The organism is Bacillus sp. SJS, assembly GCF_000732485.2.
Lineage (GTDB): Bacteria > Bacillota > Bacilli > Bacillales > Bacillaceae > Metabacillus_B > Metabacillus_B sediminis.
Genome location: NZ_JAQV02000022.1, coordinates 1 through 55,181, shown reverse-complemented (window position 1 = coordinate 55,181; position 55,181 = coordinate 1). Strand labels below are relative to the sequence as shown.

The window sequence follows — 55,181 nt, the reverse complement described above, 5'->3', positions numbered from 1 at the left end:
ATATTGAGCCGGTAATAGTACCTCCTCCTTCTATTTCCTGATACATTTAGATAAAAAGCCTGAAAGGGGACAAAAGATGTCGGACAAACATGAAATTCGCGAAAAAGTGTGGCAGCTGCTTGAGGAAGAGAGGCTTGGGAGATTTCCCTTTCCTTTAAAGGGCAGAATTCCAAATTTTAAAGGAGCGGAAAAAGCAGCGGCTTTTGTTTTTGAGATGCCCGAATATAAGCTGGCGAATGTTATTAAGGTAAATCCTGATGCCCCGCAGCTTCCGCTTAGGGCACAAGTGTTAAAGGATGGGAAAACGCTTCTTGTTCCAACACCAAGATTAAAAGCAGGCTTCATTCAGGTGAAGCCTGAATGGGTGCCGGCGGGAGAAGAGAGAAGGGCAGCCAGTTTAAGCCATATTAAGGAGTACGGGCAGCTTCTGCCGTTATCTGAACTTCCAAAGATTGATCTAATTGTCATCGGCTCTGTGGCGATGACTGCGGACGGTAGGCGTCTTGGAAAAGGAGAAGGCTATGCTGACCGGGAATACGCGATCATCAGAGAGCTTGGCAATCCTGAGGTTCCCGTCATTACGACTGTTAACAGCCGGCAGCTTGTAGAGGAAGATATTCCGGTAGAGGAATTTGATTTAACGGCTGATTGGATCGCGACAGAAGAAGGGCTGATGAAAACGGGATCCTGCGTTCCGAAGCCGAAGGGAATTGTCTGGGGCAGGGTGACGGAGGAAGATATGGAAGCCATGCCTGTGCTTCAGGAAATAAAAGATTTCATAAGCAAAAAAAATCCCCTTTAAGTCCTGCTTAAAGGGGATTCTTTCTGTCATTAGATTTTGGCATAAAGCGGATCTGTTACTTTCACGAGCTGCTTCCCAAGATTTGAACCGCTGAACAGTCCAAGGAACGCATCCGGGATGTTCTCAAATCCTTCTACGATTGTTTCTTCATATTTCAGGCTTCCGTTTTTTACCCATGCACCAAGCTGGCGGGATCCTTCTTCAAAGCGGTCAGCATAGTCTCCTACGACAAAGCCTTTCATCAGAGCACTGGACTTGATGAGCTTCATTTGGACACGCGGTCCCAAATCTTCTCCGGCTTTGTTGTAAGAGGAGATGGCTCCGCAAATCGGTACGCGGGCAAATTTGTTCAACAGGCTGTAGACAGCATCGGAAATTTCTCCGCCTACATTGTCAAAATAGACGTCCACGCCATTCGGACAGGCTTTTTCAAGTGCCTTTTGAACGTCGTCCGTTTTATAGTTGATGGTTTCATCAAAACCAATCTCTTTTAAGTATTGGATTTTATCCTCTGTTCCGGCGATTCCGACAACACGTGCTCCTTTAATCTTCGCGATCTGTCCAACAAGTGATCCTACAGCTCCGGCAGCACCGGATACAACGACGGTTTCGCCTTCCTGAGGCTGACCAATGTGAAGAAGTCCGAAGTAAGCGGTCAGACCGGGCATTCCAAGAACACCAAGAGCTGTTGTGATCGGCGCTACATCCGGATCAATTTTTCGTACTGCTTTTGCCGGGACAGCAGAATATTCCTGCCAGCCGAGCATTCCTACAATCGTATCTCCGCGTTTAAAGTCAGGAGAGTTCGATTGAACGATTTCACCGACTACGCCTCCATGGATAACTTCATCAAGAGGGAACGGTTCAACATACGATTTCGTATCCTGCATACGGCCTCTCATATAGGGATCTACAGATAAGTATAATGTGCGTACAAGCACCTCTCCATCTTTCGGTTCCGGTACGCTTGTGTTAGTAAAGCGGAATGTTTCCGCAGTTGGCATCCCGTTCGGGCGCTGTGCAAGCTGGATTTGTTTTTGAGTTGTGCTTTCCATCATCCATTCCTCCTTGAGTTCTTATATGACTATATTTACCCTATCATCATGCGCAAGCTTGTTCAAAGAATACACCTTGAAAACGGCATATTCGTTTTCGCTTGAATGATCCATTAAAGGTAAAGTAAAGATGGGAGGGATCAATGTGAAAATAGCGATTATTGGAGCCGGGCTTACCGGTTTAACGGCGGCTGCAGTTCTGAAGGAAAAAGGGGTATCGAGTGTCACGCTTTTTGATAAAGGAAAAAGTCCGGGAGGCCGGCTTGCAACCAGAAGAATTGGGGAAGGGAGGGCGGATCATGGTGCTCAGTTTTTTACGGTCCGCACAGAGGAGTTGAAAAAAGAAGCAGATCAATGGCTTGAAAAAGGCTGGATTCAAAAATGGTTCGGCGATCCGTACCCGCGTTACGCAGGGGCGGAGGGAATGAACAGCCTTGCTAAGCATCTCGCAGAGGAACTGGATGTGAAGACACATACCAGAATCGTTCGAATTGAAGAAAAAGGTCATGGTTTTGAGCTTTTTGCTGAATCGGGAGAAAGCTTTCAAGCTGAAGCCATCCTTATAACCATTCCTGCTCCTCAAGCGGTTGATCTTCTGACCGCAAGCCGCATCCGGGCCGGACATGAACTCGCAGGAATCCGGTTCAATCCATGCTTTGTTGCCATGGCATCCCTAAAAAAGGATTTGAGTATTGGCAGTGAAGGGCATATTGATTCGGGCCTTCCGGAAGGTTTGGAAAGGATTGCCTGCCAATCGGAAAAAGGGATATCCATTGAGCCGATCGTAAGCATCTATATGACAGGAGAATGGTCTGCGGAGCATTTTGAAAAGCAGGATGAGGAAATTACGTCTCTTATTCTGGACAAAGTGAAGGAATATGTACCAATGGAGAATCTAAATTCAGTGCAGCTTAAGCGCTGGCGCTATGCAGAAGCGGTGCAGCCTTACCATCGGCCATTTCTGGACCTCAGAACGAAGCATCCGCTTTTGGCTGCAGGGGATGCCTTCTTAAGGGAAGACGATCCTGCGGGAAGGACGAGATTTGAAAGTGCCTTTCTGTCGGGTATGGATGCAGGCGAGGAGCTGTATGAAAGAGCAAAAACACGGGATAAATGACTTAAACAATCGTTTGTTTGTCATAAAAGAGAGAAGCGCCTGGTTGTAACTCGGCGTTTCTTTTTTTGAGAGCTGCGTTAAAGCATGCTGCATCTGTTAATTGGATCGGAAGCCGAACGCCTCCATCAGAAATCAACAGCTATGATAAACAGAGTTTTTTAAAAAAGCTATTTCCTCTTATATGTCATTTGGCCAGTGCTGGTTCAATATGCCTCTATCTATTTTCGTTTATGGGAAATTCCCTTTCAAATAGAGGCGAAAACAAGAGAATGCGCCGTCAGAACTGGATATTGGATGATATTTCCTCTATTGTAAGGTTGGACATTGTGAACCATTTCTACTATTGTTAAGATGGTTGAAAGTCTAGTACGACATATAGGAGGACAGTAGTGACAGATACATATGACCTGTTCCTGAAGGCAAAAGAATTCATTCAAATCAGTTACCATGAGCTAGGAAAAGAAGAGGAAATAGAAGAGCGTTTGCTCAGCATTAAGCAGGAAATTGAAGAAACCGGACAATATGTGCATACGGGGATTGAACTTGAATATGGTGCAAAGCTTGCGTGGCGCAACAGTAATCGCTGTATAGGAAGGCTGTTCTGGCAGTCTCTCCATGTCATGGATGAGCGAGGGGCAGAGACGGAAGAGGAAGTCGCGGAAGCTCTTATCCGCCATATTGAATATGCGTCCAACGGAGGGAAAATCCGGCCTTCCATCACCATTTTTAAGCCGAAGGACAAGGAGAAGCACAGGATTCGAATTTGGAACCACCAGCTGCTCCGATATGCAGGATATAAATTTGATGAAGGGTATAGAGGAGATCCTGCCTCCATCGAATTTACGGAGGTATGCCGGGAACTCGGATGGGAAGGACCGTATACCGACTATGATATGCTTCCGCTCGTCGTTTCTGCAGGCGAGAATCGGCCGAAGTGGTTCCCGATTCCAGAGGACAGAATCATCGAAGTTCCGATCGTTCATCCGGAAATTCCAGCCTTTCAGGATCTTTTCTTAAAATGGTATGGCGTCCCGATTATTTCAGACATGAGCCTCGAAATTGGGGGGATTGTTTATGGAGCTGCCCCATTTAACGGGTGGTACATGGGGACAGAAATCGGTGCCAGAAACCTGGCGGATGAAGACCGGTATAATATGCTTCCTAAGGTCGCTTCCATTATGGGGCTGAAAACGGATTTGAATTCATCCTTATGGAAAGACCGTGCATTGGTCGAGCTCAACGCGGCAGTCCTCTATTCCTTCAAGGAAGCAGGCGTAAGCATTGTCGACCATCACACCGCCGCCGCTCAATTTAAAAGATTTGAGGAAAGAGAAGAGAGCAGCGGGAGAGATGTTACCGGAGACTGGGCATGGCTTATTCCGCCCATCTCGCCAGCCGCAACGCATATTTTTCATAAAAATTACAACAATGAGATAAAAACACCGAACTACTTCTATCAGAAAAAACCCTATTAGATTCCAAATCAAAAAACTCGCCCTGCTGCCGGTCGAGTTTTTTTATGTTCAGTTGTTTTTAGGGTAATAGGAAAATCCGGGATACTTAACTACCGGCCATTTTTCTTTGCGGAGAGAATTCATCAGCTCACGCGTCGCATTTAAATTGGATTGAACAATTTGTTCAGGAGTCAAGGCCATCCACTGGTTCAGTGACAAATCGGCAAATCGGTCGCTTTTGAATATCTCCAAATACCAGAGAGTCTCACTGCCAGTATTTTGGATATAGTGGCCCGCTGCAAAAGGGACATATCCGACATCTCCTGCCTGATAATCAAAAGTACGTGCCGTGCCGTTTCCAGTAAAGACAGTCATGCGTCCTTTTCCTGTAAGGTAATATTGCCACTCCGCATTGTTCGGATGCCAGTGAAGCTCCCTCATGGCTCCCGGCTCGACCTCAACAATCGCTGCCGCTATCGTTTTTGAAATCGGAAAATTGGAGGAGTCCACAATGCGGACGCTTCCCCCTGGCGTGATAAGCGGTTTTTGTTTAAGCAGTTCGTGTTTGAAGGTAAGGGGAACATCTCCATATGGAGACTGAATTTTCTGGCTCTCTAAAGGACCAGGAACCTCCCCTTGATAAATGTAGACCTGATCTTTAGGAATTGAGTCAAAGGCGCTTTCCGGTACGCCGAAATTGGCAGATAAAACATCCTTAGGCGTATGGGCAAACCAGTCGGAAATGGATAGAGTACTTAAATCAGTAAAGTTGCCGTCATCGAACACGAGGAGAAATTCACACTGCTCGAGCCCTTGAATGGAATGCGGAATTCCAGGGGGGAAATACCACAGGTCGCCCGGGCCGACATCGGCAATGAAATTCCTCCCATTTTGATCAACGGCAGTAATCCGTGCGCGTCCCAGTATCATATAAGACCATTCCGCTTCCTGATGCCAATGGAGCTCACGAACTCCGCCGGCCGTTAAGCTCATATTTACCCCTGCAATGGTGGTCGAGACCGGCAATTCCCTCACCGTAATCTCTCTTGACCATCCTCCGTGGTTTAACTTCATGCTCGTGTCAGAAAAAGAGAATTTTAAATTAGGTACAAGCCCTGCATCCGTTTTAGGCGGAACGAGCATATCGGGATTTTGGAGGTCCCTCATTACATTTCGGGGGCCGGCATCGATTGTCCCGGCTCCATCACTCCGTATTGGCTGAGGAAGCTTTTGGACCCCTTGATCAGTCGCTCTTTTATCCAAGAAAAAGCACCTCTCTTTTTCAGATAAGCCTATTTTTAAAAACGAAAATGACGTGTGAATATACACACGTCATTTCCTATCCTAGAGTATTCAATTTTCTTTTCAAATAGAACTCGTTAGTATTTCCCTTTATTCTTCTGAGACTTCGAAACGTGATGCGGTTTCTCTGTCTGAAGACTGATTCTCAAATAGGCTCTTTTTATATAGGCTGCCGATTTTTGGACAACGTGAACCGGCTCTGTATATCGGTCCCAGCTCGCGAGCAGGATGACAGTTATTAAGGCTGTTTGCGGTGAGACGAGCGGGTGATCAAGAATTCCGGTCAGGAAAATAATCGGAATGGAAATCATAAACAGATTCAGAAGCTGTTTCCGCTTGGATTCCATAAAGTACAGGCAGCAAAATTTAAAGGCAATGCCGCCTGCAAGGAGCAAGAAGGCAAGTCCGCCAATTGTGCCGTATTCAGCGAAAAAGGCAAGGAACATGTTATGAGCATGCGGAACAGCTTTTCCTGTCAGCTGCAGGTATGACTCCGAAAAACCGAGAGGGGTCGTACCGAAATAAGTGTTATCCTTCCAGATGCTCAAACTGTTCAGCCAGATTTCTTTACGTGCAAGGGCAGAGTGGTCAATGACTTCGGTTCTTGGAATCAATTCAATCAGCTGATCCCGAATAGCGTATAGCATCCCAAGACAGGTAATTCCAAGCTTCGGATTTAATTTTATTAATAGGAATAGAGACATGATAAACATTGTCGCCACTCCCGATCGCGAACCGGTCTGGAAAATGGCTGCGGCAATGACAAGAATCAGCGGAATTTGATATAGAAGAAGCTGATTCTCTCTATTTTTTAGATGGCCGATCATGCTCGTCAGCACAAATGCAAAGGTCAGCAGCAGAAGAAAGGCTGTAAAGTTCGGATTATATGCGCTTCCGAACAGTCTGGCTTCACTATCGCCGGAGCCTCCGATAAATTGAGTGCCTGTTAAGAATGCCATCCATCCGTCCATGTGATGATCCTTTAGCATCAGGCCTGATAAAAATAAATAAAAACCTCCGGCAATTACAATACGCTTATAGCGCTGAAACGATCCTAAGGTTAAGGTGTCTTTAATGTATAGATACAATCCAAGATACCCTGCGATCAGTGCAACAATCAGAAGGTATGATCCGTTTTGCTGAACGATACTTGCCCCTGCGGATGATACGAGAAGGCAAAGGAAGAAAAACGTCGTTAAGTTGAGCGTAAATGGTGCTCTGCGGTATACAGCCTTATTTAGATGATTCCAGCCAATCACCACTAGCCATAAAATGCCTGCGGGAGGGAGGATGAAGCAAAGACCTACACCGATCTCTAAATGATAAGCCTTAATCCATGCTAATAGTTTTTCAAAGTTTATTTTAATCATGAGTCTCCTCTTTCTTACCTTACCTTAGATCGTTTACCGGTAACGGTTAAGAATTTGCATTCACATGAACATAGACTAAAATTTCCCAAACGATAGAAAATTTAAATCTTAATTCTAAATATATATCTAAATTTCAGATGAATGTAACCCTTTCAGCCAATTCTTAACTAAAAATACACAAAAAATACACGAAACCCTTACATTTTGTTTACACAAATTATGCAACTGCACACATCGGAAACCAACTTTAACACTTTACTGCTTTTCGTTTTACTAGTCAATAAGGAAAGGGAACGGTAAATTTTGCTTCCCTGCCCGAGGTTCTTTACCCTTTACTGCAGCGGAGTAAACTAAGAAGAAAATTCCACATCCCGCAAATCCATACAGAATGCAGTTTCTAAAGTTGTTTTCTCTATTTAAAAGTAGTTTGATTGGGGGCAGCAGGAGCCGCGCATAATCTATAATTGTTCATAGTGTCTATAAATAAACAAAACCCCCGGAGTGTGAATGAACACAGCATCTCGGGGGTTTCGATTTCATTTATTCTCTCTCGGCAGGACCTTTTTTAATAACGGATATCGAAAGCACTGAAGGTTTCTTCCTCACTGCATTCGGTCTGCTCAATATCCTTCACTTTCGCTAGCGGGCTTCCTTTTTTCATATCGTCAATGAAGGCTTCCAGCTGCCTGGTTTCACCCTCTGCCACAATTTCAACAGAACCATTGTCCATGTTTTTGGCAAAGCCTTTGATATTCCGATGGATGGCTTTCGTTTGTGCATAATACCGAAAACCTACACCCTGAACATGTCCATGTACAAAAAGTTTTGTTTTCACCATGATCGCCTCCTTACTGAATGCGATTCTTGACCGTTTCGATTAAGTTATCTTTAATGTCATTCCAGAAGTCCGTGTCAGTCGTAAATCGTTGTGCCACGTTTTTGGCAAAGACACCAAACGCATCATTGTATTCAGGGGATTCTTTATCTGGAAGTGTTTGTTTTTGTCCATTGACCCATTCCTGAACGGATTCTGTTCTCGGTCCCCATTTTGCTATTTCCTCTCCATTTTCACTCAGGAAAATGATAATAGGAATAGAGCGGGCCGTCCCATTTGTTAAATACTGATCCATTAATTCAAGATTTTCATCGCGGATCAAATAGCGTGTTTCAATAAGGGCTTCTTCTGAGAGCCTCATGAGAATCGGGAGGTTGACCATTGCATCGCCGCACCAGTCAGCTGTTAGCACAATCGCACGAAGGTTTTCCTTTTGAAGAGTCTGCAGAAAAACACGGTCTTCCTCTTTTAATTGAAACCTGTTGTAGATGTGAAGCAGATTCTCCTGGTGAACATTCATTTTTTTGATATACGTTTCTTTTGTCCAGCCTTTTTCAAACCATTCGTTTAGCATCATGAATAGCCTCCTGTTTATTCTTCTCACGTACTACTATATAAAAGAATAGAAGAGAATGCGAGTGTCCGGGCTGAAGACGCTATACGCGGACCTTTAGGCCGTTAACAGACGGAACATCGTAGCGCTGAAACATGATGTAATAAAGAACGGCGCTCAAGCATGCAAGTAAACTGAGAATGATAAACGTACTGGTGAATCCGAACCAAACGGTCATAGGGATCGATAGCGGAGCAATCGTCCTCCCGATTGTAAACCGAAGACTCGCTGCAGCAAAATATTGGCCGCGCATTGTCTCCGGAGCAATTTTTGAAATAAAGCTTTGCTGAAGACCAGCCGTCATTAGCTCGGCAAAAGTAAACAGTGCCATCGCCCCGAGGAATCCAGCCGTACTGGACATCTGGCCGAACCAGAGGATGGAAATGGCATAGAAGACGGAAGACCAGATAAACACATTCCGCTCCCTGTACTTTGTCATCCAACGTGTGACAGAAATCGTAAAGATGGCTACAAGAAGTCCATTTTCAGAGAGTACGATTCCAAAGGACTGTTCACCATTTACAGTCATATTCCAATTAAAAAAGCTGAAAATGGTTTCCTGTTTAATGACTTCCTTAATATATACGGGCATCAGCAAGTCGAGCTGCATAAAGGTCTGTGCCCCGAGTACTCCGGCTAATATGTACAGCATAAACGTTTTGTCGCGGAAAATGATCCCATAATCCTTCATTTGTGCCCCGACAACACGGTACCATTTTATATTTTCAGCTTTTGCGTTATTTGAAAGGACGAGAGGAGCCGTCTCCCTTGTCCATTTAAGCAAGATAAATGCTAGAAGGATGCAGACAAGTCCAGATACGACAAGTAGCTCCACCTTATAATGAACGTAGAAAATACTGCCGAGTATCGGTCCAAGAACGACCGCAATGTTCAATGAGGTATAGAAAACAGCAAATACATCGCTCCGGTCTTTTTCCGGAACAACATCGGCGATCATCGCCTGACTTGCAGGCCAGTACAATGCGCCGAACACACCGGCAAGCGCGAAGCAAACAAATGCTATAGAAGGCATATCAACCGCTGGAGAAACGGCTATCCCAAAAACGATAAACGAAAGGCCCTGTCCAATCGATGAAAGAACCATCATTTTTTTCCGCCCGAAGCGATCCGCACTATATCCCCCAAGCAAATTAGCAAATACAGAAAACACCTGCGCAGCAATCAAGAAAAGTCCGGCTGCTTCCTTGCCGAATTCATCCGAAAAATAAATAGCGAGGAACGGGAAGAACATCCAAAACGTAACGTTCATCATCGCTTCCCCGAAAAGACGCACCTTTAAATTAGAATCCCAATCTTTAATTCTCATGGCTGTATCCCCAATTCCTGTAAAGTCACCTCTTCATCATAACTCGAAAAAGGAGGAACGGGAACCGTTTCATGGAATTATAGCAGAAACCTTAATTTGGGAATGAAAGGGGATATAACAGATGAAGATCAAGGGCCTTAATCACATGCTTTTTTCAGTCTCCTGCCTACCCCGGTCGATCTCTTTTTACGAGCAGGTTCTGGGGGCAAAACTGCTTGTAAAAGGAAAAACAACCGCTTATTTTGACCTCAGCGGAATCTGGGTGGCCTTAAATGAAGAAGCACATATACCAAGAAATGAAATTGCTTGTTCCTATACACATATTGCTTTTTCAATAGAAGAAAAAAATCTTGAGAGCTGGCTCAAGAAACTGAAAAATTTGAACGTCCATATCCTCCCTGGACGGGAACGGAACGAAAAAGACAAAAAGTCGATCTATTTCATAGACCCTGACGGCCATAAATTTGAACTTCACACCGGTACTCTTAAGGACCGGCTGGATTATTATAGGGCCGAAAAGGGGCATATGGAGATTTTTAGTGAGGGACCGGGTGGTGGATTGGCGGGGAAATAGGGTTTGGCCGATAAAGATGGCGGGCCGGCCGGCGGGAAAAAGACCAGGTTCGGCTGGAAAATGGAGAATGGCCGGAAAGTGTGCGGAAGTGGCTGGAAAAGGAATCCGTTCGGCCGGAAAAGATGGCGGGCTGGCTGGTAAAATGCCTGGTTCGGCTGGAAAATGGAGAATGGCTGGAAAGTGTACGGAAGTGGATGGAAAAGGAATCGGTTCGGCCGGAAAAGCGTGTGGGCCGGCCGGAAAAAGGCCAGGCTCGGCTGGAAAATGGAGAATGGCTGGAAAGTGTGCGGAAGTGGCTGGAAAAGGAATCCGTTCGGCTGGAAAAGAGTGAGAGCCGGCCGGTAAAAGACCTGGGGCGGCTGGAAAAAGGAGAATGGCCGGAAAGCATGCGGAACCGGCTGGAAAAGGAGCCTAAGCGGCCGGAAACGCCAGCTAACTGGCTGGAAAAAGACTAAGTTCGGCTTGAATACCTAGTATAGCTTGAAAGAGGCTGTTCGTCCCTGCCTGAGGTTCGAAAAGTTCCCTGAAAAGGGATTTTAAACTTTCATACACCCACCTAACTAAAACCCCTCCTGCATGAAGCAGGAGGGGTTTTTCATCATTAGACTTGCTTGCTGCTGTATTTAATGAAGCTTGGTCTGACTCCATGGGGTACAAGTTTGCCGCGTCTTTTAATTTCTTTTACATTCATTTGCTGCTTCGCGACATAATGGGCGTAGCGTCTGTTCCAGAATTTTACGGACCATACCATAAAGAAGGCTGCGATAGCTGTGACTCCGAAAATGGCTGGCCAGAAATAAGGTGATACAATTGCCTGCTCGTATGCGAGTCCGATTGGCGAGAAGACGATGTAGGTCATGGCTACTAAAGCAATTAATAGAATGGAAGTGGACAGGGCATATTTCCATGGCACCATGTCTACGACCGCTCTGGATTTAAATTGGTAAGGAGTGGATCTTGGTTTCATCCATCCAAAAGTAAGCATGATGGCAATTTCCGCAGCGAACAGAACCGCATAAATGTAAATGAAATTGATGTCCCACTTGAATCCAAAGAGCTGTTCCGTTCCCCAGATGAGCATGTAGTAAGCAATCACGTGAAAAATGATAATGACTTTACAGGCAATCGCAGGTACGTATTTGGTTAATACACCGATTAGAACGATTGCGATAATCGGTACGTTGAAAAATCCGGTGAATTTGCGGATCAGATCCCAAAGTCCGTTTGGTGCATACATAAGCAGCGGAGCGATGAAAAGCGTAACAAGGGCCAGGAAAGTTCCGAACCACTGGCTGACCATGATTAGTTTTTTATCACTCACCTTCGGATTGAAGCGGGCTTTGTATACATCCAGGGCAAACATTGTAGCTGCACTGTTTAATAGAGAGTTGAAGGAGCTGAATACTGCTCCAAGCAAAACGGCAAGGAATATCCCGGACAACCAGGTAGGCAGCACTTCAGCGATTAATGTCGGGTAGGCAAGGTCAACTGATTTCAATGAATCGCCGTACTGGTGAAAAACAATGACACCCGGAACCATCATGAATAGAGGAATCAACAGCTTGTAGAAACCAGATATGATGACACCTTTTTGACCTTCAGCAAGGTTTTGTGCCCCAAGGGTACGCTGGATGACGTATTGATTGGATGCCCAGTAAAACAGGTTGGCAATGATCATTCCGGTGAAAATGGTGCCGAACGGGACCGAATCCTGAGGTCCGCCGATTGCGTTCAGTTTTTCCGAATGATTCGTAGTAATTTCCTTAACCCCATCAAGGAAATTTCCCCCGCCCAAAGCAACAAAGCCAAGAATGGGAACGAGTGCCCCGATTACGAGCAACCCGATTCCGTTTAACGTATCAGAAATTGCAACGGCTTTTAACCCGCCAAATATTGCGTATGCCGCACCGATTATTCCAATTCCCCATACAACGACCCATATGGATTGCTCATAGCTGATTCCGAATATTGAAGGAACATCAAACAGTTTAAGAACGGCAATGGCCCCTGAATAAAGCATAGAGGGACTCGTGACAAATACGTAGCCGAGCATGAAAAGAATGACTGTATATAAACGAACGCCTTCATCAAAGCGTTTACTCAAAAATTCAGGAAGTGTCGTAAAATTCCCGCCGAGGTATTTAGGCAGAAGATAAAGTGCCATGATAATGATGGGAATCGCAGCGGTAACCTCCCAAGCCATGTTGGTAAGGTTTGTGCGGTAGGCTTGTCCATTTAAGCCGACAAGCTGTTCAGCTGACAAGTTCGTAAGCAGGAGGGACCCGGCAATAAACGTACCATTTAATCCTCTTCCGGCAAGAAAATATCCATCTGAATCTCCTACGTCATTTTTAGATTTCTTATATGAAATCCAGGCAACAGCACCCATAAATAGTGCACATGTTAATAGTGTAAACCAGAGATTTCCCGCACTCATGTTGTTCTCTCCTTCTGTATCAAAATTCTAGTTGCAAGTGTACTGGTTAAATAACCAATTCAGAAGACATTCAAACCAGGAAAATATATATTAAAATCATAATTGGGTTATTAAGCAGTCCTTAAACTAAGGGCAGAACAATCTATTTAGCTCAAAATTCAAAAAAACCGAATCCGCGAAGATTCGGTGTGAATGCTATTTTTCTTTAACAATAAGTGCTTTCGAAAGCTTATGGAGAATACAGTCCTTAAGCTGATCACCTGAGAGAATCCCTAAAGTTAGTGCTGCGTCAATTTTTTCTTTGTTCGGTTTTTTTACGGTCATGATGCAGTCCTCCAATTGCAGCTCCTCCAGCCGGGCAATCAGGTTTTCTTCAGCATAGGAATCCATCGAACGAATCTGCCGCTGCACGACGTAATCCCCAATTTCTGCTTTTCCCTTTTGATTTTCCCCAAACCGGCCGTCGAAATAAGCGTGCAGTTCCTCTTTTAGCTGGCTCTGTTCTGATTCAAGTTCCTTGATATGCAAAGAAACAGCGCGGTACCTCGCGACTTTTTCTTCCACGCTCATTAACTTGTCCCCCTTTATTGCCATTTAATAGATTCATATGGCTGAAAGGGGAGAAATATTCTGGAAATGGGGGCTGGCTGTTGGGTAAATTCCCTGCTTCGGGACCTTTATCACCGCTTCCATTGTAAATTTCCTGGTTCCGAGCTCCTTTTTTTCTTCACACAAAAATTGAAAAATCAACACAGTCCCTTTATGATGGGTTAAAACGAAAGAGTTACGCTGAAGGAAAATGGTTAGGAGAGATCATGTTGAAGAATTCCTTCCTCATCCTTTGCAGCGTTTTACTCATTGGGCTCCTTATGTCACAAGCCGTACAGGCATATGGAGAGCCGGTTACGGGAGGAGAAGAAAACAAAATGCTGACGATTGCTCATCGCGGGGCATCCGGGTATGCACCTGAAAATACGAAGGCTTCCTTTGACAAAGCAATAGAAATTGGAACAGACTGGATTGAATTTGATGTACAGCGTTCAAGGGACGGCGAATTGGTGGTTATTCACGATACGAGTGTCGACCGGACAACGAATGGAACCGGCGAGGTTAGAGATTTACATGCAGCCGACCTGAAAAAGCTAGATGCAGGCAGCTGGTTTTCTCCCGAATTTAAAGGGGAGGGGATTATGACCTTTTCGGAGGTGCTTGAGCGGTATAATGGGAAAGCGGGCATGCTGATTGAACTTAAAAGCCCTTCTCTTTATCCGGGTATTGAGCAGCAGGTAGCGGATGAGTTAGTGAAATATCCGCTTGCAGATAAAGTGGTTCAGTCTTTTGAGCAAGATTCAATGAAAAAAATGCATGCAATCCTGCCATTCGTAAAAATTGGTGTCCTTATGAAATACCGCCCTCTTGGCATTTCAGGCAGGCAGCTTGAGGAAATCTCGAACTATGCTTCATTTGTTAATCCGAATAAAAAGCTCGTTAACCGGGGTCTTGTCCAAAAAATTCATGCTCTCGGAATGAGAATTACCCCTTATACGGTAAGAGACAAAGCCTCTGCCGCTTTTCTGAAAAGCATGGAAGTAGATGGTATGGTTACGGATTATCCGGATTACGTGAATGAAATCAAATAGGGAGGAAGCAGCCGATGGATTTTTTCACGATTGCCGCGGAGGATAAGATAAAAAAGGCGATTAAGGATGGCGAGTTCGAAAATCTGCAAGGAATGGGTAAACCTCTGAAGCTAGAAGATCTATCTGGAATTCCGGAAAACCTCCGTATGGCTTATAAAGTAATGAAAAATGCAGGAATGCTCACGGAAACCGATTTAAAAAAAGAACGGATGACGATCGATCATTTACTCAGCAGCGCAACCAGTGAGGAAGAACAGCAGGAGCTGACAGCTAAGCGGCTGAGAAATGAACAGGAGCTAGAGAAGATTCTAAAAAAACGAAGTGCATTTTCCTCTCCTGCCTCGGCATTTTATAAAGAGAAGGTAGAGCGTACTTTATTAGGAAAAGAAGGCAGGATGCGTTAATTGCCCCTGCCTTTTTATTGTTTTCTATTATACAAGCCCTCTCCCCCCTCCCTCTGCGAGAATAAGATACTACTATCTTGATAGAGAGGAGAGAATGCTATGGCAGGAGTTAAAACACTTATCAATACCACTACAGCAACTTTGCAGATCACGTTGTACGCACGTGCAGGCAGCAATCCTGTAAACCAGGGGCCGGCTTTGAATGTAACCTTGCTTCCTAACCAGACACTTACGGTTCAGTATGGAAGTGATGCAAACCCGTTTTTGAATGGAATCGCTGTGTTCACAATCGCAAATAATGACCTTTATAGCAAAGTGCAATTCGTTCTTGCAAGAGGAAGCGAATTGGACAATGTACTAAATAACAACAATGTGCTCGTCATCTCAAAAGTACTGACTGATTATCTCATTACAGGAGTGGTTAGTCCGTTTTTCCCTTCCTAAAAGAAGAAAGGCCAGGAAATTCTCTGGCCTTTTATTTTTGTCTGTTTGTGGTACATATAAGATAAGGAAAAATGTGTCGATGTTTCACGAGAAACATGTCGGAATTTGGAGTTGTTGGAAATGTTTGTAATAGGAATTGATTTGTCGGGACCTTCTAATCATAAAGACACCGCAGCTGCTTTTTTTGAATTGGCAGGGGAGGAGCTGAAGCTTTTATCTTTGGAATCGGGCTTAAGTGATGCTGGAATTTTAAAGCTAATAGAAAAAACGAACGGATTTCCTCTTACGATAGGGATCGATTCTCCGCTGTCCTATAATGACGGAGGCGGGGACAGGCCATCTGACCGGTGGTTCCGGAGGGAAATGGTCAAGCATGGACTGAAATCGAGCTCGATTATGCCCCCGACCTTGACGAAAATGGTGTACCTAACAATGAGGGGGATTTCACTTGCCGCGCTGGTTGAAAGAGTCAGGACCGATATCAGGATTGCTGAGGTCCACCCTGGAGCAGCGATGATGATGAGGCTTTCGGAAAAGGAAAAAGAGCATGGACTGCTGTATAAAAAGTCCGCAGAATCAAGAACCTATTTACTGCAGTGGTTTGAGAGCCAAAACATATTGGGCATTCCACAAGAGCAAAGCATGACACCACATGAAATTGACGCCATCGCTGCGGCAATGGCAGCAAGAGATTGGATTGTATCTTTTCCGAAGGCCTTATTCCCGAAGCAGCCGCCGCATCATCCATATGACTTTTTGTGCTGAGGCTGACTTATTTGGGAGCATTCATGAAATTTTGCCTGAGAAAACTTTTTTACACACCTCCCATTTTCGTGTAAACCTCAAAAAAGGTTGCTATAGACCCACACGAATTTGATCTGGTAGGATAAATCAGAATTAAAAACGGAGGTCACGCTATGAATGCACCAAAAATTGCTTTTTTATCCGTCCTAAGCAATTCATTTATTGTTATTTTGAAAATTGCAGTCGGTATCGTTACGGGGTCTGTAGCGGTATTATCAGAAGCGATTCACTCATCCCTGGATTTACTCGCATCACTCATTGCCTTTTTTTCTGTCAGGCTGTCAAACAGGCCAGCCGATAAGGAACATCCATATGGACATGGGAAGGTTGAAAATATTTCAGGAACCATTGAAACACTGCTGATTTTTGTAGCAGGAATCTGGATTATTTATGAATGTGTGCATAAGCTGCTGCATCCTGAACCCGTTCACCTTCCGATTCTCGGAATTGGGGTTATGGTGCTTGGAGCTATTATTAATTTCGCCGTTTCAAGGGTTGTCGGGAATGTAGCGAAAAAAACAAATTCCGTTGCGATGAAATCCAATGCACTTCACCTTTTAACGGATGTCTACACATCGCTTGGAGTTGCAGTCAGCTTGCTGCTCGTCAGCTTAACAGATTGGTATTTCCTTGATCCGATTATCGGAATTATTTTAGCTGTCTACATCATGTCAGAGGCGTATAAGCTGATGAAGGAATCCTTTCCTCCGCTGCTTGATGCAAGACTTTCGCCGGCCGATGAACAGCAGATCGTTGAAATTGTGGAAGCTTACAGCGACCGTTATATCGAATTCCATAATTTTCGGACGCGTCAGGCTGGGCCGGAGAACTATGTTGATTTCCATCTTGTTGTTTCGTCTGAAATGGATATTGCAACCGCGCACCAGCTATGTGATCAAATTGAAGCGGACATCAACGAGCAATTTGATAAAATGGAGGTTCTGATTCATTTGGAACCTGAACATGAACAGCTGAATAAAGAAGAGGAAATAAGCAGGGGCTAACCCTGTTTATTTTTTTTGAATGTTTTACTTGAAAACGTGTACATACATGTTTATAATGAAACCGTAACTTGTATATACAGGTCTGCTTATTTAGATGTAAGCGGTGAGCATTATAGCAAGAATCGTTCAACAAGAATGAGAGTACCAAAATGCTCACTCTATGCAGAAATAGATACACGTACTTTTGAAAACGATTACGGGAGGGAATAAAATGAGCAATCATAAACAATCTGCACAAGAGATTGTCGATGCAATCGGCGGAAAAGAAAATATCTCCGCAGCTACGCACTGCGTCACACGGCTCCGGTTTGCTTTGAAGGATGAAAGCAAAGTGGATAAAGAAAAACTAGAAAGCATCGATGTTGTAAAAGGCTCTTTTTCAACTAACGGGCAGTTCCAGGTTGTAATCGGACAGGGAACCGTTAACAAGGTTTATAACGAAATGGCTGAGCAGACAGGAATCGGTGAAGCGTCAAAGGATGATGTGAAATCTGCATCAGAGAAAAATCTGAATCCGCTGCAGCGTGCTGTCAAAATGCTTGCGGATATCTTTATCCCGATTCTTCCCGCCATCATAACGGCTGGTTTATTGCTTGGAATTAACAACCTTCTCACAGGAAAAGGAATCTTTTTCAAAGATTCTCTTATTACCGTTTACCCTCAATGGGCTGACCTTGCGGGAATCATTAACCTTATAGCAAGTACCGCCTTTACCTTCCTGCCAGTTCTCATTGGCTGGTCGGCAGTAAAGCGGTTTGGCGGAAATCCTCTTCTCGGTATTGTGCTGGGATTGATTCTTGTTAACCCTGCTCTGCTTAGTGCCTATGAATACGGGACTGCAAAGGATATTCCAGTCTGGAACCTATTCGGCCTGGAAATCGAAAAGATTGGGTATCAAGGTCAGGTTCTTCCAATTCTTGTCGCATCTTATCTGCTTGCCGTTATTGAAAAATTTCTTACTAAACGGGTACCGGACGCCATTCAAATGCTGGTTGTACCGCCCGTTACGCTATTAATCACTGGATTCGCATCGTTCATTGCGATCGGACCTCTTACATTTGCTCTGGGAAATCTGTTAACAGACGGAGTTATAACCCTGTTCTCAAACTTCGCAGCCATCGGCGGATTGCTGTATGGCGGTCTTTATGCCGTGCTTGTTATTACCGGAATGCATCATACTTTCCTTGCGGTTGACCTGCAGCTCGCTGCGGCGGGCGGAACCTTCCTATGGCCAATGCTTGCACTCTCAAACATTGCACAAGGGTCTTCAGCTCTGGCCATGATGCTTGTTGCTAAAGATGAAAAGCAAAAAGGACTTGCTGGAACCGCAGCCTTATCTGCTTATCTCGGTGTTACGGAACCGGCTATGTTTGGAGTGAACTTACGTTACCGCTATCCGTTTATCGCAGCAATCATTGCTTCCGCACTCGGCGGTTTAATCATCAGCATCAGCGGAGTTAAAGCCTTCTCGATCGGAATCGGCGGTCTTCCTGCTTTCCTATCCATTTCAAAAGAATACTGGCTATCATTTGGAATCGGTGTACTTATCGCACTCGTCGTCCCATTCGTACTAACGTATATCATGGCGAAGATGAAAAAAGCAAAATAAAGAGGAGTTTCCTCATCACCCGTTCATACGGGAAAATCGGACGGGACAAGCAATTGTCCCTTTCCCTTTTTATAAATTGCCGGAAAAACTCTTTCAAATAAAAATTACTAAATGGTGGTGCATCCAAAATGAAACATCCATGGTGGAAAAAATCAACGGTTTATCAAATTTATCCGAAAAGCTTCAATGATACGTCAGGAAACGGAACGGGCGATATTCAGGGGATTATTGAAAAATTGGATTATTTGAAGGAGCTTGGAGTGGATGTCGTTTGGCTGACCCCAATCTATTCATCTCCTCAAAAGGACAACGGCTACGATATTAGCGACTACTATCATATTCACCACGAATACGGAACAATGGAAGATTTCGACCGCCTGCTTGCAGAAGCACATGAACGGGGTTTGAAAATCATTATGGATATCGTCGTGAACCACACCTCTACAGAGCATGAATGGTTCAAACAGGCAGCACAGTCCAAAGACAATCCGTACCGTGATTATTACATTTGGAGAGAATCAAAAGAAGATGGAAGCGCCCCAACGAACTGGGTTTCCAAATTCGGCGGATCAGCATGGCAGCTTGACCAAGCAACAGGCGAAAACTATCTTCATCTGTTCGATGTGACACAGGCTGACCTTAACTGGGAAAACGAGAAACTGCGAAAAGATGTATACGATATGATGAACTTCTGGTTTGAGAAGGGGGTAGATGGCTTCCGTCTGGATGTCATCAATCTTATTTCAAAAAATCAGGATTTCCCGGATGATGACGGCACTATTGCACCGGGAGACGGCCGCAGGTTTTATACTGACGGACCGCGCGTTCATGAATACATGCAGGAAATGAACCGCGAAGTTTTCTCCAAGTATGACGCCATGACGGTTGGAGAAATGTCATCCACAACGATCGACCACTGTATCCGCTACTCGAACGAGGAAGGCACAGAACTGAGCATGACATTCAACTTCCATCATCTGAAGGTTGATTATCCGAATGGAGAAAAGTGGGCGCTCGCGGACTTTGACTTTCTAAAACTAAAAGACATTCTTTCTACATGGCAGGTCAAAATGAACGAGGGCCGCGGCTGGAACGCGCTGTTCTGGTGCAACCATGATCAGCCGAGAATCGTCTCGCGTTACGGAAATGACGGAGAGTACCGGTTAGAATCAGCCAAGATGCTTGCCACCGTCATCCACATGATGCAGGGAACCCCGTACATTTATCAGGGTGAAGAATTCGGCATGACCAATCCGAAGTTCGAACACATCAGCCAATACCGTGACGTGGAGTCGCTGAACATGTATAAGATCCTGCAGCAGGAAGGCCGAAGCGAAGAAGAGATTCTTGAAATCCTGAAGAGTAAATCAAGAGATAATTCCCGGACTCCGGTTCAGTGGAATACGGATCAGCACTCAGGATTTACAACCGGCACCCCTTGGATCCCTGTTGCTTCGAATTATAAGGAAATCAATGCAGACGCCGCCGTAAAAGATAAGGATTCCGTATTTTATCATTACAAAAAGCTAAACCAGCTCCGCAAGGAAGTAGAAATTGTGACAGACGGAGACTATCAGCTGATCCTCGAGGATCATCCTGAAATATTCGCTTATATCCGTAATGGAGAAGGCGAAAAACTGCTGAGCGTGAACAATTTTTATGCAAAAGAAACACAATTCGAATTGCCGGCACAGCTTTCTTTTGACGGCTATGATGTGGAAATATTGATCAGCAACTATGAGGACAGCCCGGAAACAGCAGAGAAAATTTCATTGCGTCCTTACGAATCCATCGTATATCATCTAACCAAACAGTAAAATAACAGAAAATGGTGAAGAGGATGGCAAAAACCAAATATCAAGTGGTGTACCAGGAACTGCTGGAAACCATTCAAGAGGGCAGGCTAAAACCTGGAGAAGTGCTCCCCTCCGAAAACGTCCTGTCCGACAAATACGAAGCATCGCGGGAAACAATCCGCAAAGCCCTAAACCTTCTTGCCCAAAACGGCCATATTCAGAAAATAAAAGGGAAAGGTTCAGTCGTACTGGACACCCAGCGAATGAGCTTTCCCGTATCCGGCCTGGTCAGCTTTAAAGAACTATCAAAAACATTTGGCTCCCAAACTGTAACAAATGTCCATCAGCTCGCGCTTATCAAAGCCGACGACCGAGTTTCAAAGCACCTGACATGCGGAGCAGACGATGAAGTGTGGAAAATCGTCCGTTCCAGGGAGATTAAAGGTGAAAAAATCATTCTGGACAAGGACTTTCTCGACAAGCGCATCGTCCCGGCCCTAACAGAAGAAATTTGTAAAAACAGTATCTATGAACACCTGGAAGGCGAACTAGGCCTGAAAATTGGCTACGCCGAAAAAGAAATCACCGTCGAGGAATGCACAAGCGAAGACCGTGCCTACCTTGACCTCCACGACTTCACCCACGTCGTCGTCGTGAAAAACTATGTATACCTTGAAGACACAAGCCTATTCCAATTCACAGAATCCCGCCACCGGCTCGACAAATTCCGGTTCGTTGATTTTGCAAGAAGGGGACAGGTTTAAACGGGAAAAAGCCGGCGGCAGCGCCGGCTTTTTTTTGTGTGGGATGGATTGGGGAGGGTGTGGGAAAAGCTGGTTTGTCAGACAAAATAGTCAGACAAGCGCGAGCGGATGGCGGGAAAACAGGGTTTGTCAGACAAAATAGTCAGACAAGCGCGTGCAGAAGGCGGAAAATTAGGGTTTGTCAGACAAAATAGTCAGACAAGTGCGTGCATAAGGCGGAAAAACAAGGTTTGTCAGATAAAATAGTCAGACAAGCGCGTGCAGAACGCGGAAATCAGGGTTTGTCAGACAAACTTGTCAGACAAAAACATGATCAGCCGCTGAAAATTACAGTTTCTTCAGACAAAACCGTTCCCCCAATAGCCCACTACAAATACCGCCTGCCCAACGCTCGCATGATTGACCGGTATACATGATACCCGCTCACTGACACTCCGGCTGTCCCTGCTCCTGGAAAGATGCTGTCACCGCAAACCCATAGGCCTTTTACACCTGTCCGGTGGGATAAACTATTGAATAGTGCGTGGTCGAGGGTTTGCGGGAGGCCGCCGACCATGCCGTCCTTGCGTTTTGTGAATCGTTCCCATGCTTTTGGTGCTCCGATTTCTTCCTTTACGATGCCTTTTTCGATTAGCGGCAGGGCTTTTTTTACGCCATCGATCATCTTGCGGCGGAGCTGCTCCTTATAGGCATCGTACTTTTCCTTCGTGTCCCACAGGGCCAAGTCTGTGTGCGTACTGACGTTCAGGGTGCGGTAGCCTTCGGGTGCGCGGAGCCGGTCTTCTTTAGAAGATAGAGAGAGGAAGAGGTGGGCTCCTTCTGCCATCTGCCCGTGCTCATCGGTTAGGACCTGCTGGAAGAGCGGGGTTCCGTCTGGTATGATGTCTTCTTTTACCGCCAAGTACAGTGTCATCGTTCCCCATTGGCGGCTTTGTGCTTTTTTCTCATAGCGGAGGCCGATTTTCTTTTTGAGTGGCTCGTCCAAAAGCTCCAGCAAATTTTGCACAGGCACGGTGGAGATGAAGTGAGGGGCCGTCCATCTTCGCCCTTTCTGATCTGTCGCAAAAAACATTCCCGCTTCGTTTTGAGTAACCGACTGGATCCAGGTGCGTTTTTCTAAAATGGCGCCGGAGTTTTTCGCTGCAGTACTCAGTACATGAGCGAGCCTGTTCAATCCTCCCTCTATATAAAAAGCTCCTTCATGGTAAATCGTCAGGGCATAGGCACCCATGATGGCGGAGCAATTTGCTGAATCTGTCTGCATGGAGTCGATTAGCTGGGCATCCAGCAGGTGGACAAACCCAAATAGTTCATGGAGTCTGTGCTTTTTCAAGAGTTGTCCGACGGTTTTGTAAAAGTAGGGGAGGACGGTAACACTGCTTGGTTTAAGTGAAAACAGCAAATCGCCAATATCCCTCAATGAAGCAGGGGGCAAAACGGGAAGTGTACCGAGCAGTTTATTGACCTCTGAACCGATTTTCCAGATTTCCTGATAAAAAGAGACAATCCGTTCTGCAGCTTCCGGGAACATGTTCCCTAATTCCTCAAGATGGCGTGTCCGATTCTGTTTGTACTCCAGGTAGCCGGCAGGCGTGTGAATTCCCATAACGGTTTCGAGCGGCAGCGCGTACGGGAAGGAGATTCCGAGTTTTTCAAACAGACGCTGATGGATACCGCCTTGTTCAAATCCCATTCCAAGTGTTGCTCCCGCCGGGAATAGAAAGGGTCCTCGCTGAAATTTTCCGGCACATCCTCCCCATTCGCTGGATGCTTCCGCCACGGTTACTTCAAGCCCTCTTTCGGCTAAAAAGGCGGCTGCGGTCAGACCGCTTATTCCTCCGCCTGCAATAAGTACATCACATTCCATAATTTCTGCCTCCAACCCGTCAATATACTTGCATTTTAGGGGGCTTTTCCTTATTAATCCACTTTCTGCTCTTTTGGAATTTATCAAAAATTAATAAAGACTCACATTTGGATGAACAATCCTCACATATAATTCTGTTGGTTAATAAGATATAAAAATTGTGTGAAAAGAGGGTGGGGGCATGGTGTGGTTTGCTGTTGCATCAGCTTTTTTCGTCCTTTGCTTAGCCGCGGTATCGATTCCGCTTTATTTTAGCAACCTTATCATTTTCCCCCGAAAAGTGGAATATCACGAAACTTTTGCAATGGGTGTTAAAAGCGGAGAAATTAATGCGGTTCACTTTGAACAGATTGAGAAGGAAGAGCTGTTTATCGATTCAAAGCATGGCTATCAAATCCACGGGATGTTTTTTCCGGTTGAAAATAGCAAAAAGGCCGTGATTATTGCCCATGGCATCACCTGGTCGCTGTTTGGCAGCTTCAAATATGTCGAGATGTTTCATAAACGCGGGTATCACGTGCTTTTATGTGATCACCGCTATCATGGTCTGAGCGGCGGAAATCATACGTCATTCGGCTTTTTTGAGAAGGATGATCTGTGTGCATGGGTGGACCATCTATTTGAAAAGCTCGGGAGCCATGCCTTCATCGGACTGCTTGGCGAATCGCTTGGCGCTGCCTCTTCGCTGCAATATATAAAAGAGGACAGCCGGGTGGGGTTCTGTATTGCGGATTGTCCGTTCAGTGATTTGACTGCGCTTATGCGGCTCCGGCTTGCTCTGGATTTCAAAATCCGTTTTTCTCCGCTCATTCTTTTAACGAGTTTTGTCACAAAGATCCGGTATGGCTGGGGATTCCGCGAGATTTCACCGATTCGTGAGCTAGAGCAGGTAGAGACGCCGATCCTCTTCATTCATGGCAAGGAAGACCGGTTCATCCCGCTTCAAATGTCGCTTGATCTTTTCAGGAAAAAAAAGAAGGGGAAAAAGCACCTGTATCTGGTTCCAAAAGCCGGCCATGCCCAAGCCTTTTTGACGGACAGGAAAAAGTACGAGGAACGGGTTTTTCATTTTCTAAAAGAAATTGAAATCTTGCATGTAAAAAGGGATCCGGCTCAATAATTTTCCAGAGGACAGAATTGTAAGCGTATACAAACTGACCTCGTTTGAGTAGAGTTTTACTATACCTATTCAGACGAGGAGATTTTTTTATAATGTGATTTAGTCGATGCGAAGATGTTCCGGAAATCTGATCCGTTCTCGTGTAACGGCCTTCACCACTTGCCGGGACGAGCTCATTTTCATGGAACAGGAACAACCAATCTACCTTTCCGTCTACTGCACCGGAGGCATTCTTAACGAAGTTGGTACAAGCCTTCTGCCCTGCCAGTTTTCTACCATTCCATGCCTGATGGCACATCAACATGTTTGTTTGCAGATGAAAAGGGTACATTTACTATAGAGCAAGAAAAACAATGAAACTTTGGAGGTTTTTATCAATGGGTAAAAAAGTTGCTGTATTATTGACAAATGATTTTGAAGATGTAGAGTACACAGATCCTGCGAAAGCCTTTAAAGAGGCTGGACACGAATTAACCGTTATCGAGATGGAAAAAGGAAAAACGCTAAAAGGCAAACAGGGGGAAGCGACTGTTACATCCGATGCATCCATCGATGATGTGAAGCCTGAAGACTTTGATGCGTTATTGCTGCCGGGAGGATTCTCTCCGGATCAGCTTCGTGCGGATGACCGTTTCGTTCAATTCTCCAAATCATTTATGGAGGATAAAAAACCGGTCTTTGCGATTTGCCACGGACCGCAGCTGCTGATTACAGCAAAGGCACTGGAAGGCCGCGATGCAACAGGCTTTAAATCCATTCGTGTGGATATGGAGTATGCGGGAGTGAACTTCCATGACAAGGAAGTAGTCGTGTGCGGCAATCAATTAGTAACAAGCCGTACGCCTGATGACCTGCCGGCATTTAATCGCGAGGCATTGAATCTTTTAAAATAACATAGAAAAAAAAGGCTTCCCGTAATGAAACGGGAAGCCTATTTTTGTACATCCTTTTCTTTATCATCCGTCTCATCATCAAGTGGGTCAATATGCTCGGAATCTTCAGGACGGATGCCGGTTTTCAGGGCAAAAAAGATAAAGAAAATAGCGGCTATGAGAAACAAAAACAGGGCAGCTGTAAGAAGCCACCAGCTTGTAATCATCACCAATTCCCCCTTTGCCCTACTTATATGCAGGAAAAGGGTAGCTGATGCCAAAAGCCTATTTTTTCAGCTTGCCAAGCTCCTCGGTAATCGACTGCATTTCGCTTGGGCTGAAGTTGTCTTTTTTCATTACATATTCATACAGCTCTTTCAATTCTTCGTACATTTCCCCGTCAAAGTGATCAGGTTTGATTGCGCCAATGTTAATCATTCGCAGCTTTGTTGTGATCTGGTCGATCATATATTGTACATTTTCGGTTGATTTTTCAGTTAAATTCAAAGGTCTCTTCCTTTCGGGTACGGAGTTTTTCTTATTGTACCATGTGAGAAGGAAAAAGGAGATGGCTTGTCTAAATTTTAAAGAAGAGCTTATTATCGCGAGGAGAATGATAATGAAGATATTAAAAGCCTCCATAAAAGATGCAGGCACAATAGCCCCCCTTTTCAACGCTTACCGGATATTCTACAGCCAGCCCTCCGATTTGGAAGGTGCGGCACAATTTCTAAAAGACCGGCTTGAAAAAGAGGAGTCCGTCATCTTTATTGCGGAAGATGAATATGGTGCTGCAGGCTTCGTCCAGCTGTATCCCTCCTTCACTTCTGTAGGAATGCAAAGGATTTGGATATTAAATGATTTGTTTGTGGCGGAGCATGCCCGCGGCAAGGGAGTGGGGCAGAAGCTGATTGATCAGGCTGTCGAGCTGTGCCGTGAGACAGGAGCCAAGGCACTGAACCTTGAGACCTCTATAACAAATAAGGGTGCACAAAGGCTGTATGAAAAAAATTCTTTCGTTAAAACAGAAGATTGTTTTTTCTATTCGCTAAGGATTTAACAGTAAAATTGGATTCTTTCCAAAAGTTGAGGTAAAGTTTTGAGTAGCGAAATACTTTGTAAAGGAGGCTGCTCATTGATACATGTTCTGTTTGTTTGCCTCGGAAACATTTGCCGTTCGCCAATGGCGGAGGCTGTGTTCAGAGGGCTGGTAAAAGAAGAAGGATTGGAAAGCAGAATATCGGTGGACTCAGCCGGTACAGGAGACTGGCATATCGGGAAGGCGCCGCACGAAGGGACACAGGACATCCTGACACGGAATGCCATTTCATTTGAGGGAATGGCAGCAAGACAAGTGGTGAAAGAGGATTTATCCAACTTTGATTACATCGTCTGTATGGATGCCGAAAACCTGGGAAATGTTCGCAGAATGGCGGGATATGATCAAACCGGACATATTGGTCGTTTGCTTGATTATGTAGAGGATGCAGAAGTGCTGGATGTACCTGATCCTTATTTTACTGGGAATTTTGAAGAGGTATACGGCCTTGTCAGAAAAGGCTGCAGGGGATTGCTTGAAGAAATCAAGGTGAACGAGAAACTTTCATAATAGAAAAGGGGCATGCTAAATGGGAGAGAAGAATATACTTTTGCGTAACGTATGTATTGGGGCGGCTGCCGGTTTTGTGCTATCGATGTTTCACAAACCGACAAGGGAAGCCGTAATTGAAGAGGCGAGAGAGCTTGGAGAAAAGGCAATCTATTACTATCATAACCCTTCCCTTTTATCTGAAGATTTGAAATCAAAATTAAACGATGCAAAAGATATGGTTCAAAGTGTTAGTGAGGATTTGCGTTTTGTGAATGAAAAAGTAAATGAATTGAAAGAAACCACTCCTGTTGTGATTGAAGCCATTAAGGATGCAAAGGAGCGGATTCTTTCAAGTAAATCAGACTAAAAGCAGGTGATTTATGTGAGAAGCAGAAAAAATCCTACGATCATCACTGAACTCATCAGAAGATTCTCAAGAGACGAGGTGGCCGGACTGTCCGCAGAGCTGGCCTATTTTTTTCTGCTATCCCTATTTCCCTTCATGATCGCCTTGATTACACTAATTGCGTTTATTCCGTTGTCTGTAGAGGACTTGCTGAAATTTATCCGGCAGTTCGCCCCAGCTGACACCATTTTAGTGATGGAAAGCGCCTTGTATCAGCTTTTGAACCAGGAAAGCGGACTGCTGTTTACGTTTGGTATACTGGCTGCCGTCTGGTCAGCCTCTAATGGAATTGATTCCATCATGAGGGCATTCAATCGGGCTTTTGACGTCAGAGAAAACCGGTCGTACTTAAAATCAAGAGCCATTGCGATTCTGCTTGCTGTTGTTATGATGGCGGTCATTGTCATTGCTTTGCTTTTTCCTGTTTTTGGACAAGAAATCGGCTTATTTATATTTAAAGCGTTTGGAATACCCGGGCTGTTTTTTACCGTTTGGAATATCATTCGCTGGGCTGTAAGTGCCATCATCATCTTTTTCATCTTTATCCTTCTTCATAAGCTCGCTCCGAACAAAAAAATGATGTGGAGACAGGCGTTTCCGGGTGCTCTATTTTCAACAGTGGGGTGGATTGGCGTTTCCTATTTGTTCTCCAATTATGTGAGCAACTTCGGCAATTACAGTGCGACATACGGGAGCATTGGCGGCATTATCGTTTTCATGATCTGGTTTTACTTAACCGGCATGATCATCATTATGAGCGGCGAATTGAATGCCATTTTGGTAAATAGAGACGGGAATAGGTGAAGCTTGACATGGCAGACTATTAAAGAAGCAACCATGCTTCTTCAACCATGCACAGGAGGGATTCACAATGGCAAAGCAAAATAAATCAGGCGGAAGCCACACGAAGCAAAACTCCAAAAGCAAGCCGTCCAACAAAACGAGCTCCAGTGCAAACGGCCAGAATGGTTACCATTAAGTGTATGAATAGCTGATCCTTAGGGGTCGGCTTTTTTTATGTTTTTGCAGCAAAATGCCCTTTACACAAACGGAACAAACGTTCTATAATAAAAGAACACATTAAATTTGCAATTTAGGTATTTAAATATAAATAAAGCGGGTATACGTAGAGTAGAGTAAAAAACAAGGAGCTTGCCGCTGCTTTATAGGCCATCTTAACGTCGTTTTTTGTGAAAAAAGTTCAGCCTAAGGTAGCTGGACAAGATTGGAATTTAAAAGTATGGTATTGATAGATGAACAAGCCTGCATTGCGGGAACGGCATTCCTTGTCAGATCAGCATAGTCTTCCGCTAAATGTCACGGAAATTTGTGAAATGGAGAGGCGATCGATAATGAAAACAGGGACTAGAATAAAAAGACTTGAAGCATTCGTTGAAAAGTATAAAAAGCTGGGCATGCGAATCGAAATCGCGAAGTCTCGAACGGAATGGTCGGATGAGACGAAAAGCTTAGTTCCTCTGAAGCCATAAAAAATCACCCTCCAACTGCCGGGTGATTTTTTTTTGCCTTTTATTCGCCCATTTCAATGTTCCGGCTGTAAACATTCGAGTAAATATGTTCCACTTCTTCATCCGTCATGTACATGAACATTTCCCGATCCATCTCTTTCATCGCTGCAATATACTCCACCATGTTTTTCCGTTCTTGTCTGCTCATTTTCATCCGCTCCTTTTTTGTTATGATACAGATTATTATTTATATTTGTATTATATAACAGATAATTCAGAATGTTCAACTGTTTTTTTAAAAAAGGCATTTTTCTTTACTCATCGCAGTTAAAGCTGTCCGTATGGAAAGAAAGTTCTAAGAGCCTTTTTAATTGAATTTGTTTTTTCCGCTCCATTTAGCCTAGCTCATACTTGTCGAAGTACTTATGAAATGCAACACATCCCCGGGAGTCAAATTCACAACGATGACTCAATTTATTTGTCCGAGCGGCGTCCGAATTTAGCCGTTGCAGCCTGGAATTTAGCCGATCGGGCCAGGAAACTATCCGTTTGAATTAATTTGTCCGATGGTGCATGTAATTTGTCCGACCGGCCTCTGAATTTAGCCGATTGAGCCTGGAATCTGTCCGATCGAATTAATTTGTCCGATGGCGCACGTAATTTGTCCGAGCGGCGTCCGAATTTAGCCGTTGCAGCCTGGAATTTAGCCGATCGGGCCAGGAATCTGTCCGTTTGAATTAATTTGTCCGATGGCGCCGTTTATTTGTCCAACCGGCCTCTCATTTTAGCCGATCGGACCAGGAATCTGTCCGTTCGAATTAATTTGTCCAATGACGCCGTTTATTTGTCCGACCCGCATACTAATTTAGCCGTTCCAGCCCCGAATTTAGCCGATCGGGCCAGGAATCTGTCCGTTCGAATTAATTTGTCCAATGACGCCGTGTATTTGTCCGACCGGCATACTAATTTAGCCGTTCCAGCCCCGAATTTAGCCGGTCGGGCCAGGAATCTGTCCGTTCGAATTAATTTGTCCGATGGCGCACGTAATTTGTCCGATCGGCGTGCCAATTTAGCCGTTCCAGCCAGGAATTTAGCCGATTGGGCCAGGAATCTGTCCGTTAATTAATTTGTCCAATGACGCCGTTTATTTGTCTGACCGGCATACTAATTTAGCCGTTCCAGTCTGAAATTTAGCCGATTGGGTCAGGAATCTGTCCGTTCCAATTAATTTGTCCGATGGCGCACCTAAATTGTCCAATCGGTCCCCGAATTTATCCGTTCCAGCCTGGAATTTAGCCGATCGGGCTTGGAACTGTCCCGCCAACCTCATAAAAAAACAGCCGCCTATTGCTTGCAGGCGACTGTTTTTTCCTGTTCATTTCTGTTGAACGCATAGACCGCGAAAACGATGAGCAGCAGGAAGGCAACGATATAAAAGAAGTTGCTGCCGGGGACGTATTCCATGTAGAGCCCGCCGATAACGGGTCCGCTGATGCTGCCAATGCTGAAACAGATTCCGCAGAGCAGATTTCCTGCCGGCAGCAAATGCTTTGGAAGCAGGTCAGCCATATAGGTAAGGCCGAGGGAGAACGTCGATCCGAGCACCATGCCGGCAATAAAGAAACAAACAAGCAGCAGGATGAAGGATTGGGTGAAGCTTGCTGCTGTAAAGGCCAGGAATCCGATAAACAAAACGATCGGGATCGTCCGCTTTCGACCGAACTTATCACTGAGAATGCCGAGCGGGAGCTGAAAAATGATGCCTCCTACTGCAAACGCCGGAAGGAGGATGGCAACATTTTCAGGGGAGAACCCTTGCCTCAACGCATAAACGGGATAGTTTCCGTTTAGCGAGGACTCCAGGAATCCGTATATGAACGGAGGAAGAAAGGCGATCCATGAAAGCTTCCATGCATCCTTGAAGCGTGCAGTGCTTCCGGAAGCGCCTGAAGACTGGTGCTCCGGGAAGTCATTTCTTAACAGAAAGGCAAGTCCCCAAATCACAAGACTGATGAATCCGCTGATGATAAAAGGCAGGTTTGGATTTACTGCCGCTGCACCGGTCAGGATAGGACCGGCGGCAAAACCGAGTCCGAAGCAGATTCCATACAGGGAAATGTTTTTCCCTCTGTTTTGGTCAGAGGAAATGGATGTAATCCATGTTTGGGTTGAAAAGTGCAGCATGTGATCCCCAATTCCAACGAGCAGCCTGAGGACAAACCAAATCCAGAATGACTGGAGAACCGGGAAGGCAAAAAGGCTAGCCATTACAAGAAAGCCTCCGATGATAATCATCTTTTTATAGCCGAGTTTTTGCAAAGGCTTTTCCATAAAAGGAGAGGCCAGCAATACTCCAATATAAAGTCCGGTTGCGTGCAATCCATTTAAAGACGAGGGGTACCCCTGCTGTTCAAAAAGAATGGCGATGACAGGGAGAAGCATGCCTTGAGAAAAACCGGAGACGGTCACGATGCTGATTAAAATGGCAAAACGCAATTTATTCATATGTTAAACCCCGCTGTTGTAAATTTCTCACTTATTTCAGCGTATCACCGCCAGTGTTAGCAGGCAACATATTTCAGCATATTGAAGAAAAAGGATAAGATAAGGAAAAAGGAGGGATTGGCCATGAACTTTAAAATGACGGAAAAAGGATTTTCATCGGAAGTAGAATTCGGGAATCTGCAGGTTTCAGGAGATGAGCAGCATGGCTTCAGACCCTATCAGCTGATGGTTGCTTCCATTGCCGTATGCAGCGGAGGAGTACTCCGGAAGATCCTTGAGAAGAAGCGGCTTGAAATTGAGGATATTCAAATTGAAGCGAACGCAGAAAGAAATGAAGCAGAAGCGAACCGGATTGAGAAGATCCACGTCCACTTTACGATTAAAGGGAAGAACCTGAAGGAAGAGACTATGAAGAAGGCTATGGAGCTAACCCGTAAAAATTGTTCGATGGTACGGTCTGTGGAGGACAGCATTGAAATTAAGGAAACGTTTGAAATTGTTGAGTAAGAAGCCGGTTCCGCATGGAGCCGGTCTTTTTTTGGTATGAATTGCACGGTTCAAGGCTAAATTGAAAAAGAACGGTCAAATATGACCGTCCTCCTCAATCCATCGTAAGTGTTTCCGGATCTTCGCCGGCTTTTGAGAAATAGCAGAACTTTTCAGGTTCGAGCTTTAATAGCAAAAAATCAGGATCGTCAGGGCTTTTGATCCAATCCTTTAACTTCTCGTTCCAAAACTTTTCTTTGAGTGATGAGGACTCTTCAACCGAGGCGTTTGCTTCGATCTCTGCATACTCATCCCGGAAGCCATTTCCTTCAAGCCCCAGCAATAGATGAACAGCCGGATTTTCGCGGATATCCTCTGCTTTATGGGTTTTTTTACTCGTTGCCGTATAAAGGGTTAATCCATCATGAAAAAACAGCATAAAACGGGAGTAGGGCTTGCCGTTCCGAACCGTTGCCATCGATCCGATCTGATGGTTGTCGAGAAGCTTCATGATTTTTTCTTCAAGCTGAGCAGACATTTTATCAATCCTCCTTGCTTTCAAGGTTAATTTGCAACAAAAACGGGGAAACATACATGAGGGTCAGCATTTGGAAATACATATTAATGATCATGGAAAGTAAGGTGAAGGTATGGTAAATCGAATTTTTCTTATTGCAGTTATAGCTGGAATTCCGCTGTCTGTTCTTGGCAGCCTGCTTCATTGGCCTTCTTTGATTATGTTCGCCGTTTACTGTCTGACGATTATCGCACTGGCCGGGTTTATGGGAAGAGCGACCGAAAGTCTGGCCATAGTAGCTGGTCCGAGAATTGGGGGACTATTAAATGCGACATTCGGGAACGCTGTTGAGCTGATCATCTCAATATTTGCCCTGCAGGCAGGTTTAAACGGAGTCGTTCTCGCTTCATTAACTGGTTCCGTTATTGGAAACCTTCTTCTTGTCGGGGGCCTATCCTTCCTTGTGGGCGGACTAAAGTACAAGAGGCAAGAGTTCAACGTCTACGATGCGAGACACAACTCAGGACTGCTGATTTTCTCAATCATCGTTGCCTTCGTTATTCCGGAGGTGTTCTCCATGGACATGGATGAGGGCAAGACCCTGACGTTCAGTGTGGGGATTTCCATCATCCTGATTTTGCTGTATCTTTTTGCCCTGTTCTTCAAGCTGGTGACTCACCGCGGGGTGTATAAGCATAAAACAGATGAAGCGGGTGAACACGAGGAACCGGAGTGGGGGGCAAAGAAAGCAACCCTTGTCCTTCTTCTTGCCACAATCGCTGTTGCTTATGTTTCTGAAAATCTTGTGCACACATTTGAAGAAGTAGGAGAAACACTGGGCTGGAGCGAGCTGTTTATCGGGATCATCATCGTTGCCATCGTCGGGAATGCAGCGGAGCACGCATCCGCAATTGTTATGGCCTATAAAAACAAAATGAACGTTGCCGTGGAAATTGCCGTAGGATCTACGCTGCAAATCGCCATGTTTGTAGCGCCTCTGCTTGTTTTGCTTTCACTAATGTTTGAAAATAACCTAACGCTTGTCTTTACCATGCCAGAGCTCATCTCCATGGTTACAGCCGTCTTTTTAACGATTATCCTGACTAACGACGGGGATACAAACTGGTTTGAAGGAGCAACACTACTCGCGGCTTACTTTATTATGGGGATTGGGTTTTATTTGCTATAAGGATGAGAGAACTCCCGGGTGTGGGGGTTCTCTTTTTTTGGTACCTGGGTCCAAAAAAAAGCGGCTGACTCCATTCAGAGTCAGCCAAAAATTTGTAGGACGAAACCACAATCACACTTTAGGTTGCTTACTGCTATCATATAATTTTAGATTAAATTTGTAAATATTCAGATAAGTATTTTTAAAAAAAAGAGGGCGCAGTCTGCCCTCTTTAAATACTTGCCATGATAAAGAGATAAGAAGAGACCGTGAACAGCAGCCCCATAATAAATGCCGGTATGGCCGGTCCATTTTTCCGGAACTGGAGGATAAGCAGGGTTAAAAAGAGAACGGCCAGCAGTCCGAATAAAAAGCTAAGCCCCCCAAATGCAAACCCAATCTGACTGTCAGGGGACAGGAGCTGGAACATAGGGGAAATCCCATCGCTCACTTTCGTTACTTCAATGTTATGCGGCGGCTCCTGCTGCCCGAGAAGACCCGTAACCGGAAATACGATCAGCAGAAACAGACTCTCTGTTTTCGTCCATCTGCGGGGATCCCCTTCGTTTCCCTTTCGAAGGCGTCCCTTCATATAAAAACCATTCAAAAATCCAAATGCGAGAACCGGAATAACAATTAAATGCTTAATCAGTAAGTACTGTCCGTAATTGAGTACCCAGGTTTGCGGATATTCAGCGACGTTCATCAGCAGTGTCATCAGCAGAAACCCTGTGAAAATGACAAGGACCACCAGAATCATTGCAACAGGCGTAAACCATTTTAAAAAGGACAGCCAATTCCTGCTGTTTTTTGAGAACCAGCTGACCTGCAGCAAAATTCCGATCCATACACTCATCGTCAAAAAGTGAATGGCGTGGTAAAGGATCCCGTATCCGCTCAGTGAAGAGGTATGGCTGTTCACACTAATTGAAAAGATAAGGGATATCACGAAAAATAAAGAAATGGACCGATACTGGACGTCATCAAATATCGGCGCAAAGGTAATAAATAAATAAAACATGATAATTAGGACAAGCGCGAGTGCCCACATTTGGCCAATTTGAAAATCCTTGATCACCTGAACAATGGCTCCGAAGAATCCTCTCGTTTCATAAAATCGGGAAGCAAGCTCGAGCACAGGAGAAAATGAAAAAACAGCGACTCCAAGCGTCGCGAGCTGCAACCAGCGTTTCGGCACATGAATGTCCGGCTTCTTGGATTCTGGTATGTAAGACATAAAGAGGGCTCCCATCAAGATGGAAAAGCTGAGATACAGCCCAACTTCAGAAAGCATAATCCAAACCATATTAGCGACGGCCTTTTCTTACCGAGAAGAAGATCGCAGCAACTGCAGCAATAGCAAGGATGGATCCGATAATGACCATGGTGCTGTCACCGGAAGGCGTTTCAGAGGCTGTTTTTTCTTTCGCAGCCGGTTCTTCTTTTTTCTCAGCAGCAGGCTCTTTCTTCTTGTCTTCGGCAGGTGGCTGTTCTTCCTGGACAGGGGCTGGAACGTTTAATGTAAACTCCAGGGAATCTTTGATCACATGGCCGTCTGCTCCAACAATATCCCAGCTAACCGTATAAGATCCGTTTTCCAATTGCTCGGGCAGCTGCCCGGTAAGTGTGCTGCCGTTTATCTGTATATTTTCGACTGGAACCTCTGTCTTCCCGTCTTTCAGCACTTTAAACGCACTGGACTCCTCAACCTCTGTATTAAACGTAAGCTGAATCTCATCCAGTTTTTCCGTCACCGTCGAGCCCTTCTCTGGGTTTGAACTCTCCAATGTGGAATGAGCCAGAGCCCCGGTCTGATGAAAGGTGAATAAGGCAAAAAGAAAAAGAACGATGATTTTTTTCATAAAAAAGCTCCTTTCAGGTTACTTTTTATTTTACCAATATTTCGTGTCAAAACATGCATAAAGTGTGTTGAATTGTTGAAAATCATCATTTTTTCGCGGAAGATGGATAATCCGCTCAACCCCTGAAAAAACTATAGGAAAAGAAGCTGGAAGGGGACCCACCCATGAAAATGAAACGAATCACCATTTGTGTAGCCGTGCTATTATCCGTTTGTTTTTCAAGCATCTACATGACGGAAGCGAAAACGAAAATCCCATCATCTGTACTGGACATATCCAAGGAAAATACGTATCCTAATCCGGCGCAGAACCTTCCATATCTGCAGCCGAGCGAGCTTGCAAGAGAGCTTTCCGAATCCTCCACCGTTCCAATTGAAAATCCGAATCTCATCAAGCAGCTGAATGAAACAACGATTTCCGATTCGCCCCTTGCAGTTGGATACCGTGCGACCATCTACCTTGGCAGATGGGCACTGAACTATGAATCCAGTGAAACCACGCCACACTGGGAATACCAGCGCATCAACTCGAACCTGTCGGACAACCGCGGAGGAAAAGCAGCCGCCCAAATCCATTACAAACAAAACGACCAGAAAAAAATTAAAGGCGGCCTTACCTCTGAAGTCCCAATGGTCGAAGACGTGAAAAACATGATGCTGCTGAAAGCCATGAAGAAAACCAACCTGCCGCTCTCCTTCGAAACCATCATAGGATCCGGCACCAAAAAAGATCAAATCTACAACGTACCCGTAAAAAAAATGGGCTACCTATACGCATACGCACCGGCTATCAGCGAAAAAGGAAAAGTGACATACGGGGAAGTGTACCTCGAGCTCAAAGGAAACAAGCGAAAAATCAACGTGAAAAACGTTACCTCCCAGGGAATCGGTGCATGGATTCCGGTTCAGGACCACCTATCCTTTGGATACATGGTCTCGGATCGCCCGAGGTAATGAGTGGGAGGACACCGTTCAGGGGGCTGGACGGTGTTTTTTGTTGGGTGTTGGGATTTCACTTGGGATAGGGCGGATTTAACTTGGCAGACGGCGGATTTACGGGCGGAAATTTGTCGATAGCGGGCAAGAACGTGTCGATTACGGGCAAAAATGTGTCGATTACGGGCAAATGTGGGTATTGCTGGTTCAATGGAGGAGCGGGGTGTCGAATATCGACGGGGATTTGTCGAATAGCAACCTCTGCATGTCGAATATCCACGCGGTTTTGTCGAATATCAACCCAATCTTGTCGAATAGCGACCAGGAGACACCATCCCCCAAAATTCGCAGCCGCATCAAACAAAAAAACTGCAAAGCCCCAAGGCTTTACAGTTTCGCTTTTTTCATGGTGAAATCTTCATTCGCATAGTAGCTGTTTTTCACCAGAATATTTGGGCCGAGGCATTGGACGCTCGGGCAGTGGCAGCTTAATGACTTGGCGATTGGTGAACCAGACCACTTTTCATAGGCGCTCTGAAGAGTTGATGTCTGAATGTTGCCGAGTGGAGGAGTATCGCCGAAGTCCGTTACAATAACTTCTCCCGTGAAAATATTGACGTTCAAGCGGGACCGGCCATCCGGGTCATTCCGGACCGTTACGTTTTTCGAAGCACGCAGTCTCCTCATCAGCTCCAAATCCTCATCAGAATCACTGCATGCATAAAACGGCAAGGTGCCGAACAGCATCCAAACATCTTCATTTCGTACATCCAGCAGATTATGAATCGCTTGGCGTGTTTCCTCCAGGGAAAGAGTTTCGAGTGCGCTCGCAAAGTCACTCGGGTACATAGGGTGCACCTCATGCCTTTGACACAGCATTTCCTCTGTAATCTGCTTGTGGATTTTTTCAAGATGTGGGAGTGTGCGCTTATTCAGCATTGTCTCCGCGGACACGGTTACACCTGCAGCGACAAGCGCACGGCTGTTTTCCACCATCCGGTCAAAATATTTCGCGCGTTGCTCAAAGGTCGGCTTTTTCTCCATCATTGCGAAGCCGCCTTCAGCAAAGTCCTCCATCGTGCCCCAGTTATGGGAGATGTGCAGAACATCCAGGTAAGGAATGATTTTCTCATACCTGGCCAGATCAAGTGTCAGGTTTGAATTGATCTGAGTGCGGACACCGCGCTCATGCGCATATTTCAAAAGCGGCACAACATAGTTGTTCACCGACTTCATCGACATCATCGGCTCACCGCCCGTAATGCTGAATGACCGCAAATTCGGAATTTCATCCAAACGGCGGATCAGCAGGTCTAAAGGAAGCGCGTTCGGATCCTTCGGAGTCAGCGTATAGCCGACGGCGCAATGCTCGCACCTCATATTGCAAAGCGTTGTCGTCGTAAACTCAACGTTCGTCAAGGTTGGCTTTCCATATTGTTCTATGTCCATATAAGCTTCCCACGGGTCGTAAGAAGGGGTAATAGGGGGTAAACTGTGAGTAGTGCTCATTATCAAAACTCCTTAAATAAAATCACAGTCTCCATCTTATCATGAATCTCCAGTACCGTGCATAAAGGAAAGTTGTCAATTCACCAGAAATCCGCTACCATGAAAACGGTGAAAGGAGTGAATGCAAAATGGGAAATGCCGCAAAAGATAAAGACTCACAAATAGATTATTTAAAAAACCGCCTGAATATGTTCATGGAGGTCATCGATTCAATGGATCCCGAATCAACGGATCTTGAAGACGTAGACCGCCTGATCCAGATGCTTGATGATTTGGAAGGCAAGTTTGACCGGTTTAAAAAGGATTGGGATCAGGAAGAAGAGTGAGGAGATCATCTGCGGGTGGTCTTTTTTTTTGTCATTTTAAAATATAAATAGAAAACAGACTCTCTGTCCGTTATGATAAAATTCAAATGGAATATTATGGTTCATATAACAGGGGTGGAGAATTGAAATACAAACATGTCCTGATTATCCTGGTCGTAATCCTTGCCATCTGTACCGCTTCAATCTATCTATACACACAGTCAAAATTGAATTTTGTCAAGGAGAAGGTCGTTTCCCTTCATCCCGAAATTACTCGAGTCAATAAAACTGCAGCGCTTGGGAGCTGGGGAGAATTCTATTCAGAGTTCGTGCTGGAAGTGGTTGCTGATGGGGTGCATTACCGCTTATGGACGGATGGAGAAGGAAATCCGGACCCTTTTGTGGAATGGGAACGGATCGGAACTTCTAAATTGAAAGGGAAGAAATGAGATAAAAATGAGATAAAAATGAGAAAAATCAGAGGCATTATTTATTGGGGATGGCTTCTGTTGTCCATGTTTGTTTCACTATCGATATGTAAAGTCACAATTCCTGTCAGAAGCGACTATTTTCCAGATGCAGTGGACTATCTTTGCAGTCTTTTATTTCTGATCGGAGCTTCGATTTGCTGGAGCACGATTGTTTATGGAGCGGGAAACTATGTAAAGTCGAGAAATCACCAAGGTCTTTTGGGGCTGCTTTTATTTGCCCTGCTTGTCACTGCATACGCTTACTTTTTCAAAGGGATGTATTCCCGGCCGACGTATTTCCTGCTGCCGTTTACCGGAACCCTTGTGATTACAGCAATCATGAAATACCTCCATCCAGCGGGGGTATTTTTTTATATTGATTATTATCGTTTCATATTATATTATCAAAAGTGATAATAATAAGAGGTGAAAGCCGTAATGAATCAAACATCCAAAGCGAAACTCCTTCTCCATCCGGTCAGAATGAAAATTGCGCAGGCTTTAATTAATGGGAGAGAGCTGTCTGCTCAGCATCTTTCAGAACGGATTGACGGAGTTCCTCCTGCAACCTTGTACCGGCATATCAACAAGCTTTTAGAAGCGGAAATTATTGAAGTTGTTCAGGAAAATCCGATCCGTGGAACAGTGGAAAAGATTTATGCGCTAAAGCAGACCGGGGCTGCTACACCGGAAGACCTTGAGAAGATTACGAAGGAAGAACATCTGGATTTATTCGCCGCGTTTACGAATCAGCTGGCCGGCATGTATGAAGACTATCTAAGCCAGGAAACATTTAATCTGATAGAGGATGGAGTCGGGTACCGGCTAGCGAGTGTTCATTTAACGGATGAAGAGTTTATGGAACTGATGGAGAAAATGGCCAGTCTGATGGTGGAAGCCATGGAGAAACAGCCGTCACCAGAACGGAGAACGAGGCATATTGCAACGATCACAATTCCTGATCCGGAAAAATAAAAGCAGAGGAGGCGGCTAAATTGTCCAATATTATTGAAGTTTCAGGAGCGGCAAAATCATTTGGAAAAGAGTCCGTGCTGAACGGAGTGGATTTCACCGTGAAAAAGGGCGAAATTCTTGGTCTGCTTGGACCGAACGGGGCAGGGAAGACGACGCTGATCCGGATTCTGAACGGGGTCATCACTCCCGATCAGGGAATGATCCGGGTTGCGGGTTTTGACCCTGTAGCAGAAGGCGATGAAATCAGGAAAATTTCCGGTATTGTGACGGAAAATGCCGGTCTGTATCACGAGATGAGCGGTCTGGATAATTTGAAGTTTTTCGCTGACCTTTATAAAGTTCAGGATAAGAGTGAAATCGGCCGGCTGCTGAAGCTGTTTGATATGGAGGAGTATCAGCATAGACTGGCTGGAACGTACAGTACGGGGATGAAGAAGAGACTGGCCCTTGCGAAGGCGCTCCTCCATAAGCCGGAAATTTTGTTCCTGGACGAACCAACGAACGGCCTCGATCCGGACGGGATCAACCTCGTTCTCTCCTATCTGAAAAAATACAACGAAGAAACAGGCACGACCATTATCATCTGCTCACACGTTTTGCACCAGCTGGAAACCATCTGTGATTCCTTTGCCTTTATGGAAAATCATACGATTGCCGAACAAGGCTCTTTATCTCAACTTACCGAAAAATATATAACTGAGCTCTCGGTTGTGATCGAGACGGATTGGCCGGGAAGGAAAGGAATGGACATCGTTAAAGAAGGGTTCCTTCGCTTCCACGTAAAATCAAAAATGGAAATCTCCAATCTTTTAAAGGAAATCCTAAAAACCCATTCCGTTTATTCTGTCAGCATAGAAAACATCTCCGTTGAAACCATCTACTTCAAAATAAGGGAGGCCCATCATGGATAAAACCGTCATCGCCGCAATCTTTAAAAAAGACATCACTCAGCTGATCCGGACGAAAAACCTGTTTGTCACGCTCATCGTCATCCCGCTGATATTCAGCACGGTGTTTCCAATCGTTATGTCCTGCTTCGTCCTGTTTGCGGACGTAGGAAGCATGATGGACCCCGCCATGCTTCAGCTTATCGATAAAATGATAACTGGGCTTCAAGCTGGCACAATGCCTGAACTGAATCAGAAATTTTTCTATATTTTCACCAATTATCTGTACCCGTCCTTATTTTTACTCATTCCGATCATCACGTCCTCCGTCATCGCCGCCAACAGCTTTGCCGGAGAAAAGGAGCGCCGGACACTGGAAAGCCTCCTATTTTCACCAATCACCATTAAGGAGCTTTTCGCAGGGAAAGTGCTGGCTTCCTTTATTCCATCGGTTGCCGTTTCGCTCATCAGCTTCATCATAAGCGGCATCATCATCAATGCGACCGGCTTCATCCTGTTTGAAAAACTGATCTTTCCATCAGGTAAATGGCTTGTGCTGATTCTTTGTCTCTCACCGCTTGTCATGATCATGACGATTCTGTTAAATGTCATCATCTCAGCAAAAGTGAAAACCTATCAGGAAGCACAAAATATCGGCGGAATCATTGTTCTTCCCGTAATCGGGATGCTCGTCGGGCAGCTAAGCGGCCTTTTCCTGCTTGGGATTGAGCTGATGCTGATGATCTCGACTGTTGTTTTGCTGCTTAATGTTTTTCTGTTTTACTGGATTATGAAGTTTAATAATCGGAATTCGCTGTTTGAGAATCAGATAGGATGAGGGGCTTATTCATTGGGAATAAGCCTTTTTGGTGAATCCTGTCTCTTTGTTTCCTATAAATTAACACCTCTTGTATGATATATATAAATAAAAGAGTGAGATTGACAGGGGGCAAAAATATGAAAATCGAATTCCTTGGCACAGGCGGGGCGATGACGATCCCGAGGCCTCTATGCCGGTGCGCGGTTTGTGAGGAAGCAAGAGAGATTGGCGTTCCTTACAGCCGTTCCGGGCCGAGCCTTTTTGTACACGGGCTCAATCTACTATTCGATACGCCGGAAGATATTTATTTTCAGATTAACCGGTCCTCCATTCAATCGATTGATGGGGTGTTTTATTCCCATTGGCATCCGGATCATGTGATGGGGAGACGGATTTTGGAGTCGCTCAATGCCGATTGGACAAATCATCCTCCAAGCCACACGAAGACAAAGGTGTATTTGCCGAAGCAGGTAGCCGTGGATTTTCAGCGCTTCCTTGGCAGCGGGGATCACTTTGCCTTTTTCGAACAGCAGGGATTTGTGGATCTTCGTGAATTAAAAGACGGCGATTCCGTGTGGGTGAAGGACACGATCATTACACCGTTCCGGCTGGCGGAAGACTATGTGTATGCCTTTTTACTCGAGAATTCCGAGCAAAAAGTCGTCATCGCCATGGATGAAACAAATAACTGGAAACCGGGTCCAGAGGTAATGGGTGCGGACCTTGCCATCCTGCCGGCGGGCATTTTCGAAACGCATCCTCTGACAGGAGAAAGACTGATTGCAGCCGATCATCCTCTATTAAAAGAAGAATGTACCTTTACAGAAACCATCGGAATCATTAAAGCACTTGGGGCTAAAAAAACGATGCTGACCCATATAGAAGAAATCAGCGGGTTGAGCCATGACGACCTGAAAGAGGTTGAAAAATTACTGGCGGCAGAGGGATTGAATGTGGAATTTGCCTACGACACCCTCATCGTTCATACGGATCATCAATAGAAAGAAGGATGAGAAATGCTGGATTTACTGGATGGATTGCTGGACATCCTTAAATGGTTTGAATGGGAATATAGTTCCGCTGTAAATGGCTTTAATGACCGGTTTCAGGAGTATATTTTATCAATTGATTTAAAGCTTCTGGATGCCGATCCTGACTATGTCCTGAAAACAAGAGCGGAACTTGATCAGCATATGAAGCGGGAAAGACTATGAATCATGTATCCCCTTACAATTCCAAAAATGAAGGAGTATAATAAATTTAGAGATTACCATACATAAGCACAAAGGGGAGAGTACGGTTGGAGAAATTTTATGAGAGCATAGTTGAGCTGATTGTGGAAACATCCACACGCCTTCCGAGGGATGTAAGAAGAGCGATACAAAAAGCAAAATTAGGTGAAAACGCAGGGACGCGCGCCGCGATGTCGCTCGACACCATTACCGATAATATCGCGATGGCGGACGAAAATGTATCACCGATCTGCCAGGATACAGGCCTTCCAACCTTTAAATTGAAGGTGCCGGTTGGCGCGAACCAGATCAAAATGAAGGAAGCCATCAAGCGGGCGATTGCCGAGGCGACGAAGACGGGGAAGCTCCGTCCGAACTCTGTTGACTCTTTGACAGGCGGCAATACCGGCGACAACCTTGGCGACGGGACACCGGTCATCAAGTTCGAGCAGTGGGAGAATGATTACATTGACGCGCGCCTCATCCTGAAAGGCGGCGGCTGTGAGAACAAAAACATTCAGTACAGCCTGCCTTGCGAGCTGGACGGGCTAGGACGTGCGGGACGCGACCTGGACGGAATCCGCAAGTGTGTGATGCACTCGGTTTACCAGGCTCAAGGCCAGGGCTGCAGTGCCGGATTTATCGGCGTCGGCATCGGAGGCGACCGGACGAGCGGGTATGAGCTTGCGAAGGAGCAGCTGTTCCGGAGCAATGAGGACGTCAATCCGATTCCGGAACTCCGCGAGCTGGAAGAGTATGTACTGGAAAACGCCAACAAGCTTGGGATCGGCACGATGGGCTTCGGCGGCGAAACGACGCTGCTTGGGTGCAAGGCCGGCGCCATCAACCGCATTCCGGCGAGCTTCTTCGTTTCCGTTGCATACAACTGCTGGGCCTTCAGACGCCTTGGCATGAAAATCAATCCTGAGACCGGCGAGGTTCAGGAATGGCTGTACCAGGATGGCGAAGAAATCAATTTTGCCAAAGAGGTAGCAGCCGCTGCTGAAGAAATCATTCCGGCTGAAGAAATTATACTAGAAGCACCAATTACGGAAGAAAAAATCCGTTCCCTTAAAGTGGGGGACGTCGTGAAAATCACCGGCATGATGTACACAGGCCGTGACGCGATTCACAAGTACCTGTCTGAAAACGATGCGCCAATCGATTTGAACGGCCAAATCATCTATCACTGCGGACCGGTCATGCTGAAGGATGAAAACGAGCAATGGCACGTGAAGGCAGCGGGTCCGACAACAAGTATTCGCGAAGAGCCTTACCAGGGTGACATTATGAAACGCTTCGGCATCCGCGCCGTCATCGGAAAAGGCGGTATGGGCGCCAAAACGCTGAAGGCACTTGAAGAGCACGGTGGCGTCTACCTGAACGCCATCGGCGGCGCAGCCCAGTATTACGCAGACTGCATCAAATCAGTCGAAGGCGTCGACCTCATGCAATTCGGAATCCCGGAAGCAATGTGGCATCTGAAGGTACAGGACTTCAAAGCCGTTGTTACAATGGATTCCCACGGAAACAGCCTTCATAAAGATGTAGAACAGAGCTCGCTTGAGCGATTGGCGCAGTTTAAGGAGCCGGTTTTTAAATAAAACTGGGTCTGTCGGGTCTGTCTGTATTCCGAAATACGGTTATCGAGCAGGATATCAACGAAAATTTTGAGATATCGACGAAATTTTTATTATATCGACGATTTTTTCAGAATATCGACGAAAATTTCAATATATCACCGAAAATCACGATATATCGATTTTTCGCAGAATTCGACATAGACCACCCATCTCATATCATGAACCAAAGGCAAGGATGCAGACGCATTCTTGCCTTTTATACAAGAAAGGAAGCGAAAAACGTGTCAGCGAAACCACCATTTCAGCTGCAGGCAGACTGCGAAAATTGCTTCGGCCTATGCTGTGTGGCATTGCCCTATGCGAAGTCAGCTGATTTTCCAATCGATAAGGAAAGCGGAACCCCATGCCGTAACCTGCAGCCTGATTACCGCTGCGGAATCCATCAGGCCTTAAGAGAAAAAGGGTTCAAGGGCTGTACCGTTTACGAATGCTTCGGGGCCGGCCAAAAAGTCTCTCAAGTTACCTACGCCGGAAAAGACTGGCGCAATCACCCGGATACGGCGAAGGAAATGTTTGAAGTGTTTCCGATCATGCAGCAGCTGCATGAAATGCTAGCGTATCTGCATGAAGCCCTCAACCGAAAAGAAACCGAGCCAATCTTTAAGGATCTTCAGGCGGCTCTCGAACAGACGGAAGCTCTCACCGGACTCAATCCCGAATCCATCATCAGCCTCAATGTGCCCGCGCACCGGTTCATCGTAAATGAACTCCTTATACGCACAAGTGAACTTGTCCGGAAAAACACAGCTCCTAAAAAAGCGAAGAAACTCGATTATATCGGGGCGAAGTTAAAGGGAGCCAACCTCATGGGGGCCAGCTTAAGAGGGGCCCTGCTCATTGCTGCCGATCTCCGGAACGCCGACATGAGACTGGCGGACATGATTGGAGCCGACTTGCGGGATGCCGATTTGAGCGGGGCGGATTTGAGAGGGAGTATTTTTCTTACACAGGTACAGGTGAACTCGGCAAGGGGAGACCGGGAGACGAAGCTGCCGGATGGGTTGAAAAAGCCTGATCACTGGATTGAAAATAATAAAAGAATAGGTGGTTAACAGATGATCCCTTCAATGGAAACCGAAAGATTAATCCTTCGCCCCTACAGGCAGGAGGATGCAGAGCGGGTAGAAGAGCTGGCAGGAGATGCTAAAGTTGCCGAGACGACAGCTGCCATTCCTCACCCCTATCCAAATGGCCTCGCCTCTTCCTGGATCAGCAGGCATGAGGAAAAAGCAAGGACTCTCGGCAGCTATACATTTGCTGTTGCCTTAAAATCGACGGATGAACTGCTCGGGACCATGACGCTGAGAATCAATCAGGACGACAGAAAAGCAGAACTGGGATACTGGTTTGGGGTCATGCACTGGGGGAACAGCTATTGTACGGAAGCGGCCGGTAAGTTAGTGAAGTACGCATTTAACCAGTTTAATTTGAATAAAATCTGGGCCGGTGTCATGACAAAAAATACGCCATCCATCCGGATTATGCAAAAGCTCGGTTTTCAGCATGAAGGAACGTTCAAAGAGGATATGATGAAAGACGGAGTGTATGAAAATGTTGCCTATTACGGGCTTTTAAGAAGACATTATGATCGATGACCGGCTAACAGTAGTATTAACCCGAATTCCACACCCCTTACAAAGTGAACGGTTCATCTTAGGAATAGACGGGTTAAGCCGTTCAGGCAAAACAACACTGGTGAAAAAACTAAAAACCGTCCTGGAGCAACAAACTGCAGTTCAAGTCTTCCACATCGATGACTATATTGAAAAAAGAAATAAGCGGTATAATACAGGCGAGGAAGAATGGTTCGAATATTATGGACTTCAATGGGATGTAAAGGGGCTGCAGGAATCCTTTTTCAGTCAGTTAAGATGCGGGACTGAAATCACCCTCCCCTTTTACGAGAGCGAAACGGATACCATTACAAATCAGATGGTCAACCTTTCTGAAGCATGCGTCATCATCATTGAAGGAGTCTTCCTTCAGCGCAGCGAATGGAGGGAGTACTTTGATTTGATGGTGTACCTGGACTGCCCGAGAGACAAGCGGTTCATGAGGGAAAGTGTCCATACCCAGACGCTATGGGAGAAGTTCCAGAATAGATACTGGCCGGCAGAAGATTATTATGTGAAAACGGAAAAACCTGAAAAGAATGCGGACTTGGTGCTAATTGATAAGTGAGAGGGGCAATCCTATAATGTGGTAAAATATAACCGAAAGGGGCTGTCACAATGGAAGCGATTTTGATAGTAATCGGTGAACTTGTCGGCGCCATTGCCACTGCGTTTTCTGCAGGAAAGCTGTCTGAAGAAGAATAAAGTTTTGGCAGGAAAAGGCCTGAAATCGGGCCTTTTTTCAATTTACATAGAGGTGAAACAAATGACGATTACTTGGAAGGAAATCACGCTGCGTAATCAAGAGGGCTTCAAGCAAGCGATGGCGATGTATGATCAGGCATTTCCGATTGAGATACGGGAGCCTCATGATGTGTTTCAAAATAGTATGCGCACCGGCGCGTACCGGTTTCTGGTTGGGATGGAGGGAGAGGAGATCCTTTCTTTTGCCACCGGGCATTATTTAAAAGAAGTGAATGCCGGGTTCATTGTCTACCTTCTTGCGAATCCGCTTGTCCGAAGCCGGGGAATAGGTGGCCGAACCTTGCTTAAACTGGAGGAATGGCTTGAAGAGGATGCACGTTCAGCGGGACATGATTCCATAGATGCAATTATTTTGGAGACGGAGAAACCGGAGCTGGTTCATACAGAAGAAGAGAAAGCGGATTGTGTGAAAAGGTTCCGGTTTTTTAACAGGCATGGATACAGGGAAGCGGAAGGCGTTCATTATGTACAGCCGCCCCTTTTTGAAGGGCAGATTCCAGTCCCGCTAAGCTTGTTCGTGAAAAATCAGCAGCAATCCTTGCCCTCCAGAGAACGGATAGCTGAATACGTCCAGGCGATGTACCGTGACAAATATAGCCTTGCCAACGGAGTGGATCAAGCGATTTTGACTGATTTGCTCGCTAAAATATAAAAAAAGCAAGCATGCCGCTTAAGCATCCTTGCCGGTTCTTTCTTTTGGTTTTAAAAACGATAGCCACATGACGGCTGCACTGAGGAGCACAACTTGAGTGAGATCCCAGAAGGTTGATGTCCTTTTGACAATAGAGGCGGCGTCAAGGATTGGGATGAGAGCTAAATATAGACCAATGTAGGAAACAGGAATTGCGTTTGTCCATTCTGTTTCATGCCGTTTGGAATACAGACGATATCCTGCCATCATCAGAAGGAAACCAGTAATTCCGCATGCCGCAAGTAAAGGAATCGGAAGGTCAAAATGAAGATTCACCATGCTGCACCTCGCTTTTAATTTTGCTCCATCTTCGTTTTTTCCTTTTCTCCTTCATTTTATGCAGAAGAAAGGACAACATTTATGTTTTTTTATGTAAATGTTCTGAAGCTTGTTTGCACATCCTATAGAACAAAGCGTTCGAAAAGGAGTGTTCAGGATGGGAAAAAGATTGTGGGGTGCGGTGTTTGTGTTTATGCTTCTATTCCCAAACGCTGCCCAGGCCGTCTCCAATGCACCGATTAACTGGGGCTTTGCGAAGAGTAAAAACCATGAGCCGGCACAAATCGGAAAAGAGCGGGAGCAGCTGCTGGAAAAATACAATTCCTTCTACCTTGGAAATCCGGAAAAAAAAGATATCTACCTGACTTTTGATAACGGATATGAAAACGGGTATACGCCAAAGGTGCTTGATGTTCTGAAAAAGCATCACGTTCCGGCGACCTTCTTTGTGACCGGACATTATTTGGAAGACCAGCCGGATTTGGTTCAGCGCATGGCAAAAGAAGGTCATATTGTCGGCAATCATTCCTGGTTCCATCCCGATCTAACGGCTGTCGGAGATGCCCGTCTGAAAGCGGAACTGGATAACGTCAGCAAGCGCGTGAAAAAGCTGACCGGCCAGGATGCCCACTATCTTCGCCCGCCAAGAGGTGTTTTCAGTGAACGAGTGCTGTCACTTGCCAATGACTATGGCTATCAAACCGTTTTCTGGTCGCTCGCCTACGTGGACTGGAAAACCGATGCCCAGCGCGGCTGGCGCTATGCCTATGACAACATGATGAACCAGATTCATCCGGGAGCGATCATGCTGCTGCATACGGTGTCAAAGGACAATGCGGACGCACTGGAGCAAGCTGTTATTGATTTGAAAAAGCAAGGGTACCGTTTCCGGAGCCTGGATGATTTGATGATGGAAAAGTCGGACCTGCCGCTGTAGATAAAGGAAAAAAGGAATTTCATTGTGAGATTCCTTTTTTGTTTGTTCGTCCCTAATCCCGGGTAAAACGAGGTAAATAGCAGAGTTTCGTGTTCAAAGAACCAGGAGGGGCCAATGAACGTTAACCAATATAAAATAGAAGGCAAAAAAGAAATCAAACTTAAAGATTATCCAACATCCGAAGACCATGGCTTCAGTGAAGAGGAGCTTCTTGATCATCACATTCCCGAAAGTATCAGCAAACTGAAGGACTTGCACTGGAAGCTTCATGCCGATGAGAAAAAAGGGATAGTTGTCGTGCTGCAGGCGATGGATGCAGCAGGGAAGGATGAGGCAATCAGCTACATCTTTTCGAATCTTAATGCACAGGGTCTGAAAACAACCTCTTTTCAAAAACCGTCTGATACAGAACGCAACCATGACTATCTGTGGAGGATTCGCGAAGGACTTCCCGAAAGAGGACAAGTTGGCATTCTGAATCGCTCCCATTACGAAGATGTCATTGCTCCAAGAGTGCACGATTTGCTGGAAGAGGGAACGATTCCGGATGATAAGGACGAGCATGAAGTCTGGGCGATGCGCTACCGGCAGATCAAAGATTTCGAACGGTACCTCGTGGAAAATGGATTTGAAGTCGTGAAATTCTTTTTCAATATGTCCAAGGAAGAACAGAAAAACAGACTGCTCGAGCGGATGAAGAACCCGAAAAAGAACTGGGAGTTCTCCTTCAGTGATGTAGAAGAGCGGGAGCACTGGGACAGCTACCAGCATATCTTTGAAGACATGCTGAACAACACCTCGACGGAATATGCACCGTGGCATATCCTTCCGGCAGATGATGAGTGGTATTCACGCTACATCATCACAAAAACTATGATCGAATGCCTTGAGAAAATAGATCCGCAATTTCCGGAAATCTCAGAGGAAAATCGGAAGAAGCTGAATGAGTATATTGAGAAGCTGGAGAAGGAGTAAAAGGGGGAACGAAGTCCGTTCTCCCTTTTTCTATGGCTCTGTATACATGTACATGGCGTAAGTATTAGCCCTGTATTAAAATCTTACGAAACATTCTAGGCTTGTGCTTATCAAAAGCATTGATTAATTCTTTACCAAATACAGTTATACTTTTTTCCCATGGATGCCCTAAATAGCCCCACTTAAAATCCTTCTGAATAAAGAAATAGTAATCACCATTCGGAAAGATTGGTATTGCCCACTCTCCAAATTCATCTTTTTCGAATTCTAAGTGTGGATTTACCCAATAACAATCGTGTTGCCAATCGAGTGCCATTATATATTCGTTCTCTAATGTATTCTCTTTCAATACATCTAACAATTTTTCTTCAAGATCATCATAGAGAGCTAAGTCTGCTGAATCCCCAAAAAAATCAGAGATATCATAGGTTATAAAAGGATGAGGCATTTTAAACGATGGGAAATCCGAAATACTTGGTTTAAATTTAAGATCTTTATCTATCCTGTCCCATGCCTGGTTATAATCTTTGTCGGAAAAAGGAATCCAGTTCTTCATTCAATCCCTGCCTTTCCCTATGGTTGCAAAATTTGTTCATATTAGATCGGTTTAATGAAGAAAATGACTTTTCTTGAGTACATAGTGACTATACTTCGCGCTCTCCAAAACAATCGAACGATGAAATTGAAAACCGCTTTTCTCAATCACCCGATTTGAGGCAGGATTGTTCTCAAGCGCAATGGCATTCAGGATTTCCGTCTTTTTTTCTTCAAACAAATAGCGGCTCAGTCCTTTTACAGCAACCGTCGCATAACCACGGCCTGTGAAATCTGCGGAAACTGCATACATTACTTCCCGGTTAGGTGCAGGCAGTTCGTCTTTTATCCCGGAGCAGCACCAGCCGATAAAGCGTCCGCTTTCTTTATGGATGATTCCTAGCTTCAGATGCCCGTCTGTTGCATCTGAAGCCGATAAAAATTCTTTGTTCGCCGGGATTTCGTAGTTTGTCACCCAATCCAGCCGCTGTTCCATAGTGGATTTCCAGTCGGGAAGGAAGGAGGCGACTTCCGGTTCGTTTGAGATCCGATAGATGTCAGCCGCATCTTCTATGGTAAATTCGCGGAGAAGTATTTCTCCCAAGTCTAAAGTAAAGGTTGTCATTTTGAATTCCCCGTATTCATTTTTACATCATAATACATTCCAGATTCCCTCATTTCCAATTGACCAGCCTTAATAAGTTGACGGATCCGATATTCCGGATATTCGTCCCCGATATATTCTTCAAGGTGACCAACGACCTCTCCAATGGCTCTCATTAAGATGATAATATCTGATCCCTGTTCGCGCTGGCTTCGCTGAATGCATTCCAGGATAAAATCATCAAAGTAGTCCGCATCTACATTTCGAACTGAGTCGTTTTCCCAAACTCTCAGGACCTTCTGTGTCGCGGATATTTTTTTCCACTCGTTTTCGAGCCGTTCTCTTTCTTTCATTTGCAGCACTACGGCACCCGCATGTTCTTTGTAAATCCGGCTCAATTGCTCTGGATCTAATCCCCCCATCTTCCGTGGAAAACGCTCCGGATCATCATGGACAAAAAGCTGATGATATCCAGTAGTGGTGTTGATCACCTTTATTTCATTCCCCTTATCCTTAAGCAGATGCAATGCGAACCCCAGTCCGGTTTGTTCATGGGCATTATCGCCGGTCCAAATCACGACGGTCCTATCATCCGGAATGGCGCGGATATCCAGAACAGCTTGCCGCACTTGGTTTTCCATCTCGGGAAGATCCTCCGGGAAAAGAAAAGAAAGGTGGTCTTTCATCCATTGATAGCGGTTTTTCAGTTCGCTTTCTTCATCTATTTTCGAAACGGGTCCGATGGAAAAGGTATCAGGAAGGGATATAAGGTCTTCCTGCAAATTTAGGTTAGATAGCGCCATTCGCAGGCTTCCGTGTGCAGCCTGACTAAAGACGATGTGGATCGTTTGCTGGTTCATAATCCGGCCTCTTTTCAATAAACTACCTTTCATTTTAACTTGAATAAGGGTTGAAATGGGGTTTTTTTACATAAAAAAGCAGCCGCCCTACGGAACGACTGCTTGTAACTTATTCAGGATAATAAATCACCATACTGAGCCTTACTGGTTTGTCCCCGGAATTATGGTAGCTGTGGGGGCCGTCGGCTTTGAAGCGAATGGAATCTCCGGCATTAATGGTATGCTCCTGCTGTTTAATCATGATGGTTAACTCTCCATCAAAAACCGTAACGAATTCTTCAGTGCCCGGATTGTGGGATTCAGAATCCAAATAGCCTTCCGGATCGATTTCAACCCGATACACCTCAAAGCGCCGTTCATCATCAAAAGGGAAGTAGGGAAAAATCCGGTACCGTCCGTTATCGATGGAAAGCATGTTCACGCTGCTTTTCGTCACCACTTCTGTATCTGGCTGGGGTTCATGAATTAAAGAAGAAAACGAAACCTTCAATCCGTTTGCGATCTTCCAGACCGTGGTGATCGTCGGACTGGACCCGCCCCGTTCAATCTGGCCGATCATCGTTTTACTGACTCCGGTTAGCTCTGCAACACGTTCCAGGCTGAGTTTTTTCTGCTCCCGAATCGTCTTTAAATTTTTAGCAAGGACTAAATTTAACTCCTCCACAAAAACACTCCTAAATAATGATGTACAATATAACGACCATAATGTACAATATAATTTAAATCGTTATATAGACCGTTTTAGTCATTTTAACACACATCTAGAGGGGGATGAAGATTTTGTCAGTGGTTTCTTTTTTGGTTTTTGCGTTTGTTACATCCTTTACCCCGGGTCCCAATAATATTATGGCCATGGCATTTGCCAATCAATATGGATTTAAACGGACTCTGAAGTTCTGTCTCGGAGTCGGAGTCGGCTGCTTTCTAATCTTAATCGGCTGCAGCTCGTTCAACATGCTGCTCGGTACATACCTGCCAAAAGTAGAATTCTTCATGACGATTCTTGGAGCATCCTATATGCTGTATCTCGCTTTTAAAATCCTGAAAAGCAAACCGGACGGCAACAATGATTCAGGAGATAAAAACATTTCGTTTTCAGCCGGCATGATGCTTCAGTTCATCAACCCGAAGCTGATCCTTTACGGAATTACAGCCATCTCCACATTTGTGCTACCGTATTATTCATCCCCATCAAGCTTCCTCATGTTCTCCCTGTTCCTTGCATTCGTCGGATTTGCCGCAACGATTTGTTGGGCGTTTTTCGGGGCACTGTTCCAGAAGTTCCTGCGTCAATACCGGACACAATTTAATGTGTTGATGGCTTTGCTGCTGATGTATAGTGCAGTTACAATTTTAGTATAAAGCAGACCTGATAAAGGTCTGTTTTTATTTAGGGATATAATGGTAATATAGTAGGAAAAGAGAAGGACGAGACTATGACCGCTATCGTGATTCTAGGCTTTCTTGCAGTATTCGGTTTAATTTTTCTTTTAATCAGTGAAAAAGTTCCTAATTGGGTAAAAGGAACGGTGTTATTGTTAACAGGGATTGGGGTGAACATTCTTGTCCTCCCGGTATCACTCTTTATTGGGGTAATGGCAACAGATGCACCCGGAAGCGGGGTAAGAGAATTTATCATTGGCATCCTAGTCATTCAGGCGCTGCCAATCCTTTTTCTGATCGGATGCATCGTGTTTTTTATCGCCATGCTGCGAAAACCAAAGGGGAAAGGGAAGAGTTTGCAATAAAGAGAGCTTACCTTGATAGGATCAGCTCTTGCTTATCTATGCTGATCAATAAGGATAAGGTTTCCATCCGGATCCTTGAGGGGATTAGTGGCGCTGCACTGAACCCCGCTCTGCTAAAGCACTAAACCTCCGTCCCCAGACCATCCAATCCCATACAGGACAAGGGAATGCGGAGTTCTTGCTCTGGCCCCAGCTGCGGTGAAGGGATGGGGGTCAGTGCAAACCAGCAAGCCAAGAGAAAAGACCCTTCCTCAAAGAGAAAAGGGTCTTAAACTCATAAAAAGTATTCCTTTAATTCCTGCTGCATCAAATCTGTTTTTGATTTAACAGCTGGTTTCGGAATTTGAAAATGCTTTTCATATTTACACATTGTGCAAGAGCAGTTTAATTTGGCTTTGGATAATTTTCCAGGGTGTTTCAGGTAAGGATGAACCGGTTCATCCCTGTCGGCTGAGCCCCAAACGTGTTTCATAACCATAAGCTTACGGTTAACGGACCGCCTTCTTTGGTGACGGTAATACGAACGTGATCGATTTTTCATAATTGAAAACCTCCCTAGAGTAGCGTACCTCCTGCAGGGGTCCTCATAGGGAATGTTATAACCCCTGCAGGCAGGTACTAGAGGTTTTCAATTGGATGGTTCCGTTTCTCATTGGGGTCCTCCATTTATTTTATACTTAGAAGTTTCACATCTCCGGCAGTATTAATCAAGAGATTAATATGATTGCATTTGTGTGCGAAATACTTTAATGCAATGGATTCTTTTAAAGAAGAATCGTGATTCCAGCCATATGGATAAAGCAGAATAGCGGGAGACCATGGAGAGTGGGATTTTAAAAAAGAAAAGACTTCGTCAAACTCCGAATCTTCAAGGGGTTCAAGCTGAAAAATATCCAGTTCATAGCCTTTTGATGGGAGATGCTCTCTTGAACGATGAGCGTAAAGTGGGTGAGGGTTCCCGAGTAAATCCTTTATTACTGGGTTAATCGGTGAAGACTGAATGAATGCCATAGAGTCCGGATTTGGCTGTGTAATGATAGCCTCAATTGGCTCATATTGGTGGAACACGATTTTCCGCTCATCATGATGAGCAATAACTTCCCTAATATACCTCTGTTCAAGACTGCGGTCTTTCAGAGAGAGTGCCGTCATTCCAGGTTCGTATCGATGGAGCATAAGAAAAAATTGAGTAAGGATGGAGTACTCTTTTTCAAGCGGGACCGAGGATATATTCTTAATCCAGGTTTCTTCAAAAGGAGGGTATTCTTGGTTTGCTTCTTCAATAAAGAAATCTTTTTCTAAAGGTACCAGCCCATCCATTAACAACCCATCCTTTTTAAGATAATAGATTTTCAGCAGTAATGCGGTGTGTAGTGCTGTAGACAGCTTCCATTTTACCATATGGGTTTTGCAGCAGTTAGGAGGCACCAAGGTTTAGTTTGTACTGGCCGCGATCGATGGCGATATTCAATGCGATGTTACCTGCGTCATTTTAATTGTCGTGATACTTCCTTCTCTTTTATGAGAAATAAAGAATATCGCACAGCATATACGCACATGCGGCTATGCCTATAGCGAGAATGCCGACTAAAACGGCACGTGGCTTATCGTCGCTGTGCCTATACATGTAAATACTCTGAATCAAAGTGTAAACGGAGGATACCGCCATTAATAGGATTGAATAGATACTGGCACCGTATATCATGGTCAGGAAAGACAGCGGTGCTACCAAGGCAAGAGCTGCATAGTCTATCTTTTTTTTCATCTTTCCACTCCTTTTCCATTTTGTGTTCCATTCCCAAATTTTTCTGTTTCTTAACTCTAAGAGGGTTGGATTGTTAGTGAAAAAATGAACTCCTGTATTTAGAACGCGATCGTTTGCACTGACCCCCGCTCTGATAAAGCACTAAACCTCCGTGACCACACCATCCAATCCCATAAAGGACAAAAGAAACCAACGGTCTTCCTCTGGCCCCGGTTGCGGGGAAGGAATGAGGGTCAGTGCAATGCACTGACCCACTAGCGATGCACCACTTGAAAATTATGGATAATAAACAGAAAGATCCTTTACAGAACGCAAAAAAGCTCCTAATGTAGAAGGGACCATACTTGTTCCCAACTCTACGAAAAGGAGCTCAACCGTGAGTAAAAGTATAGGTCAATTATCGCTTATTTGTCAATGCCT

General features: G+C 45.1%; 66 protein-coding genes. 40 read left to right on the top strand and 26 right to left on the bottom strand.

Annotation, left to right across the window (positions count from 1 at the left end; genetic code table 11):
- The first annotated feature begins 76 nt into the window (after positions 1–76).
- Positions 77–802 (top strand): 5-formyltetrahydrofolate cyclo-ligase, encoded by a 726-nt coding sequence (locus tag AS29_RS12565; protein WP_035407302.1) that lies wholly within the window; start codon positions 77–79, stop codon positions 800–802.
- 29 nt (positions 803–831) lie between these two features.
- Here AS29_RS12565 and AS29_RS12560 read toward each other — a convergent pair whose 3' ends face one another.
- The gene (locus tag AS29_RS12560) at positions 832–1,857 is read right to left on the bottom strand and encodes an NADP-dependent oxidoreductase (RefSeq protein WP_035407300.1); all 1,026 of its coding nucleotides are present in this window, start codon (positions 1,855–1,857) and stop codon (positions 832–834) included.
- A gap of 145 nt (positions 1,858–2,002) precedes the next feature.
- Between AS29_RS12560 and AS29_RS12555 the strand changes: the two genes are divergently transcribed.
- Both AS29_RS12555 and AS29_RS12550 read left to right on the top strand, forming a co-directional pair.
- Complete coding sequence (locus tag AS29_RS12555) at positions 2,003–2,974, top strand: NAD(P)/FAD-dependent oxidoreductase (protein ID WP_051860661.1); 972 nt, start codon at positions 2,003–2,005, stop codon at positions 2,972–2,974.
- Positions 2,975–3,363: 389 nt separating this feature from the next.
- Positions 3,364–4,449, top strand: a complete 1,086-nt coding sequence (locus AS29_RS12550; RefSeq protein ID WP_035407292.1) for a nitric oxide synthase oxygenase — start codon at positions 3,364–3,366, stop codon at positions 4,447–4,449.
- Positions 4,450–4,497: 48 nt separating this feature from the next.
- On the opposite strand, the gene AS29_RS12545 is transcribed toward AS29_RS12550, so the two are convergent.
- From AS29_RS12545 to AS29_RS12525, 5 genes are all read right to left on the bottom strand, one after another.
- Positions 4,498–5,691, bottom strand: coding sequence for an oxalate decarboxylase family bicupin (locus tag AS29_RS12545; protein ID WP_035407288.1), 1,194 nt, complete (start codon positions 5,689–5,691; stop codon positions 4,498–4,500).
- Positions 5,692–5,807: 116 nt separating this feature from the next.
- The gene (locus AS29_RS12540) at positions 5,808–7,100 is read right to left on the bottom strand and encodes an O-antigen ligase family protein (RefSeq protein WP_051860660.1); all 1,293 of its coding nucleotides are present in this window, start codon (positions 7,098–7,100) and stop codon (positions 5,808–5,810) included.
- Between the two features lie 565 nt (positions 7,101–7,665).
- Entirely contained in the window at positions 7,666–7,938 is a 273-nt protein-coding gene (locus AS29_RS12535) for an acylphosphatase (RefSeq protein WP_035407285.1), read from the bottom strand.
- 10 nt (positions 7,939–7,948) lie between these two features.
- Positions 7,949–8,512, bottom strand: a complete 564-nt coding sequence (locus AS29_RS12530; RefSeq protein WP_035407282.1) for a thioredoxin family protein — start codon at positions 8,510–8,512, stop codon at positions 7,949–7,951.
- A gap of 79 nt (positions 8,513–8,591) precedes the next feature.
- Positions 8,592–9,875: an MDR family MFS transporter gene (locus AS29_RS12525; RefSeq protein ID WP_051860659.1), complete on the bottom strand. Its 1,284-nt coding sequence runs from the start codon at positions 9,873–9,875 to the stop codon at positions 8,592–8,594.
- Positions 9,876–9,996: 121 nt separating this feature from the next.
- Here AS29_RS12525 and fosB point away from each other — a divergent pair, with 121 nt between their 5' ends.
- Both fosB and AS29_RS12515 read left to right on the top strand, forming a co-directional pair.
- On the top strand, positions 9,997–10,449 hold the full coding sequence (gene fosB, locus AS29_RS12520) for a metallothiol transferase FosB (protein WP_035407278.1): 453 nt from the start codon (positions 9,997–9,999) through the stop codon (positions 10,447–10,449).
- Positions 10,450–10,529: 80 nt separating this feature from the next.
- Complete coding sequence (locus AS29_RS12515; RefSeq protein ID WP_035407274.1) at positions 10,530–10,904, top strand: hypothetical protein; 375 nt, start codon at positions 10,530–10,532, stop codon at positions 10,902–10,904.
- A 146-nt stretch (positions 10,905–11,050) separates the two neighbouring features.
- Here the strand turns inward: AS29_RS12515 and AS29_RS12510 are convergent, their stop codons facing one another.
- Positions 11,051–12,886, bottom strand: a complete 1,836-nt coding sequence (locus AS29_RS12510; protein ID WP_051860658.1) for a solute:sodium symporter family transporter — start codon at positions 12,884–12,886, stop codon at positions 11,051–11,053.
- 195 nt (positions 12,887–13,081) lie between these two features.
- Positions 13,082–13,456, bottom strand: coding sequence for a hypothetical protein (locus AS29_RS12505; RefSeq protein WP_051860657.1), 375 nt, complete (start codon positions 13,454–13,456; stop codon positions 13,082–13,084).
- Between the two features lie 245 nt (positions 13,457–13,701).
- On the opposite strand from AS29_RS12505, the gene AS29_RS12500 reads away from it, so the two are divergent.
- The 8 genes from AS29_RS12500 to treR all read left to right on the top strand — a co-directional run bounded on the left by AS29_RS12500 (position 13,702) and on the right by treR (position 21,351).
- The gene (locus AS29_RS12500) at positions 13,702–14,526 is read left to right on the top strand and encodes a glycerophosphodiester phosphodiesterase (RefSeq protein WP_035407268.1); all 825 of its coding nucleotides are present in this window, start codon (positions 13,702–13,704) and stop codon (positions 14,524–14,526) included.
- 14 nt (positions 14,527–14,540) lie between these two features.
- Positions 14,541–14,930, top strand: coding sequence for a J-domain-containing protein (locus tag AS29_RS12495; protein WP_035407265.1), 390 nt, complete (start codon positions 14,541–14,543; stop codon positions 14,928–14,930).
- 99 nt (positions 14,931–15,029) lie between these two features.
- Positions 15,030–15,374, top strand: coding sequence for a hypothetical protein (locus tag AS29_RS12490; protein WP_035407262.1), 345 nt, complete (start codon positions 15,030–15,032; stop codon positions 15,372–15,374).
- A 120-nt stretch (positions 15,375–15,494) separates the two neighbouring features.
- Complete coding sequence (locus tag AS29_RS12485; RefSeq protein WP_035407259.1) at positions 15,495–16,139, top strand: DUF429 domain-containing protein; 645 nt, start codon at positions 15,495–15,497, stop codon at positions 16,137–16,139.
- A 152-nt stretch (positions 16,140–16,291) separates the two neighbouring features.
- Entirely contained in the window at positions 16,292–17,182 is an 891-nt protein-coding gene (locus tag AS29_RS12480) for a cation diffusion facilitator family transporter (RefSeq protein ID WP_035407257.1), read from the top strand.
- Positions 17,183–17,393: 211 nt separating this feature from the next.
- Positions 17,394–18,791, top strand: coding sequence for a PTS system trehalose-specific EIIBC component (gene treP, locus AS29_RS12475; protein ID WP_035407254.1), 1,398 nt, complete (start codon positions 17,394–17,396; stop codon positions 18,789–18,791).
- Between the two features lie 128 nt (positions 18,792–18,919).
- The gene (gene treC / locus AS29_RS12470) at positions 18,920–20,608 is read left to right on the top strand and encodes an alpha,alpha-phosphotrehalase (RefSeq protein ID WP_035407251.1); all 1,689 of its coding nucleotides are present in this window, start codon (positions 18,920–18,922) and stop codon (positions 20,606–20,608) included.
- Between the two features lie 23 nt (positions 20,609–20,631).
- Positions 20,632–21,351, top strand: coding sequence for a trehalose operon repressor (gene treR, locus AS29_RS12465; protein ID WP_035407247.1), 720 nt, complete (start codon positions 20,632–20,634; stop codon positions 21,349–21,351).
- Between the two features lie 367 nt (positions 21,352–21,718).
- Here treR and AS29_RS12460 read toward each other — a convergent pair whose 3' ends face one another.
- Positions 21,719–23,218, bottom strand: coding sequence for an FAD-dependent oxidoreductase (locus AS29_RS12460; RefSeq protein ID WP_035407244.1), 1,500 nt, complete (start codon positions 23,216–23,218; stop codon positions 21,719–21,721).
- A 181-nt stretch (positions 23,219–23,399) separates the two neighbouring features.
- On the opposite strand from AS29_RS12460, the gene AS29_RS12455 reads away from it, so the two are divergent.
- Both AS29_RS12455 and AS29_RS12450 read left to right on the top strand, forming a co-directional pair.
- Entirely contained in the window at positions 23,400–24,338 is a 939-nt protein-coding gene (locus AS29_RS12455) for an alpha/beta hydrolase (protein WP_035407241.1), read from the top strand.
- A gap of 377 nt (positions 24,339–24,715) precedes the next feature.
- Positions 24,716–25,231 (top strand): type 1 glutamine amidotransferase domain-containing protein, encoded by a 516-nt coding sequence (locus AS29_RS12450; protein ID WP_035407238.1) that lies wholly within the window; start codon positions 24,716–24,718, stop codon positions 25,229–25,231.
- Positions 25,232–25,269: 38 nt separating this feature from the next.
- Here the strand turns inward: AS29_RS12450 and AS29_RS21415 are convergent, their stop codons facing one another.
- Positions 25,270–25,437 carry a hypothetical protein gene (locus AS29_RS21415; RefSeq protein WP_156505947.1) on the bottom strand — a complete coding sequence of 56 codons (168 nt, stop codon included), beginning with the start codon at positions 25,435–25,437 and terminating at the stop codon, positions 25,270–25,272.
- 58 nt (positions 25,438–25,495) lie between these two features.
- Positions 25,496–25,717 carry a DUF1128 domain-containing protein gene (locus tag AS29_RS12445; protein ID WP_035407236.1) on the bottom strand — a complete coding sequence of 74 codons (222 nt, stop codon included), beginning with the start codon at positions 25,715–25,717 and terminating at the stop codon, positions 25,496–25,498.
- A gap of 112 nt (positions 25,718–25,829) precedes the next feature.
- On the opposite strand from AS29_RS12445, the gene AS29_RS12440 reads away from it, so the two are divergent.
- From AS29_RS12440 to AS29_RS21410, 5 genes are all read left to right on the top strand, one after another.
- Positions 25,830–26,270, top strand: a complete 441-nt coding sequence (locus AS29_RS12440; protein ID WP_035407790.1) for a GNAT family N-acetyltransferase — start codon at positions 25,830–25,832, stop codon at positions 26,268–26,270.
- Between the two features lie 75 nt (positions 26,271–26,345).
- Positions 26,346–26,819 (top strand): low molecular weight protein-tyrosine-phosphatase, encoded by a 474-nt coding sequence (locus AS29_RS12435; protein WP_035407234.1) that lies wholly within the window; start codon positions 26,346–26,348, stop codon positions 26,817–26,819.
- Positions 26,820–26,838: 19 nt separating this feature from the next.
- Complete coding sequence (locus tag AS29_RS12430) at positions 26,839–27,168, top strand: YtxH domain-containing protein (protein ID WP_035407232.1); 330 nt, start codon at positions 26,839–26,841, stop codon at positions 27,166–27,168.
- A gap of 15 nt (positions 27,169–27,183) precedes the next feature.
- On the top strand, positions 27,184–28,011 hold the full coding sequence (locus AS29_RS12425) for a YihY/virulence factor BrkB family protein (protein WP_035407230.1): 828 nt from the start codon (positions 27,184–27,186) through the stop codon (positions 28,009–28,011).
- Between the two features lie 548 nt (positions 28,012–28,559).
- On the top strand, positions 28,560–28,697 hold the full coding sequence (locus AS29_RS21410; RefSeq protein WP_156505946.1) for a hypothetical protein: 138 nt from the start codon (positions 28,560–28,562) through the stop codon (positions 28,695–28,697).
- A gap of 40 nt (positions 28,698–28,737) precedes the next feature.
- Here AS29_RS21410 and AS29_RS12420 read toward each other — a convergent pair whose 3' ends face one another.
- The 3 genes from AS29_RS12420 to AS29_RS12410 all read right to left on the bottom strand — a co-directional run bounded on the left by AS29_RS12420 (position 28,738) and on the right by AS29_RS12410 (position 31,181).
- Positions 28,738–28,884, bottom strand: coding sequence for a BH0509 family protein (locus AS29_RS12420; RefSeq protein ID WP_035407227.1), 147 nt, complete (start codon positions 28,882–28,884; stop codon positions 28,738–28,740).
- Between the two features lie 936 nt (positions 28,885–29,820).
- The gene (locus AS29_RS12415) at positions 29,821–30,006 is read right to left on the bottom strand and encodes a hypothetical protein (RefSeq protein ID WP_035407225.1); all 186 of its coding nucleotides are present in this window, start codon (positions 30,004–30,006) and stop codon (positions 29,821–29,823) included.
- 14 nt (positions 30,007–30,020) lie between these two features.
- Positions 30,021–31,181 carry an MFS transporter gene (locus AS29_RS12410; protein WP_035407221.1) on the bottom strand — a complete coding sequence of 387 codons (1,161 nt, stop codon included), beginning with the start codon at positions 31,179–31,181 and terminating at the stop codon, positions 30,021–30,023.
- Between the two features lie 123 nt (positions 31,182–31,304).
- Here AS29_RS12410 and AS29_RS12405 point away from each other — a divergent pair, with 123 nt between their 5' ends.
- On the top strand, positions 31,305–31,688 hold the full coding sequence (locus tag AS29_RS12405; RefSeq protein WP_035407216.1) for an OsmC family protein: 384 nt from the start codon (positions 31,305–31,307) through the stop codon (positions 31,686–31,688).
- A 94-nt stretch (positions 31,689–31,782) separates the two neighbouring features.
- Here AS29_RS12405 and AS29_RS12400 read toward each other — a convergent pair whose 3' ends face one another.
- Positions 31,783–32,205, bottom strand: a complete 423-nt coding sequence (locus tag AS29_RS12400) for a pyridoxamine 5'-phosphate oxidase family protein (protein ID WP_035407214.1) — start codon at positions 32,203–32,205, stop codon at positions 31,783–31,785.
- Positions 32,206–32,317: 112 nt separating this feature from the next.
- Between AS29_RS12400 and cax the strand changes: the two genes are divergently transcribed.
- Positions 32,318–33,373: a calcium/proton exchanger gene (cax, locus tag AS29_RS12395; protein ID WP_035407212.1), complete on the top strand. Its 1,056-nt coding sequence runs from the start codon at positions 32,318–32,320 to the stop codon at positions 33,371–33,373.
- A gap of 211 nt (positions 33,374–33,584) precedes the next feature.
- Here cax and AS29_RS12390 read toward each other — a convergent pair whose 3' ends face one another.
- On the bottom strand, positions 33,585–34,589 hold the full coding sequence (locus AS29_RS12390) for a copper resistance D family protein (RefSeq protein ID WP_197491607.1): 1,005 nt from the start codon (positions 34,587–34,589) through the stop codon (positions 33,585–33,587).
- A 70-nt stretch (positions 34,590–34,659) separates the two neighbouring features.
- Positions 34,660–35,214, bottom strand: coding sequence for a copper resistance CopC family protein (locus AS29_RS12385; RefSeq protein WP_035407208.1), 555 nt, complete (start codon positions 35,212–35,214; stop codon positions 34,660–34,662).
- A 164-nt stretch (positions 35,215–35,378) separates the two neighbouring features.
- Here AS29_RS12385 and AS29_RS12380 point away from each other — a divergent pair, with 164 nt between their 5' ends.
- Positions 35,379–36,167: a YfkD famly protein gene (locus AS29_RS12380; RefSeq protein WP_156505945.1), complete on the top strand. Its 789-nt coding sequence runs from the start codon at positions 35,379–35,381 to the stop codon at positions 36,165–36,167.
- Positions 36,168–36,536: 369 nt separating this feature from the next.
- Here the strand turns inward: AS29_RS12380 and yfkAB are convergent, their stop codons facing one another.
- Entirely contained in the window at positions 36,537–37,658 is a 1,122-nt protein-coding gene (gene yfkAB / locus AS29_RS12370) for a radical SAM/CxCxxxxC motif protein YfkAB (protein WP_035407203.1), read from the bottom strand.
- Positions 37,659–37,786: 128 nt separating this feature from the next.
- Between yfkAB and AS29_RS12365 the strand changes: the two genes are divergently transcribed.
- From AS29_RS12365 to AS29_RS12305, 13 genes are all read left to right on the top strand, one after another.
- Positions 37,787–37,984, top strand: coding sequence for an SE1561 family protein (locus AS29_RS12365; protein WP_035407202.1), 198 nt, complete (start codon positions 37,787–37,789; stop codon positions 37,982–37,984).
- 122 nt (positions 37,985–38,106) lie between these two features.
- Positions 38,107–38,412 (top strand): hypothetical protein, encoded by a 306-nt coding sequence (locus AS29_RS12360; RefSeq protein WP_035407199.1) that lies wholly within the window; start codon positions 38,107–38,109, stop codon positions 38,410–38,412.
- Positions 38,413–38,430: 18 nt separating this feature from the next.
- Positions 38,431–38,847 carry a hypothetical protein gene (locus AS29_RS12355; RefSeq protein WP_035407197.1) on the top strand — a complete coding sequence of 139 codons (417 nt, stop codon included), beginning with the start codon at positions 38,431–38,433 and terminating at the stop codon, positions 38,845–38,847.
- Between the two features lie 24 nt (positions 38,848–38,871).
- Positions 38,872–39,408 carry a helix-turn-helix domain-containing protein gene (locus AS29_RS12350; RefSeq protein WP_035407195.1) on the top strand — a complete coding sequence of 179 codons (537 nt, stop codon included), beginning with the start codon at positions 38,872–38,874 and terminating at the stop codon, positions 39,406–39,408.
- A 20-nt stretch (positions 39,409–39,428) separates the two neighbouring features.
- Positions 39,429–40,319, top strand: a complete 891-nt coding sequence (locus AS29_RS12345) for an ABC transporter ATP-binding protein (RefSeq protein WP_035407194.1) — start codon at positions 39,429–39,431, stop codon at positions 40,317–40,319.
- Positions 40,312–41,133 (top strand): ABC transporter permease subunit, encoded by an 822-nt coding sequence (locus tag AS29_RS12340; RefSeq protein WP_051860656.1) that lies wholly within the window; start codon positions 40,312–40,314, stop codon positions 41,131–41,133. Before AS29_RS12345 ends, AS29_RS12340 begins: the two co-directional genes overlap by 8 nt.
- Before the next feature lie 119 nt (positions 41,134–41,252).
- Positions 41,253–42,116 (top strand): MBL fold metallo-hydrolase, encoded by an 864-nt coding sequence (locus AS29_RS12335; protein WP_035407192.1) that lies wholly within the window; start codon positions 41,253–41,255, stop codon positions 42,114–42,116.
- A gap of 15 nt (positions 42,117–42,131) precedes the next feature.
- Positions 42,132–42,329 (top strand): hypothetical protein, encoded by a 198-nt coding sequence (locus AS29_RS12330; RefSeq protein WP_035407190.1) that lies wholly within the window; start codon positions 42,132–42,134, stop codon positions 42,327–42,329.
- A gap of 86 nt (positions 42,330–42,415) precedes the next feature.
- Positions 42,416–43,951 carry a fumarate hydratase gene (locus tag AS29_RS12325; RefSeq protein WP_035407187.1) on the top strand — a complete coding sequence of 512 codons (1,536 nt, stop codon included), beginning with the start codon at positions 42,416–42,418 and terminating at the stop codon, positions 43,949–43,951.
- A 260-nt stretch (positions 43,952–44,211) separates the two neighbouring features.
- The gene (locus tag AS29_RS12320; protein ID WP_035407184.1) at positions 44,212–45,042 is read left to right on the top strand and encodes a pentapeptide repeat-containing protein; all 831 of its coding nucleotides are present in this window, start codon (positions 44,212–44,214) and stop codon (positions 45,040–45,042) included.
- Between the two features lie 3 nt (positions 45,043–45,045).
- Positions 45,046–45,585 carry a GNAT family N-acetyltransferase gene (locus tag AS29_RS12315; protein WP_035407182.1) on the top strand — a complete coding sequence of 180 codons (540 nt, stop codon included), beginning with the start codon at positions 45,046–45,048 and terminating at the stop codon, positions 45,583–45,585.
- Positions 45,575–46,171 carry a kinase gene (locus AS29_RS12310; protein ID WP_051860655.1) on the top strand — a complete coding sequence of 199 codons (597 nt, stop codon included), beginning with the start codon at positions 45,575–45,577 and terminating at the stop codon, positions 46,169–46,171. Before AS29_RS12315 ends, AS29_RS12310 begins: the two co-directional genes overlap by 11 nt.
- 198 nt (positions 46,172–46,369) lie before the next feature.
- On the top strand, positions 46,370–47,020 hold the full coding sequence (locus tag AS29_RS12305) for a GNAT family N-acetyltransferase (RefSeq protein WP_035407778.1): 651 nt from the start codon (positions 46,370–46,372) through the stop codon (positions 47,018–47,020).
- Positions 47,021–47,038: 18 nt separating this feature from the next.
- Here the strand turns inward: AS29_RS12305 and AS29_RS12300 are convergent, their stop codons facing one another.
- Positions 47,039–47,338, bottom strand: coding sequence for a hypothetical protein (locus AS29_RS12300; RefSeq protein ID WP_035407180.1), 300 nt, complete (start codon positions 47,336–47,338; stop codon positions 47,039–47,041).
- A gap of 157 nt (positions 47,339–47,495) precedes the next feature.
- On the opposite strand from AS29_RS12300, the gene pdaA reads away from it, so the two are divergent.
- Together pdaA and AS29_RS12290 are read left to right on the top strand one after the other, a co-directional pair.
- Positions 47,496–48,275 carry a delta-lactam-biosynthetic de-N-acetylase gene (pdaA, locus tag AS29_RS12295; protein WP_035407178.1) on the top strand — a complete coding sequence of 260 codons (780 nt, stop codon included), beginning with the start codon at positions 47,496–47,498 and terminating at the stop codon, positions 48,273–48,275.
- 114 nt (positions 48,276–48,389) lie between these two features.
- On the top strand, positions 48,390–49,250 hold the full coding sequence (locus AS29_RS12290) for a PPK2 family polyphosphate kinase (protein ID WP_035407176.1): 861 nt from the start codon (positions 48,390–48,392) through the stop codon (positions 49,248–49,250).
- Positions 49,251–49,314: 64 nt separating this feature from the next.
- Here the strand turns inward: AS29_RS12290 and AS29_RS12285 are convergent, their stop codons facing one another.
- The 4 genes from AS29_RS12285 to AS29_RS12270 form a co-directional block, all read right to left on the bottom strand.
- The gene (locus AS29_RS12285; protein WP_035407174.1) at positions 49,315–49,806 is read right to left on the bottom strand and encodes a DUF2716 domain-containing protein; all 492 of its coding nucleotides are present in this window, start codon (positions 49,804–49,806) and stop codon (positions 49,315–49,317) included.
- A 51-nt stretch (positions 49,807–49,857) separates the two neighbouring features.
- Complete coding sequence (locus tag AS29_RS12280; RefSeq protein WP_035407172.1) at positions 49,858–50,409, bottom strand: GNAT family N-acetyltransferase; 552 nt, start codon at positions 50,407–50,409, stop codon at positions 49,858–49,860.
- Positions 50,406–51,248, bottom strand: a complete 843-nt coding sequence (locus AS29_RS12275) for a DUF1835 domain-containing protein (protein ID WP_035407170.1) — start codon at positions 51,246–51,248, stop codon at positions 50,406–50,408. The genes AS29_RS12280 and AS29_RS12275 overlap by 4 nt, the downstream gene beginning before the upstream one ends.
- A 109-nt stretch (positions 51,249–51,357) precedes the next feature.
- Positions 51,358–51,912, bottom strand: a complete 555-nt coding sequence (locus tag AS29_RS12270; RefSeq protein WP_035407167.1) for a helix-turn-helix domain-containing protein — start codon at positions 51,910–51,912, stop codon at positions 51,358–51,360.
- A gap of 116 nt (positions 51,913–52,028) precedes the next feature.
- Between AS29_RS12270 and AS29_RS12265 the strand changes: the two genes are divergently transcribed.
- A complete protein-coding gene (locus AS29_RS12265; RefSeq protein ID WP_035407165.1) occupies positions 52,029–52,610 on the top strand; it encodes a LysE family transporter in 582 nt (193 codons plus the stop codon).
- A gap of 74 nt (positions 52,611–52,684) precedes the next feature.
- Positions 52,685–52,996: a hypothetical protein gene (locus AS29_RS12260; protein ID WP_051860654.1), complete on the top strand. Its 312-nt coding sequence runs from the start codon at positions 52,685–52,687 to the stop codon at positions 52,994–52,996.
- 274 nt (positions 52,997–53,270) lie between these two features.
- Here AS29_RS12260 and AS29_RS12255 read toward each other — a convergent pair whose 3' ends face one another.
- The 3 genes from AS29_RS12255 to AS29_RS12245 form a co-directional block, all read right to left on the bottom strand.
- The gene (locus AS29_RS12255; protein WP_035407162.1) at positions 53,271–53,537 is read right to left on the bottom strand and encodes a hypothetical protein; all 267 of its coding nucleotides are present in this window, start codon (positions 53,535–53,537) and stop codon (positions 53,271–53,273) included.
- A gap of 125 nt (positions 53,538–53,662) precedes the next feature.
- Entirely contained in the window at positions 53,663–54,316 is a 654-nt protein-coding gene (locus AS29_RS12250) for a hypothetical protein (protein ID WP_035407158.1), read from the bottom strand.
- A 199-nt stretch (positions 54,317–54,515) separates the two neighbouring features.
- Entirely contained in the window at positions 54,516–54,761 is a 246-nt protein-coding gene (locus AS29_RS12245) for a hypothetical protein (protein ID WP_035407155.1), read from the bottom strand.
- Positions 54,762–55,181: the final 420 nt, after the last annotated feature.

Bases quoted from the DNA above. Each gene is read 5' to 3' on its own strand.
- AS29_RS12565 (WP_035407302.1), top strand. From the start codon at position 77: ATGTCGGACAAACATGAAATTCGCGAAAAAGTGTGGCAGCTGCTTGAG.
- AS29_RS12560 (WP_035407300.1), bottom strand. From the start codon at position 1,857: ATGGAAAGCACAACTCAAAAACAAATCCAGCTTGCACAGCGCCCGAAC.
- AS29_RS12540 (WP_051860660.1), bottom strand. From the start codon at position 7,100: ATGATTAAAATAAACTTTGAAAAACTATTAGCATGGATTAAGGCTTAT.
- AS29_RS12535 (WP_035407285.1), bottom strand. From the start codon at position 7,938: ATGGTGAAAACAAAACTTTTTGTACATGGACATGTTCAGGGTGTAGGT.
- AS29_RS12530 (WP_035407282.1), bottom strand. From the start codon at position 8,512: ATGATGCTAAACGAATGGTTTGAAAAAGGCTGGACAAAAGAAACGTAT.
- AS29_RS12525 (WP_051860659.1), bottom strand. From the start codon at position 9,875: ATGAGAATTAAAGATTGGGATTCTAATTTAAAGGTGCGTCTTTTCGGG.
- fosB (WP_035407278.1), top strand. From the start codon at position 9,997: ATGAAGATCAAGGGCCTTAATCACATGCTTTTTTCAGTCTCCTGCCTA.
- AS29_RS12510 (WP_051860658.1), bottom strand. From the start codon at position 12,886: ATGAGTGCGGGAAATCTCTGGTTTACACTATTAACATGTGCACTATTT.
- AS29_RS12505 (WP_051860657.1), bottom strand. From the start codon at position 13,456: ATGAGCGTGGAAGAAAAAGTCGCGAGGTACCGCGCTGTTTCTTTGCAT.
- AS29_RS12500 (WP_035407268.1), top strand. From the start codon at position 13,702: ATGTTGAAGAATTCCTTCCTCATCCTTTGCAGCGTTTTACTCATTGGG.
- AS29_RS12495 (WP_035407265.1), top strand. From the start codon at position 14,541: ATGGATTTTTTCACGATTGCCGCGGAGGATAAGATAAAAAAGGCGATT.
- AS29_RS12490 (WP_035407262.1), top strand. From the start codon at position 15,030: ATGGCAGGAGTTAAAACACTTATCAATACCACTACAGCAACTTTGCAG.
- AS29_RS12485 (WP_035407259.1), top strand. From the start codon at position 15,495: ATGTTTGTAATAGGAATTGATTTGTCGGGACCTTCTAATCATAAAGAC.
- AS29_RS12480 (WP_035407257.1), top strand. From the start codon at position 16,292: ATGAATGCACCAAAAATTGCTTTTTTATCCGTCCTAAGCAATTCATTT.
- treP (WP_035407254.1), top strand. From the start codon at position 17,394: ATGAGCAATCATAAACAATCTGCACAAGAGATTGTCGATGCAATCGGC.
- treC (WP_035407251.1), top strand. From the start codon at position 18,920: ATGAAACATCCATGGTGGAAAAAATCAACGGTTTATCAAATTTATCCG.
- treR (WP_035407247.1), top strand. From the start codon at position 20,632: ATGGCAAAAACCAAATATCAAGTGGTGTACCAGGAACTGCTGGAAACC.
- AS29_RS12460 (WP_035407244.1), bottom strand. From the start codon at position 23,218: ATGGAATGTGATGTACTTATTGCAGGCGGAGGAATAAGCGGTCTGACC.
- AS29_RS12455 (WP_035407241.1), top strand. From the start codon at position 23,400: ATGGTGTGGTTTGCTGTTGCATCAGCTTTTTTCGTCCTTTGCTTAGCC.
- AS29_RS12450 (WP_035407238.1), top strand. From the start codon at position 24,716: ATGGGTAAAAAAGTTGCTGTATTATTGACAAATGATTTTGAAGATGTA.
- AS29_RS21415 (WP_156505947.1), bottom strand. From the start codon at position 25,437: ATGATTACAAGCTGGTGGCTTCTTACAGCTGCCCTGTTTTTGTTTCTC.
- AS29_RS12440 (WP_035407790.1), top strand. From the start codon at position 25,830: ATGAAGATATTAAAAGCCTCCATAAAAGATGCAGGCACAATAGCCCCC.
- AS29_RS12430 (WP_035407232.1), top strand. From the start codon at position 26,839: ATGGGAGAGAAGAATATACTTTTGCGTAACGTATGTATTGGGGCGGCT.
- AS29_RS21410 (WP_156505946.1), top strand. From the start codon at position 28,560: ATGAAAACAGGGACTAGAATAAAAAGACTTGAAGCATTCGTTGAAAAG.
- AS29_RS12420 (WP_035407227.1), bottom strand. From the start codon at position 28,884: ATGAGCAGACAAGAACGGAAAAACATGGTGGAGTATATTGCAGCGATG.
- AS29_RS12415 (WP_035407225.1), bottom strand. From the start codon at position 30,006: ATGAGGTTGGCGGGACAGTTCCAAGCCCGATCGGCTAAATTCCAGGCT.
- AS29_RS12410 (WP_035407221.1), bottom strand. From the start codon at position 31,181: ATGAATAAATTGCGTTTTGCCATTTTAATCAGCATCGTGACCGTCTCC.
- AS29_RS12405 (WP_035407216.1), top strand. From the start codon at position 31,305: ATGAACTTTAAAATGACGGAAAAAGGATTTTCATCGGAAGTAGAATTC.
- AS29_RS12400 (WP_035407214.1), bottom strand. From the start codon at position 32,205: ATGTCTGCTCAGCTTGAAGAAAAAATCATGAAGCTTCTCGACAACCAT.
- cax (WP_035407212.1), top strand. From the start codon at position 32,318: ATGGTAAATCGAATTTTTCTTATTGCAGTTATAGCTGGAATTCCGCTG.
- AS29_RS12390 (WP_197491607.1), bottom strand. From the start codon at position 34,589: ATGTCTTACATACCAGAATCCAAGAAGCCGGACATTCATGTGCCGAAA.
- AS29_RS12385 (WP_035407208.1), bottom strand. From the start codon at position 35,214: ATGAAAAAAATCATCGTTCTTTTTCTTTTTGCCTTATTCACCTTTCAT.
- AS29_RS12380 (WP_156505945.1), top strand. From the start codon at position 35,379: ATGAAAATGAAACGAATCACCATTTGTGTAGCCGTGCTATTATCCGTT.
- yfkAB (WP_035407203.1), bottom strand. From the start codon at position 37,658: ATGAGCACTACTCACAGTTTACCCCCTATTACCCCTTCTTACGACCCG.
- AS29_RS12365 (WP_035407202.1), top strand. From the start codon at position 37,787: ATGGGAAATGCCGCAAAAGATAAAGACTCACAAATAGATTATTTAAAA.
- AS29_RS12355 (WP_035407197.1), top strand. From the start codon at position 38,431: ATGAGAAAAATCAGAGGCATTATTTATTGGGGATGGCTTCTGTTGTCC.
- AS29_RS12350 (WP_035407195.1), top strand. From the start codon at position 38,872: ATGAATCAAACATCCAAAGCGAAACTCCTTCTCCATCCGGTCAGAATG.
- AS29_RS12340 (WP_051860656.1), top strand. From the start codon at position 40,312: ATGGATAAAACCGTCATCGCCGCAATCTTTAAAAAAGACATCACTCAG.
- AS29_RS12335 (WP_035407192.1), top strand. From the start codon at position 41,253: ATGAAAATCGAATTCCTTGGCACAGGCGGGGCGATGACGATCCCGAGG.
- AS29_RS12330 (WP_035407190.1), top strand. From the start codon at position 42,132: ATGCTGGATTTACTGGATGGATTGCTGGACATCCTTAAATGGTTTGAA.
- AS29_RS12315 (WP_035407182.1), top strand. From the start codon at position 45,046: ATGATCCCTTCAATGGAAACCGAAAGATTAATCCTTCGCCCCTACAGG.
- AS29_RS12310 (WP_051860655.1), top strand. From the start codon at position 45,575: ATGATCGATGACCGGCTAACAGTAGTATTAACCCGAATTCCACACCCC.
- AS29_RS12305 (WP_035407778.1), top strand. From the start codon at position 46,370: ATGACGATTACTTGGAAGGAAATCACGCTGCGTAATCAAGAGGGCTTC.
- AS29_RS12300 (WP_035407180.1), bottom strand. From the start codon at position 47,338: ATGGTGAATCTTCATTTTGACCTTCCGATTCCTTTACTTGCGGCATGC.
- pdaA (WP_035407178.1), top strand. From the start codon at position 47,496: ATGGGAAAAAGATTGTGGGGTGCGGTGTTTGTGTTTATGCTTCTATTC.
- AS29_RS12290 (WP_035407176.1), top strand. From the start codon at position 48,390: ATGAACGTTAACCAATATAAAATAGAAGGCAAAAAAGAAATCAAACTT.
- AS29_RS12285 (WP_035407174.1), bottom strand. From the start codon at position 49,806: ATGAAGAACTGGATTCCTTTTTCCGACAAAGATTATAACCAGGCATGG.
- AS29_RS12280 (WP_035407172.1), bottom strand. From the start codon at position 50,409: ATGACAACCTTTACTTTAGACTTGGGAGAAATACTTCTCCGCGAATTT.
- AS29_RS12275 (WP_035407170.1), bottom strand. From the start codon at position 51,248: ATGAACCAGCAAACGATCCACATCGTCTTTAGTCAGGCTGCACACGGA.
- AS29_RS12260 (WP_051860654.1), top strand. From the start codon at position 52,685: ATGACCGCTATCGTGATTCTAGGCTTTCTTGCAGTATTCGGTTTAATT.
- AS29_RS12255 (WP_035407162.1), bottom strand. From the start codon at position 53,537: ATGAAAAATCGATCACGTTCGTATTACCGTCACCAAAGAAGGCGGTCC.
- AS29_RS12250 (WP_035407158.1), bottom strand. From the start codon at position 54,316: ATGGATGGGCTGGTACCTTTAGAAAAAGATTTCTTTATTGAAGAAGCA.
- AS29_RS12245 (WP_035407155.1), bottom strand. From the start codon at position 54,761: ATGAAAAAAAAGATAGACTATGCAGCTCTTGCCTTGGTAGCACCGCTG.